This window comes from Glycomyces sp. NPDC048151, assembly GCF_043202775.1.
In the GTDB taxonomy this organism is placed as follows: Bacteria; Actinomycetota; Actinomycetes; order Mycobacteriales; family Micromonosporaceae; genus Glycomyces.
This window is the reverse complement of the sequence record NZ_JBIDBB010000015.1, coordinates 1-51,908: the sequence shown is the minus strand read 5'-3', so window position 1 is coordinate 51,908 and position 51,908 is coordinate 1. Positions and strand designations below refer to the sequence as shown.

General features: G+C 66.6%; 72 protein-coding genes and 2 pseudogenes (1 of these 74 running past the window's edge). 26 read left to right on the top strand and 48 right to left on the bottom strand.

Going from position 1 to position 51,908, the window contains the following annotated elements; translation table 11 throughout:
- Nucleotides 1-702: part of a recombinase family protein coding region (locus tag ACGGCP_RS26775; RefSeq protein WP_392971779.1), annotated on the top strand (this coding region is incomplete at its 5' end). The annotated region extends 1,146 nt beyond the left edge of the window; the window shows 702 of its 1,848 annotated nt.
- Between the two features lie 92 nt (nt 703-794).
- Here the strand turns inward: ACGGCP_RS26775 and ACGGCP_RS26770 are convergent.
- The 21 genes from ACGGCP_RS26770 to ACGGCP_RS26670 all read right to left on the bottom strand — a co-directional run bounded on the left by ACGGCP_RS26770 (nt 795) and on the right by ACGGCP_RS26670 (nt 16,366).
- Entirely contained in the window at nt 795-1,238 is a 444-nt protein-coding gene (locus ACGGCP_RS26770; RefSeq protein WP_392971776.1) for an Imm1 family immunity protein, read from the bottom strand.
- Complete coding sequence (locus tag ACGGCP_RS26765) at nt 1,235-1,969, bottom strand: DddA-like double-stranded DNA deaminase toxin (protein WP_392971773.1); 735 nt, start codon at nt 1,967-1,969, stop codon at nt 1,235-1,237. Before ACGGCP_RS26765 ends, ACGGCP_RS26770 begins: the two co-directional genes overlap by 4 nt.
- A gap of 80 nt (nt 1,970-2,049) precedes the next feature.
- On the bottom strand, nt 2,050-2,280 hold the full coding sequence (locus ACGGCP_RS26760; protein WP_392971770.1) for a holin: 231 nt from the start codon (nt 2,278-2,280) through the stop codon (nt 2,050-2,052).
- Between the two features lie 31 nt (nt 2,281-2,311).
- Complete coding sequence (locus tag ACGGCP_RS26755; protein WP_392971767.1) at nt 2,312-2,848, bottom strand: hypothetical protein; 537 nt, start codon at nt 2,846-2,848, stop codon at nt 2,312-2,314.
- Between the two features lie 25 nt (nt 2,849-2,873).
- Nucleotides 2,874-3,416, bottom strand: a complete 543-nt coding sequence (locus ACGGCP_RS26750) for a hypothetical protein (protein ID WP_392971765.1) — start codon at nt 3,414-3,416, stop codon at nt 2,874-2,876.
- The gene (locus ACGGCP_RS26745; protein ID WP_392971762.1) at nt 3,409-4,011 is read right to left on the bottom strand and encodes a hypothetical protein; all 603 of its coding nucleotides are present in this window, start codon (nt 4,009-4,011) and stop codon (nt 3,409-3,411) included. The genes ACGGCP_RS26750 and ACGGCP_RS26745 overlap by 8 nt, the downstream gene beginning before the upstream one ends.
- Entirely contained in the window at nt 4,011-4,262 is a 252-nt protein-coding gene (locus tag ACGGCP_RS26740) for a hypothetical protein (RefSeq protein WP_392971759.1), read from the bottom strand. The genes ACGGCP_RS26745 and ACGGCP_RS26740 overlap by 1 nt, the downstream gene beginning before the upstream one ends.
- The gene (locus ACGGCP_RS26735) at nt 4,252-5,385 is read right to left on the bottom strand and encodes a hypothetical protein (RefSeq protein ID WP_392971756.1); all 1,134 of its coding nucleotides are present in this window, start codon (nt 5,383-5,385) and stop codon (nt 4,252-4,254) included. Before ACGGCP_RS26735 ends, ACGGCP_RS26740 begins: the two co-directional genes overlap by 11 nt.
- Complete coding sequence (locus ACGGCP_RS26730; RefSeq protein WP_392971753.1) at nt 5,372-6,229, bottom strand: hypothetical protein; 858 nt, start codon at nt 6,227-6,229, stop codon at nt 5,372-5,374. The genes ACGGCP_RS26735 and ACGGCP_RS26730 overlap by 14 nt, the downstream gene beginning before the upstream one ends.
- Nucleotides 6,230-9,334 carry a tape measure protein gene (locus ACGGCP_RS26725; RefSeq protein WP_392971751.1) on the bottom strand — a complete coding sequence of 1,035 codons (3,105 nt, stop codon included), beginning with the start codon at nt 9,332-9,334 and terminating at the stop codon, nt 6,230-6,232.
- Nucleotides 9,334-9,741 carry a hypothetical protein gene (locus ACGGCP_RS26720; protein ID WP_392971748.1) on the bottom strand — a complete coding sequence of 136 codons (408 nt, stop codon included), beginning with the start codon at nt 9,739-9,741 and terminating at the stop codon, nt 9,334-9,336. Before ACGGCP_RS26720 ends, ACGGCP_RS26725 begins: the two co-directional genes overlap by 1 nt.
- Complete coding sequence (locus ACGGCP_RS26715; protein WP_392971745.1) at nt 9,738-10,133, bottom strand: hypothetical protein; 396 nt, start codon at nt 10,131-10,133, stop codon at nt 9,738-9,740. The genes ACGGCP_RS26720 and ACGGCP_RS26715 overlap by 4 nt, the downstream gene beginning before the upstream one ends.
- A gap of 31 nt (nt 10,134-10,164) precedes the next feature.
- On the bottom strand, nt 10,165-10,857 hold the full coding sequence (locus ACGGCP_RS26710; RefSeq protein WP_392971742.1) for a hypothetical protein: 693 nt from the start codon (nt 10,855-10,857) through the stop codon (nt 10,165-10,167).
- Nucleotides 10,858-10,905: 48 nt separating this feature from the next.
- Entirely contained in the window at nt 10,906-11,328 is a 423-nt protein-coding gene (locus ACGGCP_RS26705; protein ID WP_392971739.1) for a hypothetical protein, read from the bottom strand.
- The gene (locus tag ACGGCP_RS26700) at nt 11,325-11,642 is read right to left on the bottom strand and encodes a hypothetical protein (protein WP_392971736.1); all 318 of its coding nucleotides are present in this window, start codon (nt 11,640-11,642) and stop codon (nt 11,325-11,327) included. The genes ACGGCP_RS26705 and ACGGCP_RS26700 overlap by 4 nt, the downstream gene beginning before the upstream one ends.
- Nucleotides 11,643-11,978, bottom strand: coding sequence for a hypothetical protein (locus ACGGCP_RS26695; protein ID WP_392971733.1), 336 nt, complete (start codon nt 11,976-11,978; stop codon nt 11,643-11,645).
- Entirely contained in the window at nt 11,975-12,406 is a 432-nt protein-coding gene (locus tag ACGGCP_RS26690) for a hypothetical protein (RefSeq protein WP_392971730.1), read from the bottom strand. Before ACGGCP_RS26690 ends, ACGGCP_RS26695 begins: the two co-directional genes overlap by 4 nt.
- A gap of 4 nt (nt 12,407-12,410) precedes the next feature.
- A complete protein-coding gene (locus ACGGCP_RS26685) occupies nt 12,411-13,475 on the bottom strand; it encodes a hypothetical protein (protein ID WP_392971727.1) in 1,065 nt (354 codons plus the stop codon).
- Nucleotides 13,476-13,536: 61 nt separating this feature from the next.
- The gene (locus tag ACGGCP_RS26680; protein WP_392971724.1) at nt 13,537-14,055 is read right to left on the bottom strand and encodes a hypothetical protein; all 519 of its coding nucleotides are present in this window, start codon (nt 14,053-14,055) and stop codon (nt 13,537-13,539) included.
- A gap of 77 nt (nt 14,056-14,132) precedes the next feature.
- Complete coding sequence (locus ACGGCP_RS26675) at nt 14,133-14,870, bottom strand: hypothetical protein (protein ID WP_392971722.1); 738 nt, start codon at nt 14,868-14,870, stop codon at nt 14,133-14,135.
- Entirely contained in the window at nt 14,867-16,366 is a 1,500-nt protein-coding gene (locus ACGGCP_RS26670; RefSeq protein WP_392971719.1) for a phage portal protein, read from the bottom strand. Before ACGGCP_RS26670 ends, ACGGCP_RS26675 begins: the two co-directional genes overlap by 4 nt.
- Nucleotides 16,367-16,411: 45 nt before the next feature.
- Here ACGGCP_RS26670 and ACGGCP_RS26665 point away from each other — a divergent pair, with 45 nt between their 5' ends.
- Entirely contained in the window at nt 16,412-17,014 is a 603-nt protein-coding gene (locus ACGGCP_RS26665) for an NYN domain-containing protein (RefSeq protein ID WP_392971716.1), read from the top strand.
- On the opposite strand, the gene ACGGCP_RS26660 is transcribed toward ACGGCP_RS26665, so the two are convergent.
- From ACGGCP_RS26660 to ACGGCP_RS26630, 7 genes and pseudogenes are all read right to left on the bottom strand, one after another.
- On the bottom strand, nt 16,904-18,682 hold the full coding sequence (locus tag ACGGCP_RS26660; RefSeq protein ID WP_392971713.1) for a terminase: 1,779 nt from the start codon (nt 18,680-18,682) through the stop codon (nt 16,904-16,906). The genes ACGGCP_RS26665 and ACGGCP_RS26660 overlap by 111 nt on opposite strands.
- Before the next feature lie 19 nt (nt 18,683-18,701).
- Nucleotides 18,702-19,124 (bottom strand): hypothetical protein, encoded by a 423-nt coding sequence (locus ACGGCP_RS26655; RefSeq protein ID WP_392971711.1) that lies wholly within the window; start codon nt 19,122-19,124, stop codon nt 18,702-18,704.
- Nucleotides 19,121-19,384, bottom strand: a complete 264-nt coding sequence (locus tag ACGGCP_RS26650; protein ID WP_392971708.1) for a hypothetical protein — start codon at nt 19,382-19,384, stop codon at nt 19,121-19,123. The genes ACGGCP_RS26655 and ACGGCP_RS26650 overlap by 4 nt, the downstream gene beginning before the upstream one ends.
- A gap of 3 nt (nt 19,385-19,387) precedes the next feature.
- Nucleotides 19,388-20,098: a peptidoglycan-binding protein gene (locus tag ACGGCP_RS26645; RefSeq protein ID WP_392971705.1), complete on the bottom strand. Its 711-nt coding sequence runs from the start codon at nt 20,096-20,098 to the stop codon at nt 19,388-19,390.
- Between the two features lie 266 nt (nt 20,099-20,364).
- Entirely contained in the window at nt 20,365-20,928 is a 564-nt protein-coding gene (locus ACGGCP_RS26640) for a hypothetical protein (RefSeq protein WP_392971785.1), read from the bottom strand.
- Nucleotides 20,929-21,246: 318 nt separating this feature from the next.
- Nucleotides 21,247-21,696, bottom strand: a pseudogene (locus ACGGCP_RS26635) (DNA cytosine methyltransferase); the annotation flags it as partial.
- 160 nt (nt 21,697-21,856) lie between these two features.
- Complete coding sequence (locus ACGGCP_RS26630; RefSeq protein WP_392971702.1) at nt 21,857-22,366, bottom strand: hypothetical protein; 510 nt, start codon at nt 22,364-22,366, stop codon at nt 21,857-21,859.
- A gap of 543 nt (nt 22,367-22,909) precedes the next feature.
- Between ACGGCP_RS26630 and ACGGCP_RS26625 the strand changes: the two genes are divergently transcribed.
- Both ACGGCP_RS26625 and ACGGCP_RS26620 read left to right on the top strand, forming a co-directional pair.
- Nucleotides 22,910-23,299 (top strand): hypothetical protein, encoded by a 390-nt coding sequence (locus ACGGCP_RS26625; RefSeq protein WP_392971699.1) that lies wholly within the window; start codon nt 22,910-22,912, stop codon nt 23,297-23,299.
- A gap of 60 nt (nt 23,300-23,359) precedes the next feature.
- Entirely contained in the window at nt 23,360-23,668 is a 309-nt protein-coding gene (locus tag ACGGCP_RS26620) for a hypothetical protein (protein WP_392971696.1), read from the top strand.
- 33 nt (nt 23,669-23,701) lie between these two features.
- Here ACGGCP_RS26620 and ACGGCP_RS26615 read toward each other — a convergent pair whose 3' ends face one another.
- The gene (locus ACGGCP_RS26615; RefSeq protein ID WP_392971694.1) at nt 23,702-23,920 is read right to left on the bottom strand and encodes a hypothetical protein; all 219 of its coding nucleotides are present in this window, start codon (nt 23,918-23,920) and stop codon (nt 23,702-23,704) included.
- Between the two features lie 1,443 nt (nt 23,921-25,363).
- On the opposite strand from ACGGCP_RS26615, the gene ACGGCP_RS26610 reads away from it, so the two are divergent.
- The 5 genes from ACGGCP_RS26610 to ACGGCP_RS26590 all read left to right on the top strand — a co-directional run bounded on the left by ACGGCP_RS26610 (nt 25,364) and on the right by ACGGCP_RS26590 (nt 27,848).
- Nucleotides 25,364-25,528 carry a hypothetical protein gene (locus ACGGCP_RS26610; protein ID WP_392971691.1) on the top strand — a complete coding sequence of 55 codons (165 nt, stop codon included), beginning with the start codon at nt 25,364-25,366 and terminating at the stop codon, nt 25,526-25,528.
- Nucleotides 25,529-25,615: 87 nt separating this feature from the next.
- Entirely contained in the window at nt 25,616-25,849 is a 234-nt protein-coding gene (locus ACGGCP_RS26605) for a hypothetical protein (protein WP_392971688.1), read from the top strand.
- A gap of 516 nt (nt 25,850-26,365) precedes the next feature.
- Nucleotides 26,366-26,686 (top strand): hypothetical protein, encoded by a 321-nt coding sequence (locus ACGGCP_RS26600; protein WP_392971685.1) that lies wholly within the window; start codon nt 26,366-26,368, stop codon nt 26,684-26,686.
- 72 nt (nt 26,687-26,758) lie between these two features.
- Nucleotides 26,759-27,202 (top strand): hypothetical protein, encoded by a 444-nt coding sequence (locus ACGGCP_RS26595; RefSeq protein ID WP_392971682.1) that lies wholly within the window; start codon nt 26,759-26,761, stop codon nt 27,200-27,202.
- Nucleotides 27,203-27,266: 64 nt separating this feature from the next.
- Nucleotides 27,267-27,848 carry a hypothetical protein gene (locus ACGGCP_RS26590; RefSeq protein ID WP_392971679.1) on the top strand — a complete coding sequence of 194 codons (582 nt, stop codon included), beginning with the start codon at nt 27,267-27,269 and terminating at the stop codon, nt 27,846-27,848.
- A gap of 1,113 nt (nt 27,849-28,961) precedes the next feature.
- Here the strand turns inward: ACGGCP_RS26590 and ACGGCP_RS26585 are convergent.
- The gene (locus tag ACGGCP_RS26585; protein ID WP_392971677.1) at nt 28,962-29,210 is read right to left on the bottom strand and encodes a hypothetical protein; all 249 of its coding nucleotides are present in this window, start codon (nt 29,208-29,210) and stop codon (nt 28,962-28,964) included.
- Between the two features lie 603 nt (nt 29,211-29,813).
- Here ACGGCP_RS26585 and ACGGCP_RS26580 point away from each other — a divergent pair.
- From ACGGCP_RS26580 to ACGGCP_RS26560, 5 genes are all read left to right on the top strand, one after another.
- Nucleotides 29,814-30,320, top strand: a complete 507-nt coding sequence (locus ACGGCP_RS26580) for a hypothetical protein (protein ID WP_392971674.1) — start codon at nt 29,814-29,816, stop codon at nt 30,318-30,320.
- Between the two features lie 78 nt (nt 30,321-30,398).
- A complete protein-coding gene (locus tag ACGGCP_RS26575) occupies nt 30,399-31,004 on the top strand; it encodes a hypothetical protein (protein WP_392971671.1) in 606 nt (201 codons plus the stop codon).
- Between the two features lie 17 nt (nt 31,005-31,021).
- On the top strand, nt 31,022-31,603 hold the full coding sequence (locus ACGGCP_RS26570; protein ID WP_392971668.1) for a hypothetical protein: 582 nt from the start codon (nt 31,022-31,024) through the stop codon (nt 31,601-31,603).
- A 60-nt stretch (nt 31,604-31,663) separates the two neighbouring features.
- Nucleotides 31,664-32,251, top strand: a complete 588-nt coding sequence (locus ACGGCP_RS26565; RefSeq protein ID WP_392971665.1) for a helix-turn-helix domain-containing protein — start codon at nt 31,664-31,666, stop codon at nt 32,249-32,251.
- 268 nt (nt 32,252-32,519) lie between these two features.
- Nucleotides 32,520-33,065, top strand: coding sequence for a hypothetical protein (locus ACGGCP_RS26560; protein WP_392971662.1), 546 nt, complete (start codon nt 32,520-32,522; stop codon nt 33,063-33,065).
- A 55-nt stretch (nt 33,066-33,120) separates the two neighbouring features.
- On the opposite strand, the gene ACGGCP_RS26555 is transcribed toward ACGGCP_RS26560, so the two are convergent.
- On the bottom strand, nt 33,121-33,540 hold the full coding sequence (locus ACGGCP_RS26555) for a DUF397 domain-containing protein (RefSeq protein ID WP_392971659.1): 420 nt from the start codon (nt 33,538-33,540) through the stop codon (nt 33,121-33,123).
- Between the two features lie 13 nt (nt 33,541-33,553).
- A complete protein-coding gene (locus ACGGCP_RS26550) occupies nt 33,554-34,411 on the bottom strand; it encodes a helix-turn-helix domain-containing protein (RefSeq protein WP_392971656.1) in 858 nt (285 codons plus the stop codon).
- Between the two features lie 501 nt (nt 34,412-34,912).
- Here ACGGCP_RS26550 and ACGGCP_RS26545 point away from each other — a divergent pair.
- From ACGGCP_RS26545 to ACGGCP_RS26500, 10 genes are all read left to right on the top strand, one after another.
- The gene (locus tag ACGGCP_RS26545) at nt 34,913-35,293 is read left to right on the top strand and encodes a hypothetical protein (protein WP_392971653.1); all 381 of its coding nucleotides are present in this window, start codon (nt 34,913-34,915) and stop codon (nt 35,291-35,293) included.
- Nucleotides 35,290-35,577 carry a hypothetical protein gene (locus ACGGCP_RS26540; RefSeq protein ID WP_392971650.1) on the top strand — a complete coding sequence of 96 codons (288 nt, stop codon included), beginning with the start codon at nt 35,290-35,292 and terminating at the stop codon, nt 35,575-35,577. Before ACGGCP_RS26545 ends, ACGGCP_RS26540 begins: the two co-directional genes overlap by 4 nt.
- Nucleotides 35,578-35,605: 28 nt before the next feature.
- Nucleotides 35,606-35,938 (top strand): hypothetical protein, encoded by a 333-nt coding sequence (locus ACGGCP_RS26535; RefSeq protein ID WP_392971648.1) that lies wholly within the window; start codon nt 35,606-35,608, stop codon nt 35,936-35,938.
- Complete coding sequence (locus ACGGCP_RS26530; protein ID WP_392971645.1) at nt 35,938-36,315, top strand: hypothetical protein; 378 nt, start codon at nt 35,938-35,940, stop codon at nt 36,313-36,315. The genes ACGGCP_RS26535 and ACGGCP_RS26530 overlap by 1 nt, the downstream gene beginning before the upstream one ends.
- Nucleotides 36,315-36,587: a hypothetical protein gene (locus tag ACGGCP_RS26525; protein WP_392971642.1), complete on the top strand. Its 273-nt coding sequence runs from the start codon at nt 36,315-36,317 to the stop codon at nt 36,585-36,587. Before ACGGCP_RS26530 ends, ACGGCP_RS26525 begins: the two co-directional genes overlap by 1 nt.
- Nucleotides 36,568-36,885: a hypothetical protein gene (locus ACGGCP_RS26520; RefSeq protein ID WP_392971639.1), complete on the top strand. Its 318-nt coding sequence runs from the start codon at nt 36,568-36,570 to the stop codon at nt 36,883-36,885. The genes ACGGCP_RS26525 and ACGGCP_RS26520 overlap by 20 nt, the downstream gene beginning before the upstream one ends.
- Entirely contained in the window at nt 36,875-37,114 is a 240-nt protein-coding gene (locus ACGGCP_RS26515; protein ID WP_392971636.1) for a hypothetical protein, read from the top strand. The genes ACGGCP_RS26520 and ACGGCP_RS26515 overlap by 11 nt, the downstream gene beginning before the upstream one ends.
- A 137-nt stretch (nt 37,115-37,251) precedes the next feature.
- Complete coding sequence (locus ACGGCP_RS26510) at nt 37,252-37,650, top strand: hypothetical protein (RefSeq protein ID WP_392971633.1); 399 nt, start codon at nt 37,252-37,254, stop codon at nt 37,648-37,650.
- Nucleotides 37,638-37,811, top strand: a complete 174-nt coding sequence (locus ACGGCP_RS26505; RefSeq protein WP_392971630.1) for a hypothetical protein — start codon at nt 37,638-37,640, stop codon at nt 37,809-37,811. Before ACGGCP_RS26510 ends, ACGGCP_RS26505 begins: the two co-directional genes overlap by 13 nt.
- Nucleotides 37,808-39,133: a hypothetical protein gene (locus ACGGCP_RS26500; RefSeq protein ID WP_392971627.1), complete on the top strand. Its 1,326-nt coding sequence runs from the start codon at nt 37,808-37,810 to the stop codon at nt 39,131-39,133. The genes ACGGCP_RS26505 and ACGGCP_RS26500 overlap by 4 nt, the downstream gene beginning before the upstream one ends.
- Nucleotides 39,134-39,257: 124 nt before the next feature.
- On the opposite strand, the gene ACGGCP_RS26495 is transcribed toward ACGGCP_RS26500, so the two are convergent.
- The 3 genes from ACGGCP_RS26495 to ACGGCP_RS26485 are packed head-to-tail and all read right to left on the bottom strand — an operon-like array spanning nt 39,258 to nt 42,209.
- The gene (locus tag ACGGCP_RS26495; RefSeq protein ID WP_392971624.1) at nt 39,258-40,730 is read right to left on the bottom strand and encodes an ASCH domain-containing protein; all 1,473 of its coding nucleotides are present in this window, start codon (nt 40,728-40,730) and stop codon (nt 39,258-39,260) included.
- Between the two features lie 4 nt (nt 40,731-40,734).
- Nucleotides 40,735-41,325, bottom strand: coding sequence for an AAA family ATPase (locus tag ACGGCP_RS26490; protein ID WP_392971621.1), 591 nt, complete (start codon nt 41,323-41,325; stop codon nt 40,735-40,737).
- Nucleotides 41,322-42,209 carry a hypothetical protein gene (locus ACGGCP_RS26485; RefSeq protein WP_392971618.1) on the bottom strand — a complete coding sequence of 296 codons (888 nt, stop codon included), beginning with the start codon at nt 42,207-42,209 and terminating at the stop codon, nt 41,322-41,324. The genes ACGGCP_RS26490 and ACGGCP_RS26485 overlap by 4 nt, the downstream gene beginning before the upstream one ends.
- A 153-nt stretch (nt 42,210-42,362) precedes the next feature.
- Here ACGGCP_RS26485 and ACGGCP_RS26480 point away from each other — a divergent pair, with 153 nt between their 5' ends.
- Together ACGGCP_RS26480 and ACGGCP_RS26475 are read left to right on the top strand one after the other, a co-directional pair.
- Nucleotides 42,363-43,136, top strand: coding sequence for a hypothetical protein (locus ACGGCP_RS26480; protein ID WP_392971615.1), 774 nt, complete (start codon nt 42,363-42,365; stop codon nt 43,134-43,136).
- A gap of 294 nt (nt 43,137-43,430) precedes the next feature.
- Nucleotides 43,431-44,132 (top strand): hypothetical protein, encoded by a 702-nt coding sequence (locus ACGGCP_RS26475; RefSeq protein WP_392971612.1) that lies wholly within the window; start codon nt 43,431-43,433, stop codon nt 44,130-44,132.
- A 57-nt stretch (nt 44,133-44,189) separates the two neighbouring features.
- Here ACGGCP_RS26475 and ACGGCP_RS26470 read toward each other — a convergent pair whose 3' ends face one another.
- From ACGGCP_RS26470 to ACGGCP_RS26410, 13 genes and pseudogenes are all read right to left on the bottom strand, one after another.
- Nucleotides 44,190-44,420, bottom strand: coding sequence for a hypothetical protein (locus tag ACGGCP_RS26470; RefSeq protein ID WP_392971609.1), 231 nt, complete (start codon nt 44,418-44,420; stop codon nt 44,190-44,192).
- 3 nt (nt 44,421-44,423) lie between these two features.
- A complete protein-coding gene (locus ACGGCP_RS26465) occupies nt 44,424-44,705 on the bottom strand; it encodes an NAC domain-containing protein (RefSeq protein ID WP_392971606.1) in 282 nt (93 codons plus the stop codon).
- Nucleotides 44,705-45,388, bottom strand: a complete 684-nt coding sequence (locus ACGGCP_RS26460; RefSeq protein WP_392971603.1) for an RNA ligase family protein — start codon at nt 45,386-45,388, stop codon at nt 44,705-44,707. The genes ACGGCP_RS26465 and ACGGCP_RS26460 overlap by 1 nt, the downstream gene beginning before the upstream one ends.
- A gap of 27 nt (nt 45,389-45,415) precedes the next feature.
- A complete protein-coding gene (locus ACGGCP_RS26455) occupies nt 45,416-45,820 on the bottom strand; it encodes a hypothetical protein (protein ID WP_392971602.1) in 405 nt (134 codons plus the stop codon).
- Nucleotides 45,821-46,069: 249 nt separating this feature from the next.
- Nucleotides 46,070-46,690, bottom strand: coding sequence for a hypothetical protein (locus tag ACGGCP_RS26450; protein ID WP_392971600.1), 621 nt, complete (start codon nt 46,688-46,690; stop codon nt 46,070-46,072).
- A complete protein-coding gene (locus ACGGCP_RS26445) occupies nt 46,680-46,865 on the bottom strand; it encodes a hypothetical protein (RefSeq protein ID WP_392971598.1) in 186 nt (61 codons plus the stop codon). Before ACGGCP_RS26445 ends, ACGGCP_RS26450 begins: the two co-directional genes overlap by 11 nt.
- Nucleotides 46,858-47,532 carry a topoisomerase gene (locus ACGGCP_RS26440; RefSeq protein ID WP_392971782.1) on the bottom strand — a complete coding sequence of 225 codons (675 nt, stop codon included), beginning with the start codon at nt 47,530-47,532 and terminating at the stop codon, nt 46,858-46,860. Before ACGGCP_RS26440 ends, ACGGCP_RS26445 begins: the two co-directional genes overlap by 8 nt.
- Before the next feature lie 40 nt (nt 47,533-47,572).
- Nucleotides 47,573-47,761, bottom strand: a pseudogene (locus ACGGCP_RS26435) (CHC2 zinc finger domain-containing protein); the annotation flags it as partial.
- Nucleotides 47,758-48,135: a hypothetical protein gene (locus ACGGCP_RS26430; protein ID WP_392971596.1), complete on the bottom strand. Its 378-nt coding sequence runs from the start codon at nt 48,133-48,135 to the stop codon at nt 47,758-47,760. The gene ACGGCP_RS26430 and the pseudogene ACGGCP_RS26435, both read right to left, overlap by 4 nt.
- Nucleotides 48,136-48,166: 31 nt before the next feature.
- Nucleotides 48,167-48,997: an AAA family ATPase gene (locus tag ACGGCP_RS26425; RefSeq protein ID WP_392971594.1), complete on the bottom strand. Its 831-nt coding sequence runs from the start codon at nt 48,995-48,997 to the stop codon at nt 48,167-48,169.
- Nucleotides 48,998-49,834 carry a Bro-N domain-containing protein gene (locus ACGGCP_RS26420; protein WP_392971591.1) on the bottom strand — a complete coding sequence of 279 codons (837 nt, stop codon included), beginning with the start codon at nt 49,832-49,834 and terminating at the stop codon, nt 48,998-49,000.
- Nucleotides 49,835-50,014: 180 nt separating this feature from the next.
- Nucleotides 50,015-50,860, bottom strand: coding sequence for a RecB family exonuclease (locus ACGGCP_RS26415; protein WP_392971588.1), 846 nt, complete (start codon nt 50,858-50,860; stop codon nt 50,015-50,017).
- A 667-nt stretch (nt 50,861-51,527) separates the two neighbouring features.
- Nucleotides 51,528-51,761: a hypothetical protein gene (locus ACGGCP_RS26410; RefSeq protein WP_392971585.1), complete on the bottom strand. Its 234-nt coding sequence runs from the start codon at nt 51,759-51,761 to the stop codon at nt 51,528-51,530.
- Nucleotides 51,762-51,908 lie beyond the last annotated feature (147 nt).

Here is a 51,908-nt window from a genome sequence, read left to right as displayed (position 1 = left end):
CTCCGCTACTACGCGTGCCACAGCGACCGCTGCGGGCAGACCCACCTCCACGTCAAGGCCGAAGAGGTGGACGAGTACGTCGTCTCGGCGCTAAAGGTCTATCTGCGCGATCCCGACCGGTTCGACGCGTTCATGATGGAGCAGTCCGGCCAGACCGCCAAGGCAGTCGCCGAACCGGAGTACGTGGCAGCGGCCAAGGCCCGCCAGGTCCTCGAAGGCCGCCGCGCCGAGCTGGCGACGGCGTTCGCAACGGGCAAGATCAGCATGTCCATGATGGTCGACGCTGAAGCGCGCATCACCAAGGAACTCGCTGCCCTGGAGGTCGCCGAACTTCCGGTCTCCCAGGTCGAGCGCGATGAGGTCCCCTGGTCCGTCATCGAAGAACAGTGGGATGACCTGGAGATCCTCGCCAAGAAGAAAGCTCTCAAGCGCGTGTTCCCCACGATCCGGGTGTTCCCTGCCCTGGCGCAGTCGCAGGGGCGTGGGAAGTTCTATACGCCTCCGGTCGAGCACTGGGTGCACATCTACGATTTCGCGGGCCGCCTGCTCCCGATCCTGGACGGTGACGAAGATCTGAACGCCGTGCGGCTCGCGCAGATCACGCACGCCGCCAAGTGCGGGGTCGAGATCCCCGGCGCGGTCGAGATGCTTGCCAACCTCCAGGCCGACCAGGGCGACGCGGAGGAGGCGGCCGTGTCTTGATGACTTCGATGCCGGCCCTTAGGATTTGAGTACACGAAAGCCCCCACCGCTTTTGGGGATCTGCGGTGGGGGCTTCGCCGTCCGAAAGGAAGTCAGCCCTGCGAGGGCTCGGACCAAGACACGTTGTCGGGGAGACGCCCGGTCTCGATGTACCGAACTGCGGCGGCCCGCGCAGTCTCGTAACTGACCCGAGCGACCGACACGGGGACCCACGCAAGCGGCTGCGCTGATGACTCGCAGACCGTGACCACTCTGGGCGTGTAGCCCTCCTCAATGCCGATCAGGTCGTCAGCGAGCCAGCGGAGGGCACCGGCCCCAGTCTCGGGATCGAGATCGACCCGGAGCACCGGTTCCCGCATGGGGTGGTCCTCGTCGTCGGAGTCGCGGACGCCGAGCCAGTACGCCATGCCGTGCGTGCCTTGCGGATTGGTCATGGTCGCGTCATCGTCCAGGAGCGAGGTCAGATCGCTGGCATCAGCGACGGGCTCATATGAGGTGTCATAGTGGATGACGAAGGCCGCGTCAATCCTGCTCATTCGATGCCCTCTCCGGTACCGGTGTACGTCCTGTAGTGACGCGTGGCCTCGCCTTCGGCGAGGTAGACGGTCATTGTCGCATCCTTGGGGATGATGTGCGGAATGGTGGCGTCGCAGCCCTCAAGTGCTTGGCACGGCTCGTTGTTGATGACGACGGAGACGTGCTCGGGACCGCCAGGGCGGCGCATGTCGGCGGCCACGTGACCCTCCGCATGGTCGCGGACGACGAACCGCCGCGCGAAATCGGGCTTGAGGCCGTCGCGGGCGTCGCGGCGGCGTCCCGAGGCGTACTCGACGGCTTCGCCGTCCTCGTCGGTGAAGGCGAACAGGCGGGTCTTGTCGCCCGATTCGCGGACTGGGAGGCGCTCAGCGAGGCGGCGCGCGTGGACAGGGACGGGTCGTTCGGGTCCCGGGTCTGGTGATGGCGTCGGCGGGGTGGGCGGTGGGCCGCTGCCGCCACCCCCTGTACCGCTGGCGTGTCCTCGTGCGGCTTCGGCGGCGGCGATGGCGCCTTCAAGCTTCTGCGCAATGGTGCTCGTCTGGCCTTGACCCTCCTCCAATGCCGACACAGTCGCGCCGAGCTGGGCGGCGGAACCGGAGACACCGATTGCAGCGAGCTCGTTCCGGGTGTCTTCGGCTAGCTCTTTCGAGGCGCTGATCTGGTTGAGGAGTTCCCGAGTTTGGTCAAGGCAGGTACGGATTGCGGTCAGGAGGGTGTCGATTGAGGGCACACGGGCTCCGTCCGGGCAGCGGTCGAGGGGTGGTGGAAATCCTAACCGATTTCGGACGAAACCCGTGCGTCGTGCCGCTGCTAGGCCGGTTCGGTGACGACGCTGGGGGTGCCGGTCGGGCCGACGCCGGAGGTCGCCACGGAGGTGAGAAGGGAGGCAAGGGTGGCGAGTCCGGTGATGGACGCGGTGGCGGCCCAGTCGATGTCGGTCAGGCCGAGGCCGGCGGTCGCGGTGACGAGTGCGAGGCCGGTCTGCGCGGCGGTGCGGACGGCGCGCTCAAGCGCGTCCGCCCAGAAGGAGCGGGTGAACAAGGCGGGTTCTCCTTGGGGTTGAGGGTGAGGGTCAGAGGCGCTGGAGGAGTCGTCCGGACAGGACGGTGGCGCGGGAGGTGCCGTAGGCGGTCATGCCTGTGGTCGAGGACTGGTAGTAGCCGCGGACGGCGGTTGTCCCGGCGGTCATGGAGACGTAGGCCGAGCAGTTGAGGAACGTCGCCATGCCGCCGCCGACGCGGACCATCTGGTCCCCGGCGACGCGGGTCCCGGCCGAGGATTCGTCCCCGGCGTAGAGGTTGGCGAACGCTGGGTTTGCCGAGGACGGGCTGTGGGACAGGGAGACTTGGAGCTTCCATTCCCAGATCCCCGTGTAGGGCACGGTGATGTATTGGGCGGGGACGGTGACGGAGAAGTTGGACAGGCTGGTGAGGATGTTGTTCCACGTCAGGTACCCGGAGGTCCCGAGGGTGGTGTTCGAGCCGAGGTAGAGGTGGATCATCGGCGCGTCGGTGACCCAGTCGGCGTGGCTGGCGAGGGTGTTCATCTTGGCGGCGCTCACGCGCTCGCCCGCGCTGAACGCGGGCTTGGTGGGGATGGCGGAGACCATGAGGGGGCGGCTCCAAAGAAGGGGGCTACTTGGCGAGGACGGTGTTGAGCCCGAGTTGCTCGTTCGCGTCGTCGAGGACCCAGTCCCCGACCTCGGGGGCCCCGGCGACGGTGTAGCGGGCGGCGGCGAGGTACATGTTCGCGGCCATGAGCGTCCCGGTGTTCCCGATGACCAGTGAGGACGTGGTCGTGACGGCCTTGACCTGGTTCCCGGAGAAGTCGCGGGCGTGGACGATCGCGGGCGGGTACTCGACCACGGTGGGCAGGGTCAGGGTTGCGGCCCACCAGGTCTCGGGGCAGACGAAGGAGTAGCGGGCGAGGACGAAGCCGTAGGCCGAGGCGACGTTGGCTTGGAGGCTGAGGGCTCCGGTGCCGGTTCCGGCGGTGTATTCGGCGGCGGTGCGGTGGACGATGATGCCGGGCGCGTAGGTGTCCCAGCCGGTGACCTCGGCCTCGTGGGCGTCCTCGATGGCGGCGGCCCAGTCCTCGGCGGCGGTCGCGATCCGCTCGAAGTATTCGACGAAGTCCCGCCCCCAGGGCTGCGGGCGGGGGATGGTCCGGTCACTCACTCGCGGTCTCCTCGGCGGGGTCGAGGACTCCGGCGGTCTCGGCAGCGTCGAGGATCTCGGCCTCGGCGGCGGTCGCGGCGCCCGAGACGGGCTCGAACTCGGCCGAGAGCAGGAGCGCGTCCCCGGCGGCGAAGGGCACGTTGGGGACGGCGATGCCGTTGACTTGGGTGTCGAAGGTGGTGGGCGCGGCCGAGACCGGGGTGAGGACGCCGGCGGCGGAGCGGTGGAATGCGGTGGCGATGGTGAACCCGTTCCACGTCAGACCGCCGGGCGGCAGGAGCCGGAGCCGGGTGCGGCCGGCCCCGGTGGGGAGGGCGGCGGTGAAGGTGACGTACGCGCTGATGTGGGCGAGGAGATGATGGGCCCGCCAACGGCACAGCGAGTCGGTCGCGGTGGTGATGCCGGTCGTGGTGTCGTCGTCCCACAGCAGCAGCAGGGGGATGTCGATCCAGGGCTCGGCGGGGAGCCCGAGGGCCTCGACGGCGACGAGCGCGGTCTCTACGTCGTCGGCCAGGTTCGTCATGTCCGCGTGGGGGGTGAACGGGTCGGTGCGGACCGGGTGGCGGATCTGGAAGCGGGGCGTGCTGGCGACCATCAGGGAGCCCACCCTTCGACGACTGCCCGCGTCCCGGTGAACCGCACGAGCGCGGTCGTGTTCGCGCCGGGCGCGGCCAGGTGGGCGGGCACCGTGGCGGTGATGGTCTCCGCGTCGGGGGCGGTGAGGTCGACGTACCCGCCGCTCGGTGCGGCGGTGATGGGGAGGCGGTAGGTGTATTCGCGCAGCGGCCGGGGCTGGGGTGGCCGGGGGCGGCGCGGGGGCGGGGGTGTGCGGCGGCTACGCGCCATATTCGGGCACCTCGTACTGTGCTTCGTCGATGGATTCGAGGTCGAGGACCATGTCTCCCAGGCCGAGCGGGAGCGACACGGCGCTGATGACGTACCGCGGCGGGGCGCTCGACGCCCCGGGGAGGGCGATCACGTTGCCCGCCTCGATCCACCAGTACGGCGGGGCCGAGACCGTCAGGCGCTTGGCGGGGCTGGTGTAGTCCGGGAGCATCTCCGTGATGGCGGCCTCGGCGAGGGCGCGGGTGTGGAGCAGGTCCGAGCTGTAGAAGGCGGGCTTCGCGCCGAACCGGGAACCGTAGGCGTAGGCGCCCGTGGAGGCGGGCCGCCAGGAGTACCAGAATTTCTCTTCGCTCTCGCCGGGCTGGATTACGAGCGCGTTGTACTGGTCCTCGCGGGAGAACTTGACCGCGTCGACCCTGAAAGCGGCGGGGTCGGTGAGCGTGTAGTCGGCCCTGGTGCGGTTGGAGCTGAGCCGGTAGTAGGAGGCCGGGTCCCTGCGGATGGTGAGCGCGCCCGCCTTGTCGAAATAGGTCTGTGACCGGTTGCGGTCGTTGAGCAGCTCGAACATGTCGATGCGCTCGCGGTCCTCGGTGATGGGGACGCGGATGATGGAGGCGTAGAGCGGGCCCCAGGTGGTGTCGGCGGTGATGGCGGCGTGGGTGGTGCCGGGCGGGGCGATGCCGAGGATGGCGAGGAGGCGGCGGATCGCCTCCAGGTACGTCCAGCCTTTCTTAGCGGTCCAGGGGAATTTGAATCGGTCGTCCACGACCAAGGTCAGTTCGTCGGCGAGCTGGGCGGCGACGGCGGGGGCACCGGGGGTCCACTCGGTGCTGATCGCGCGGAACCGTCCGAGCGGCACCGTGTGCGTCTCGTCGCCCTGGCGGACGGTCACCTGGAGGTCGGCGGTCCACCCGGAGTCGAGCCCAGCGGCGAGTGCCTTAGGGGTGAGGGTCTGGAAGACCGCGTCTGCGGTGCGGACGACTTTCCCGGGCCGAGTGAGGGTAAGGGTCCCCGAGATCGGGACGCGGGTGGCGACGACGGTTCCGGTGTCGCGGATCGTGGCCGAGCACTCCAGTTCGAGCTGCGTGCCCCGCACCCAGGGCGTGAGGTCAGGAGTAGCCAACGCGCACCCCGCTCTCGCCCTCGGGTAGGGGCGGGCCGCCATCGGCGACGGCGGCCATCTGCGCGTGGGTGTAGGTCACCACATCGGGGTCGGCGTCCATGTCCATGTAGGAGTCCCAGCCGCCCGTGTAGACGGTCTGGTAGGTGGCCGAGACCTCCGCGAATACCCGCGTGGTCGCATGGACCGGGCTCATAGTCCAGGTCCACTCGAACATCCCCTGGTCGGGTGGGCCGATCGCGGTGCGCGAGACGTTCTCCAGGAGGTACCACGGCGCGACCATGAGCGGCTCGTCGGTGACGCCGGGCCACTGGACGCACAGGGGGTTGTCCCTGATGAGGTCGCGGACGCGGCTGGCCTCCTCGAACGACCACGTATAGAAACTGAACTCGACCGCCCCGGGGCGGCGGACTCCGGCTTGGCCGTACCCGAGTCCCTGTGTGGCCGAGGAGAGGCCGTAGAAGACGTTGACCTCGGCGTTGAAGGAGAAGTTCGGCGCGGCCTTGAGCAGCAGTCCGATCGGGCGGTCCGCGTACTCCTTGGATTTGACCCACACGTACTGGCCGTGCCCGTGGACGGCTGGGATCGAGCGGACGACTGTCGACCCGGCGGTGGCCCGGTAGTAGACCGGGACGCCCAGCGGGGGCGTGAAGTCCAGGACGAACGTGCCTTCGGGGTCGACGCCGTACGTCCCCAGGCTGGTCGCCACCGAGCTGGGACCGCCGTACTCGGAGAGGTCGGCGAAGGACACCAGGGCAACGGACGGGTACTCCGCGAGGGGGTTGACCAGGTGGATGACGTTGGCGCGGCGGGTGGGGTCGGTGGCGACGGTGATCTCAAGGGGCATCTATCGGGCTCCAGCGGCGGCGAAGGCGGCGTCTCGCTCGTCGAGGACGCGGATCTCGGTACGGACGAGGTCGGTCAACTCCTGGTCGCCCAGGTAGACCCGGACGGCGACGTTCGGCACGGACACGGAGGTGTCGAGGTCGAACGTGGCGAGGGAGTCGGCCGCGCCCGCGAGCGTCGAGGCGTCGAACGCGCTCACCGCCGAGGCGGCGTCCGCGATGGAGTACGTGGCCGCGAGCGGGGAGAGCGCGGCCGAGACGCCGGAGGTGTCGGTCTCCAGGCCGACCAACCCGGTAAGGTCGGAGGCGGAGAACGGATTCAGGTCGATATTGGACACCTGGTCCGAGACCCACGAGGAGACCGAGCCCCAGGCCGAGGACAGGCCGTCGATGACCCAGTCGACCAGCTCGCGGCCGATGTCCTTGAAGGCCGATCCGGCGTCCTTCCAGGCGTCGAGCAGCTCGGGGACCAGCTCCATGAAGGCGTCGACCGCCTCGGGCAAGGCATCGATGAGCGCCGATGCGATCTGGGGAATCATGCCGACGACGGTGCGGACGATCGAGGGGATCGCGCCGATCACGGCCGTGAGGATCTGCGGGACGAGCAGGAGCAGGGCCACGACGATCTGTGGCAGCATTGGAACAAGTGTGCTAATGATCGCGGGGACCATCGAGACCACTGATTCCACAATGGACGGAATGGCGGCCACGGTTGACTCGATGAGCATCGGGACGCTCGAAATGAAAGCGCTTACCAAGCTCGGCAAGGCCCCGAGGATGCCGGTCACCAAAATCGGAAAAAGTGACACAAAACCGGACACAATAACGGGAATCGCATTCACGATCGCAGTCAGCAGCGGCGGGACGAGCTGGACGATCGCGGAGACGAGACTCGTTGCGGCCGTGCCGATTCCGGCGACGATCTGAGGGAAGACGCCCATGAAGGCGTCGACCAGGAGCGGGATGTTCGTGGCGAGGTAGGACGCGAGCTGGCCGACGAGCCCGACCGCGAGGGCGAGCAGGGTCGGGGCCGCCTGGACGGCGCCCTGGCCCAGGATGGACAGGCTGTCCACAATGGCCTGAAGGATGAGCGGGCCGCCCTCGGCGAGCGAGTCGACGAGCGCGGGGAGGACCTGGGCAAGCGTGCCGACCGCCTCGCGGATGATGCCGGGGAGTTGGACGGCCAGCTCTTGCGCGAGGATGGGGAGGTTCTGGATCGCGGCTACGACCTGGTCGCCCGCGTCGGCGACTGCGGGGCCGATGGCGACGCCGGAGACGAGCAGCGCGCCGGCGGCGAGGGCGGCGCCCATGAAGCCGCCGCGCAACAGGTCGAGGCCCTTGCGGGCGATGCCTCCGGCGTTGCGGCCCAGTGTGGTCAGGGCGTCGGTGGCGACGCCGCGTGCGAAGGCGCCGAACCGTGCGAGCCCCCGCGAGGTGGCGGTGAGGGCGTTGAGGAGGCCGTTCGAGAGGCCGTCCGCAGCGCGCCCGGCGGCGCGGTAGAGGCCCATCATGGCCTGTGCGGGCCCGTCCTGGACCATCCAGCGCAGCCCCCGCCCGGTCGCGAGCGCGGCGTTCTGGAGGCCCTTGAGGGTCTGGGAGCCGAGCGCGGCGAACTCTTGGCGGGTCTTGGGGATCGCCTTCCATGTGGCGACGAGCCCGGAGCGGACGGCTTGGACGCCGCCCTTCGCGGCCCGGACGCACGCCTGGTCGAAGCGGTAGACCGCGTCCCACCCGGCGCTGATGACATCGGGGAGCCGATCGAAGGCACGCCAGAGGACCCGGTCGACTTGGAGGGCAAGGAGCTTGGTCCGCTGGTAGGCGTTCCAGGTGCCCTGTGCGAACTGGGAGAGGGTGCGGACGGGGTGGAGGACCTTGTCGCCGAAGCCCGCGACGGCCAGGGCGGCGGTGTCGAGGGCCTGAGCGGCGCGGCCGACTGGTTGCGGCGTGGTCCGCCAGGACTCGACGAAGTAGGTGAAGGTGCGCTTGAAGCCGCCGCCGAGGGTCTTCGCGCCCTCGACGACGCGGCCGTTGAAATGGCCTACGGCCTCGGCGCCTTCGCCGAGGTGGTCGAAGAGGCGGCCCGCGACGAGCAGCAGGGGGCCGATCACGGCCGCGAGCAAGGTCAGGCCCGCCATGAGCGCGAGCGTCCCGCCGTCCATGCCCGCGAGCCATTCAGTGACGGCCGCGAAACCGGCGATGATCGGGGTCAGGAATTCCGCGACAAAGCCCGAGTCAATGAGCGTGCCGATCGCGGTATTGAGGTCCTTGAACGCGGCGACGAGCGCGGTGTTCTCGTCGGCGAGTGCGCCGCCGATAAGGAACGACAATTGGTTCTGGAGGATCATCAATTGGCCCGACATCGTCTCGATACCGGCTGATGCCTTCCCCGCGAATTCCGGGTTTTCGTTGAGGTACTGGTAGACCTTGGGCATGACATCCTCGGCGAGCGCCTCGCCGCGAGCGGTCATGTCGCGCAGTTCTTGAGTGGTGATGCCGAGCGCTCGGGAGAACAGGCCCCAGGAGTCGACGCCCCATTCGGAGATCTGCAACATCTCCTCGGCCTGAATCTTTCCCTTCTGTGCGATCTGCACAAACGCCCGAATCACACCATTGACGGCCTCCGCTGAGAGGTGATACTTTCCAGTGACGTTGTAGAGTCCCTCCATCGCATAGCGGATCTCGTCCACGTTGCCGCCGAAGGCGGGCCACAGCTTGATCGCGCCTTCCAACATCGTGTTGAAAGAGGTGCCCCAGGCGTTGGACTTGCCGTACAGCTCATCGACAAAGGCCGTCGCGGCGGACGCCTCCATGCCGAACTGATGGAAGATGTTCCGCGCGGAACTGACCGACTTCGCCATTTCCCAGCCGTCCGCGACAATGTGGCCGACAGCGAGCGACACTGGCGCGAACGCGATTGTCGCCTCCCCGCCAAGGGAAGTGAGCCGGTCGCCGATCCGGTCGAACGCGGCACCGAGGTTCCGGGTGATGTTCCGTTCGATGTCGCGCGAGATCTGCGCGGTCAGACTCTGGGCACGCTTGAGCATCGAACTGTCCAGTAGGGTCAGTTCGATGTAGCCGGTCGCGAATTTCGCTCCGCCGGTAGCCATCAGCCGATGGACCTCACATGCGTGCCGTAGTGGGAGAACAGGGCCCGGAACCCCTTCTTCCTGCGGCCCTTGGCCTCCTGGCCGGGACGCGGGACGGGGTCGGGCTTCGCCACGGGGTTCTTCTTCGCGCCGTGCGCGGTAAGGAGGGCCCCGATCAGGTAGTTCGTCTGCCGTGCGGTGTCGAGCTGCGCGGCGGCGAGGTGGGTGGGGGCGTCCCAGTCGTCGGCCCGGCCGCTGATCGCGCGCAGGCTCCGCGACTGGGGCGGGAGGCGCACGAGGAGCCCCGCGAACCGCGCGTAGCGCAGCCGCGGGGTCCCGAGCAAGCCGAGGTCGAGCCCGTAGTGGTGGAGGAAATCGTGGTCGAGGTCGGCGGTGTGCGCCCGCGCGATGCGCGCGAGCGCGATCATTCCCCCGGCGTCACGCCCTGGTCGGCCGCGGCGCGGTTGATCGCCTTCCACACGTCCATCGCCCGGCCGCCGGCGGATCGGAACCGCTCGTAGTCGGGCCCGAGGATGGCGCGCGCCATCGCGACAATCGAGCGCGGTGACACGGCGTTGACGTTGTCGGGCATGGCCTCGAACGCCTCGTCCGGCCATTCGTCGGCGCTCGGGATGAAGAACGTCTCCCCGTTCTCGGCGCGGATCTGGACGCCGGGGCTGGCGTCCGCGCGCAGCTCGGCCATGCCGTAGGTCGGCAGGACCGGGCCGAGCGCCGCGCCCTGCGGGGCGGGGACGGCGACGGCGACGGCGGGGCGGGTGAACATCGACGGGGCGGCCGGGGTGGTGGTGTTGGGGTGCATGGGGAAAGGGGCTCCTTGGCTGAGGGGTGGGTTACTCGGACTCGCGGAGGGCGGTGATCGTGGTCAGCTCCTCCTCGCCGCCGCCGATGACCGAGGTCAGGGTGGTGGTGCCCTCGCCGACCACGACGGGGTCGTTCGTGATGAGGGTGAGGAGGTCGTGGCTGGAGCCGAGGGCGGCGATGGTCACGCCCCAGGTCACGGCCGAGGCCGAGGTGAACGCCGGGGACTCCAGCTCGGTCACCTGCGAGCTGGGCATGATGAGCCGGTAGACCTTCGGCGTGGTGCCGTCCGCGAGCGTGCCGTCCTGGAACTCCAGGACCGTGATCATCTTCTTGCGGGCCACATTGGACTGGACGCCGATGCGGCCGATGCCCGCCGCGGGGATGGACATGATCGCGCCGTAGAACAGTTCGAGGGCGGCGCGGTTGGTCTCCAGGGCCGCGAGGGTGAACGCCGCGGTCCTCGAAGTGATGAGGGTGCGGACGATGCCCTTCTGCCAGGACAGGATGTCCTCGGTCTCGTCGGCGAACTCGTGCTCCACCGCGTCCTCGCTCAGGAGGCCGAGCTGATTGAACGGGGTGGTCGTGATGGTCTCGATTGCGGTCGAAGGGGTCTCAAGCTGGGCCTTGACCGTGGGGTAGATGAGGCCGAGGTCGTCTTCGAGGTAGAAAACCTGGCCCGTGGACGCCACGCGTACAGCGGCGTTGTCGAACTCGTATGCCATTGGGAGGTGTCCTCTGAGGGGGTGAGGAGGAGGGGGCGACGACGCGCGTCAAGCGTCGAGGGAGCGGCAGTAGACCGCGACAGTAGAAATCCACCGTGGACAGTCGGTGGTCGCTTCGGGGAAGAACTGGGGGCCGGACTCGACAAAGGTGCGGACAATGCGCGGCAATCGGATGTCGTTCTTGTCGCGCGGTGTCGTGTCCAGTCGCCCCGCGACGAGGAGCGCGCCGATGGCCTCCTGGAGGCGGGCCTGCGCGTCGAAGCGGCTGGCGCCCCAGGCTTCGAGGGAGAGCCTGGCGTAGTCGATCGCGGGGGGCCTGTAGTTGCCGCCGTAGCGGCGGGCCACGATCCAGGGGCGTTCGGGTGTGCCCGTGGGGAAGTCGGTGCTCCCCTGGAAGTCGTCGAGGTGGCGGGAGAGGTAGTCGAGGACGGAGAGTTCCGCGTCCCCGAAGCGCGGCGCGGAGCCCGTCATGGGAGCGCCGAGGCCCAGAACGCCCGAGCCATCGTGTGGTGGTCGGGGGTGGGGCCGGTCAGGGAGTAGCGGGTGCCCCATTCGATGTGGGCGGCGGCCGGGTCGGTCGAGCCGACGTAGCCCACGGCGTAGCCGCGCCGGTCGAGCCCGGCGTGGGTGAAGAAGCTCCGTTTGTAGGCGCCGGTCTTGCCGACCGGCGCGAACGCCTCGGCGGTGGCGCGGATGCGGGTGGTGTGGTGTTCGAGCATGTCGAACACCGGCTCCGAGGAGAGGAACTCGCGGATCTGGTCGCGGTGCATGACGACGCGCGCCATCTAGTAGCCCTCCGTCTGGGTCATGCGGACAGTGAGGTGGTGGACCGAGCGGTGCCCGAGACGCGGGAGGACCTCTTCCACATCGAAGTCGCGGCCGTCGAAGCGGATGCGGTCGTGGCTGGTGACCTCGGCGTCGGGCGGGAGGATGGCCCACCAGGTCTGGACGGGGAGGTCATCGCGGTACCGCTCGACCTCGCGGCCGGCGGTCATCCACACCCGCGCCCGGTAGGTGCGAGGCTCGCCGGGGACGCGCACGGTGTTGCCGTACACATCGACCTCACTGAGGCCGGGGGTCACGGTGACGGTGTGGCAGAGGACGGCGCGGGTCGTTTTCACCGGTAGTCGCTCCAGCCCGGGTAGGCGTACGGGGACCAGGCGGCCTGGTCCTCGGCCGTGATGCCGGAGGTGACGCGGACCGAGGTGATCGGGCTGCGCCCGGCGATCCGCTGGAGCAGGAGCCGCTCGGCGTCGTTGAACGCGAGCCCCGTCATCTGCGACCGGTCGAGGCGATAGCTGTAATCGCCGATGACCTCGGAGGCGATCGCGTTGGGGTTGGACCACCAGCGGGCGGCCACAGAGAGGGCGACCATGCGCAGGAGCGGCCAGCGGGGCTCGTCGACCTCCTCGGGCTCGGCGGCCCACCCGAGTTCGAGGAGCATGAGCGCCGAGACCTCGTCGAGGAGCACCGCCGCCCTCGCCGTCTCCTCCGGGGTGAAGGCGACGGCGAGGCGGTCGGCGAGTTCGGTCGGGGTCGCGAACGCCATCGGGCTACGCGCCGGCCGGGGTGTCGAAGTCGATCACGGCGCGGACGCCGCGGTACTGGCGCAGCTTCGTCTCGTCGGCAGCGGTCTGCTCGGCGGCGGTGGCGTAGTCGACGATGTTCCCGATGCCGAAGTAGCAGTTCATGAGGCTGCGGTCCATCGCCCACGCGTAGTCGTAGTCCCTGATGAGCCGCAGGGACAGGCCGTGCGCGCCGAGGGAGGCGGCGTAGGTGACGCCTTCGGGGGTGGCCGGGGCCATCGAAACGAGGCGCAGCGCTGAGGGGTGCCACGCGTAGATCTCGTTCTCGCCGATGCTGGAGCTGGTGGCGACGTTGAACCCGTAGATCCGGCCGACCTGCGCCGAGCGCAGGGCGGCGTTGTCGCCCGCCCAGTCGGCGCGGATGAGGTTGGGGTCCTGGAGCATCAGGCTCTCGACGGCGGAGCCGACGAGGAGGTGTCGCCCGGCCCCGTCCACGTTGCGGTCGTTGAGGACCTTGCGCATGATGAGGATGACGCCGCGAATCTTCGCGGTGGCGGTGGCGAGGTCGTCGCCGCCGATGGCGACGGTGCCGGTCGCGCCCGTGCCCTCGGGGTAGTCGTAGACCTGGAACAGGGACCGCATCGCCTGAGCCACAATGGACTCGTACTTCTCGGCGATGGCCCGCGTCTGCGGGTCGAGGACCTGAGCGGCGTACGACGCGATGTCCAACCGGAGCATCTCGTCGGTCAGCTTGAACGCGGAGTAGAGGTCCTTGTCCAGCTTGACGGGGATGGTGTACTCGTTGACCTTCGAGTCGATGTAGCCGACCGCCGAGCCCGAGGAGTTCAGGGCGCCCGTGGGGTAGCCCGAGCGGTTCTTGCGCATCGGGAGGGGCTCCTGCCCCACGATCCAGGACGGGCGGCGGACGTTGACGACATCGCCCATCGCGCCGACGAACTCCGCTTCGGAGTGGCGGTCGAACATCGCCGGGAGGATCAGTCGCGCCTGGAGCAGCGCCAGGGCGACGGCGGCGAACTTGTTGGCCTGGACGAGGACGCCAGGCTCCCGGTAACCGGGGTAAGAGACAGGCATATTGAGTTGTGGGTCCTTCGTGGGGGACGGTCAGGGGCGGCCGGGCTCGCCTGGGGCCGGGCTAGTAGGAGGCGGCGGCCCGCACCTGGCGGGCGACCTCGGCGGGGTCCCAGTCGTCCTCGGCGGCAACGGCGGTGCCGCCGGACTGGAGCGAGGCGACGGGGGCGGAGTGGAGGGAGGCGGCCCGCTGGTCGGTCGCGAGGCGCGCGAGCTTCTCGGCGGCGGCCCGCATGGCGGCCTCGTCGCCGTTGAGGAAGTCGGCGAGATCGTCGCTGATCCCGAACTCGGTCATGACCTTCGAGCGGGTCAGCTCGGTGCGGGTCTGGGACAGTTCGGTCTTGGACGCCTCCAGGGCTTCCAAGGCGCGCTGCAACTCGGACTTCGACTCGTCTTCGAGGGCCTTCGCCTTGGTGCGGTAGGAGGCCGACTCCTTGCGGAGGCCCTTGATCTCGGCCTGTGCCCACTCGGGGAGGCCGGAGAGGTCGACCGCCGGGGCGGTGGCCGGAGGCGAGGGGGCCGGCGCGGCGGGCTCGCCCTCGGCGGTGGGGGTGTCGGTGGTGGTCTGGGGTTCGTCGCCCACGGGCTATCTCCTGGACAGGGTGAGTGGTGGCCGCCGCCGGGGCGGCCGGAAGGGAAAGAGAAGAAGGAGGAGGGGGGTCAGCCTTCGGCGGCCTTGGCGGCGGCGTAGTCCGCTCGCCGCATGGCGTTGAGGTCCTTGCCGCTCGACTCCCACTCGGCGAGGTACTCGGCCTCGCGGTCGCGCTGGAGCGGCGTGCCCTGGTAGATCACACGGGCGAGGCACCGACAGTGCTTGTGGGCCTTGAAACTCGCGGTCTGCTCGTTGAAGTAGACGGGCCCGCGGCTGATCATCATGCGGCACCACGGGCACGGGCGCTTGGAGATCGAGAACCGCGCCCAGCGGGCCGTACGGCCCGCGTTGTACTCGGCCTGGAGGTGCTCGAAGGTCCGGGCCCGCGCGAGGTCGGCGAGCCACTTCTGCATCGTCCCGAGAGACTCGACCAGCGCGAGTTCAACGGCGCGTTCGAGGCTCCACCCGGCCGCCAGCGCCGACTTGATCGCGGCCGGGCCCGCCTGGAAGAGGCGTTCGAGGAGTTCCTCAATGCTGATGTCGAGCGAGCGGGCGAGCGCGCCGAGGTCGTCGACGCCCGCGAGGTCGCGCAGCTCGGCTAGGTACTGGTCGGCGGCGGCGATCATCGCGCCCTCGTGGTCGCGGGCGACGAGCTGTGCGGCGGTCGCGTAGGCGGGGAAAGCGGCGTCGAGGTCGCGGGTGTCGAGCAGGGGCCACACGTCGATGAGGTCGAGCTGCGCGGCGGCGGTCTCGCGGCCGATGATGCGGGAGAACTCGGTTTCGAGGTCCTCGACGGCCGTGCTCACGCGGCGGCCTTGGCGGGCTTGCGGCTCGGGGTCCCGTAGCCGCTGTTCGAGGTGGTCGCCTTGCCGGGCACGTTCGTGCCCTGCTTGGCGTTGTCGGCGCCCTTCGCCTCTGCCTGCGTCTTCTCGACGCCGGCGCGGCCGGACTGCGCCTGGAGCATCCCGAGCATGTTCCCGAAGCTGTCGGCCTCCTTGGACATCTTCTTCCAGGCGGCGACATCCGAGCTGTTGATGCCGGGGATGCGTTCCCACAGGGCCTCGGGAGGGACCTGGAGCATCTGGGACAACTTCCCGAGCGCGTCGACCGTGGAGGCGAGCGAGCGGGCTTCGGTGTCGCGCCAGACGATGCGGTTGAGGTGGGCGTCCTCGGGGATCGCGCGGCCCGTGGAGGCGGCGGTCGCCAGGCGCATGACCTGCGCCCACGCCTCGCCGTAGACGGTCCTCTTTTCGGAGCACTTCCGTTGCAGCCCAGCCTCAGCCGCGGCCAAGGCTTCGGCGCTGATGTTGACGATCTCGCCGAGGAGGTACACGGGCGGGACCTGCGAGATGGCGGCGAGGTGCTTGATCGTCTCCGCGACCGCGAGCAAGATCTTGCCGATGTCGGACTCGGAGAACTCCCCGAAGCGCGCATCCGGGGTCTCGGTGACCCACACGCGGTTGACCGCCGAGTTGAAGGAGTCGACGGGCTCGCCGGTCTCGGGATCGCGCGGGATCACGAGCCCGGAGGCCCACCGCTGCCTGAAGCTGGCGAACTGCGCGATCAGCGAGGCCGTCAAGGTCAAGCTGTTGAGGCGGTCCTGTGTGGGGATGAGGGCCTCGATGTCGCCCCTGGGGGCGACGTTCGGGGAGGTCGAGAGCTGGTTGCGGAACCTGACGACCGGACACACGCCCAGGCCGTGCCGGCGGGACTCGGTGAGCGTGAAGGAGTCGAGGTCCGGGGCATCGGTCCAGTGCTCGCCGAGGTACACGTGCTCGAACTCGTCGTCCAGGAGCGTTGCCCTGCAACGCTTCTCGCCCGTCGAGTAGTCGAGATCGACGTGGACGGCGAACTGCGGCCACTCGTCGTGGATCGGGTCCTCGTAGAGCGCGGACATCGACAGCGGCGAGATCGGCCGGATCTGCGGCACCTTCCGCTTGCCGGGCAGGACCCTGACGTAGGCGACGCCGTACGTCAACGTGTCGCGGTGTACGGAGTGCTGCCAGGCGTCGAGAGAATTCGCCGACCACCACTCCCACGACGAGTCGTCGTCGGGGCTGTCGGGCTTCCGGTAACCCTCCACATAGAGCTGTTGGGCGACCGCGTCCACAATGAGCGGCAAGAAGTTCAGGACGGCGGTCTTCGCCAGGGAGGCGTATTCCCGGTGGGCGTGCTTGGGCATGTAGGGCGGGTCCTGGAGCCCGATGGCGTAGCGCTCAAGCCAGGCGTAGTGGGCACGCTCGTCGCTGAAGCGGACGAGCGAGCGGTGGAGCACATTTCTGAGGTCGCCCGCGAGGGCCATATGCCCCCCAAGAGGCAGGAAGGGGTGTAAGGATGGAAGTGCCGAGTGGTACAGAACTCACCGGAGGAAGCAATGTCTCAAGCAGCGGCGAGCCAGCCTGTTCTTTTCGTCTACGTTGACAACTCGAACCTCTGGATTGAGGGACAACGACTAAGCGCAGTCAAAAAAGGACTAGCAACCGATGTGAACGACGCGACAAAGAGAAAAACCTTCGACAACACCTGGAGATGCGATTTCGGACAGCTATACAAGATCGCTTGTCCGGATAATGCACGGATTGGCAGATCGAAGCTCTGGGGATCGCGCCCGCCTGACGACGACTCCGTCTGGAACATGGCGAAGAAAGAGGGATTCCAAGTCGAGGTGTTCGATCGAAATGCTGGAAACAAGGAGAAGAAAGTAGATACTGCAATTACGGCGTTTATGATCGATGATCTCCATGAATTCATGAAGCCAGATCGGGGTGACATCGCTGTTCTCGTTGGTGGAGATGGTGACTTCGTTCCCGCTTTTGAAATCCTTAAGAACAAAGGAATTTCAGTGGAGATTGTGTTTTGGGAGCATGGATTGAGTAAAGAACTCCGCGACAAGGCGGACAGGCATGTAAGTCTCAATCCGCATTTCGAACTGCTCTCTCGTGTCAGCTAGGCTGCCAACCCAGGCGTAGTCAGCTACTAAGTTGAGGCCGACGAGGGTGCCGGTCCTGGTGCGCCACTTGGCGAGCACGCCCTTTTCGAGGGCGACATGGCGGGCTTGGAGGGCGATGATCATTGCCACGGCCGCGTCGATCTTGTGCGTCGACTGGCGCGACTCTTTCCCGAGCCCGATGCCGTAGGCGTTGGGGCGGCGTCTGGCGTTCTTGAGGTGGCGCACGAGCGCGGGATCGCGGGACAGGCGCATGGTCCCGGCCCCGAACGCGGTCTCCGTGGCCTCGGCGCGGATGGTGAACTCCGCGAGGCGCCGAGTCGAGCGCATGTCGAAGTTGAGCAGGCCCTTGGCGCCCATGCCGGTGAACACGTCGTCCCGGTAGGTCTCGGCCCAGATCTCGACGTAGGGCTCCCAATAGGCCATGTCGCACGCGAAGGCGGCGACACGGAAGCGGGTGAACGCGCGGGCCACGGCCGCCTCGACCTCGGGCTTAGGGACCGACCAGTCCTGGTGGCCGGGCATGTCGGGCTTTTCCCAGCACCCGAGCAGCTCCACGAGGCCGGTCTCCACGTCGACCGCGACGAGCGCGGTCGCGTCGTTGCTCTTGCTGCCGTCGAAGCCGAGGGCGACGATCCGGCCGTCCTGTATGCGGTCGTCGACCACGGCGGCGTCGACCTGCTTGGGCTCGACCCAGGAATCGGAGTGCGCGACGATCTGATTGAGGTAGAACCTGCGCGCCTCATCGGGTGAGACGGTGAGGTCGTAGATCTCCTGGACGATCCGGTCCACGTCGAGCCAGGTCGCGTCCCCGCGGCAGTCGGCAAGCGCGGCGCGCAGCTCGGCCTCGTCGCCGAGGTCGAGGACCGGATAGGAGGACTCGATCGAGTCGAACAGGATGCCGGTCGTTCGGGCCCGGTGCTCCTGTTGGGCCTGGTAGGTCTCGTAATCGCGCTCGGCGACCGAGTCCATGCCGGGCATGTGGGCGTTGGTGGTGACGAGCATTCTCGCCATGCCGTGCTTGGACTTGCCGAGGTTGCGGCGGCAGACGGCGGCGAGGCGGTGCCCGCCATCGGAGGAGGTCCACAGGTGGGTCTCGTCGGCCAGGACGAACGAGGGGCGCGAGCCCTCCAGGGTCTTCGCCTCGCTCGTGACCGGGAGGAGCTTGCGGGCCTTGGTGGGCCCGGCGAGGATGCGGGTCTGGCCGCAGTCGACGGGCATCCCGTCGATCTCGCTGCGGTCGCCGATCATGCCCCGCGCCATGTCGAACGTGTTCGCGGTCTGGTCGTAGCTGGTCGCGGCGAGCTGGACCCAGGCGGCGTCAGCGCGGGCGGCGGTCCACTCGCGGCGGCGGGGGTCCCACTTCGGCCGGCAGGGACCGAGGAGTTCGGTCAAGCCCAGGGCCGCGCCGAGTGGGCCTTTCCCTGCGCCTTTGACCCGCTGGAAGATCCCTCGCCGCCAGACGAAGCGGTGGCCCTTGGCGGGGTCGGTGGCGTACCACCACAGGATGAACCGGAGCTGTTCGGGCGTGTAGCGCCACGGGAGGTCGGGGTCTTCGGGGAAGTAGAGGTGCTGGTGCGCCCACTTGATGGCGGCCAGGCCGACGAGTTCGGAATAGCCCTGGTCGCGGGGGCGCGCGGAGGGGAGGTTCCCCACCTGGACGATGGACACGAGGCTCTCCGTGCGGGGGTCAGGCGAACGCCGCGTCCACCGCTCCGTCGTCGCCCGCCTCGGCCGTCTCGCCCTCGATGACCGGCACGAACTTCACGCCCACCTTCGACCGGTCAACATGCGTCCACAAGAGACTGTCTTCCAGGGGTTTGATGGTGCGGGCCAACTTGATGAGCAGCTCCGGCTCCGAGGTGCTGTAGTACGCGTCTTTGAGGGGGAGGAGGTCGCGGATGCGCTGGATGTCGGTGATCTGGTAGAGCGCGGCCTGCGGGGAGGAGAGGACCGCGATGAGCCACTGGCGGGTGCGGTGCTTGAGGCGGCCGAGGTCCCCGAAGTCCCATTCCTCGCGGTAGTGGGGCGTGGCCGCCAGCTCGACGGCCGCTTGCTCGGCGAGGCTCCTGTGGCGGCCGAGCTTGCCCGCCTCGGGCTTGGGGTGGGTCATGCGGGCTTGAGGTAGTTGAGGATGCCGACGACGAGCGCGGCGACGGCCAGGATCGTGGCGGCCGTGGGCAGTGCCCACAGCCGCCGCTCGACCTGGCGGAGCCGGTCCTCGTGGTCGGACAGGGTCTCCTGGGTGGTCTCGTCAGAATCGGAGATCCGGCCGAGTTCGCCACCGATGCGGCCGAGGTCGCCTCGCATCGACACGACCTCGTCGTAGATCTCGCGAGCGCCGATGTGAACGATGCCGAGGTCCTCGGTCACGAGCTAGCCCTTCACGAGGCGGGACCAGGTTCGCGGGCCCACGATGCCGTCCCGGGTGAGGGACTTCGCGGCCTGGAAGAGCTTCACGGCGGCGGTGCTCCCGGGTCCGAAGATCCCGTCCAGGCCGCCGCTCGACTTGAGCTTGGCGGCGGGGGCGCCGCCGTAGGCGAGGATGAGGCCCTGCATCCGGCGCACGCCAGCGCCGCGCGAGTTCTGCTTGATGGTGTCGAGGTCGGCCACGAGCTGATCCGTCCAATCCGGAGTCGAGGGATTCGAGGGGCGGGACGGCTTCGAGGGAGCGTCGTCCAGATCGGCGATGCCCCAGGCAGACGTGTTGTCGTAGGGGCCGGTGCTCTTGCCGTCCGGGCCGACGCCTACCGAGGCGTGAAGGTGGGTGTCGTGCGGGTTCGAGCCCGTGTAGGCCCGCCAGCCTTCGGAGGCGCGAGCGCGGGACCAGATCCGGCGCCGGTAGATGACGTACTTGATGGCGGGGTGGGGATGCGCCACGAGGTGGGCGGCGAGGTCGCCGAGGTCGAGCCCGGCATTGCCGAGGATGTCGACCGCGCACACGACGCCGTTCTGATTGGGGTTGTGGTCGGAGGGCCTGTCCGCGTGGTCGGCGTCGCCGATGGACCAAATCGTGGTCCCGGGGTGGCGGCGCTGGATCTCGGCGGAGAGGACCTGGAGCGACCGGGCGAGACGCCACGAGGCCAAGGGAGTTCTCCAGGGAGAGTGAGGGGAGAGAGCCCGGCCGGGCGGTGAAAGGAGCGGAAAGCCCGCCCGGCCGGGGCGCCCGGGTTTCACTCGCTCACTGGCGAGCAGTCACGCCCCAGAACCGGGCAGGCGCTAGCCGCGTGCGCTGAGCCCCGATGCCCCGAGGGGAGGAGGGCACCGAGGGCGCGGCGAGAAGAGGCGGCGAATAGGACGCCACCCCAGGTCAAGAGCAAGGGGTCCGGACTAGTCCGGACCCCTCTTGGGGATCAGGTGAAGTGGGCGAGGAGCTTCGGAGGCGCGACCTTGAGCAGGCCCGAGACGGCGTGCGAAGCCTGTTGCGGCACGACCCCGTTGCCGAGAATGCGAAGCTCGGCGGTCCGGGCGAGGCCCCGGCCGGTGACCCAGCCGCTCTCGTAGCCCATGAGCCACTCGACGAACTTCGGCGAGAGCCTCGGGCCGTTCTTGCCGGGCTCGGTCGGGGCGGGAGGCTGGCGGCCGGTCACGTCGACCCAGCGGGCGACGGCGGGACCGTAACGGCCCCAATCGACCTCGCCGCGTCGGTCAGCGTCAGGCCGTGTCCCCAAGCCGGGTTCGAGCCGCTCGACGACTTCGAGTCCGTCGCGGTCGGGGTCGGCAAGAGCGTCACCGCTGAGGGGAGCGTCAGATCCCCGCGCGAACCGCGTTGGCGCGGTGAGCCCTTCGTGCCGTCCGTCGCCCTGGGCGTGGGCAGGAGCACCGCCGACAGCGGCGGCCGGAAGCCCTTCCCAGGCCGCCTCCCGGGGGTCCCGGTGTCCGACGCCCTCGGCGTCGGCAGCAGCGGCAGCGAGCACAACTCGGCCTGAAGACTCTTGCCGTGCTTCCCCGCGAGCTGGCTCGGGGTCGGCTTGTACTGCCGGTCCTCGTTCGCCGAGGCCCGCGGCGTCGGCAGGAGCGTCACCGCTCCGGCCAGGAGCGGACCCGTCCGGGTCGCCGTGCGGCCGTGGGTCGCGTCCGGCGTCGGCAGGAGGCTGATCGCCGTCCGCAGATCCGGGCCGCCCGAGCCGTGGCGTCCGTGCCCATGAGCATCCGAGGTCGTCGGGGTCGGAAGGCCATGCCAGGCAGAACCAGCGGTTTCGCTGGTGCGCCGCCCCGATGTCGCTAGCTCGAAGGCACGTCCATGCGAGGTCATACCCGCTTTCGGCCAACGAATCGGCGACCTCGTCGAATCCTCTCCGGAGGATGGCGGAGACGTTCTCCAACACAACGAAACTCGGTCGTAGAAGGCGAATTCCTTCCACAATGTACGGCCAGATCCAGCGGTCATCCTCGGTTCCTCTTCGCTTGCCCGCGTTGGAGATCGGCTGGCAAGGGAAGCCCGCCGTGATCACGTCGACTCCGTCGACCGCGTCCCAGAAGCCTGGGGCGGTCAGGTCGCCGTGGTTGGGCGGTTCGGGCCAGTGGGCGGCGAGGACGGAGGCGGCGGCAGCGTCGGGCTCGGCGTGCCAGGCGATCTGGCCGCCGAGGACTTCGAGGACGGCGAGGTCCAGGGCTCCGGAGCCGGAGCACAGGGACCCGATTCGCGGCGGATGCCGCGCGAGGGGTGAGGGGTGAATATCCATGTCAGGGGGAAGGGGGTGCGCTCAGCGCACCCCCTTCCGGGTCCGGCCGGGGCTGCCTCGTCCGTGAGGGCGTGTGGGGGCGGGTCTGCCCGGCCGGGGTCCGATGGGGCTGCGGGTGCCCGAACCCGAGGGGTGGGGGTTCGGAGCCGGGCCGCGCTAGTCAGGCGCCGCAGTCGGCGCTGAGGACCTCGGGGTCCTCGTGAGGGCCATCGGATTCAAGTTCGAGGGGCCGGGACCACCACTCGCGGGAGCAGTGGCCGGCGGGGGCGAAGTGGGGCGGCAGCGCCAGGCGGGTCCAGGACTCAGCCTGTGCCCAGATGGGAACCTGCCCGCCGATCGTGTAATCGGATTCGATCGCGTCGACATAGAGCGCGCCGAAGCGCAGGGTGCGGGCCAGCGCGGTGGCGCCCTCCATGAGGTCCTCGGCGACGCCGGGCGTGCCGAGGGCGAGGACGGCGACGATCTCGCCAGCGCGGTAGCCGGGCCGCTGCCCGAGGTCGCCCAGGAGCACCATGCCGTGGATCGTGTCGGTCTGGTCGATCGCCGCGAGGGCGGCGACGAGGTCGCGGCCTTCCAGGCGCGGGGCGAGGAACTCGCCGACCCCGCCGAGGTCGTCGACCGGCACGGGAACGTACTCGATCACGGGCGAAGCAATGGCAGTGACAGTCATCGATGCGTACCCCTCTGGAGTGAGCCCCGGTGCGAAGAAGACGAACCGCGAAGCGGTTCGGATTCGAGCGCCGGGGCGAACCTGATTCCGCAGCGCAGCGGAGGAGTCAGAAGACGACGGACGGAAACCTGAAGCACCGGAGATCGAATCCCCTCCGGCGCAGGAGCGCCGGAGCGAAGTGCTCGCTTCGGATGGAAGATCCCGACCGCAATGCGGTCGCCTCGCGCGTGCGCGCGTTACGGACCTAAAGCAGAAGAACAACCGGAAGAGGAGGGAGTGAAACTCTTCGGCTGACCCTTGAGGGTCAGCAAGAGAAGTTCAGTTACTTTCAGTCACCAGCCCTGTTGGGCTGGTACTGAAGAGAAGAATCTGAGGAGAGCGAGGTTGTCGCTCGCCGGGGCTCGCTCTGAGACCCCTACCCCCCTTTATCCCCCCTTCCCCGTTCCTTTGCTTTCACTAGTGATGGTGTGTAGCGGCGCGGGTTTTCGACGCGCCGAGACGAAATGTGTCCGCCTTCACGTTCCGGCGCTTACGATCCCGAGCATGAGCAGCTCCATCACCCTTGAGTCCCTGACCTTCCCCGGCATCGTCGACCGCGATGGCCGCCGCCGCCGGTTCGTCACCGAGACCTCAGCAGCGCCGTGGGCGAAGCACCTCCGCCCTGGAGACCGGATCGAGACCGCCGGGCCCGACCGCGCGACCGTTGCCGTCGTCGTCGAGGAGGTGTGCGTCCACTCCGGTGGGCACGCTGGCCTGGATCGGTGCCTCAAGCACCCGATGCGCGAATATGACCTCCGCGACTCCCACCTGTTCGAGGTTCTCGGCGGTGCCTTCGTCGCGCTCCAGGTCGAGCCCGAAGAGATCCGCTCCGAGCGCTCGTCGGAGATGACCGTGGTCGTCTACCGAGTCGACCGGAGCGCACCGGCGGCGTAGCCTCGGCCGCAACTGGCGCGCCTGCCGCACCTGCCCCAACTACCGCCCTATCGTCACCACATGACACGAACCATCAGGACGCCTGAGCGTCTCAAGATCAAGACGTGGAAGACGATCGACGCGGGTATCGTCGCCGGCATTCGCCAGGCAGGCGGCATGGCGTTCAGGATCGAGGCGGACCAATTCCCGTGGGCTCTCGAACTCAACCAACACGATGTCGTCGGATTCCAGCCCGGTGGCCCTGCCGCCGACATCCATGACCCGGTCGTCGTCTTGATCGAGAGCATGTCCACCCAGGAGGAAACCGATCCCACCAATGGGGAGGTCTATCCGGTGGTCTGGCTTGGACTCAAACTCATCAGCTCCTGACTGCCGCGAAGGGTACGCGATAATGCGTACCCTTCACTGACCAGGATCTATACCTGATGTTGGCTCCTCTTCGACTGTCTCGGGGACCGGGCCAAGGCGGTGGCCGGGAAGGAAACTCGGCAGCGCCCGGAGGATCTCGGCTCGCTCCCGAGGTCGCGTGCCCCGGAGAGCGATCGTTGCGACGTAGGCCCGGCCGAGTACCGAGAGCGCCGCGGTGACGGCGATCCAAGCGCCGATGTCCGAGAAGTCCATCTACCTGTTGTATCCGGGGATCTCGAAGGAGGACAGGCAGAAAGCTGCCCAAAAGCTTTCAATCGAAAGGCAGAAGTCCATCCCTACTTTGTAGTTCAGGCGGGACGGCTCCACCAGTGCATCTTGGGGTGCATCTTGGGGTGCATCTTCGTGCATCTTGGGTCCGTGCGCCCTTCAGGGTGACGGACCGACCGAGGCGGACTCCACGGTTGAGGGCTCCTGAGGTGTCGCCTCACGCCGGGGGCTCGGAATCAGGCCCGGAAGTGCCCGAAGGATCTCAGGTCGCTCCTTCGGCTTCGTGCCGCGCAGGGCCATCCAAATGACGAATACGCGCGCGAGCGCGGACGCCGCAACCGCGGCGGCGATCCAGGGACCGAGACCAGGAGAAATCATCCACTCAGTGTCTCAAATTACACACGGTGAGTGCACATAAAGATGCCTGAGCGGATGCACGTGCATCTGCCCGGTGTTGATGCATCACCCAAATTATGCTATTTCGCGATATATAGGGCAGCTCTCGCGCCCGCGCGCGAGGCGAGACTGAATTTGCAGATCAGCGACCCAATGAACGACGAGTGCGTTCCGTAAGCAACACCAGGCACAGGATTTCTAGCTAGGCCGCTGCGGAAGAGGTTCAGAGCGTGTCGGGGTTGTCCCCCTGGTCCTGATATGCCCGATTCTGATTTCCATGCACGATTCAAGCATGAATGTCCGATGTGATGAATGTGATTCAAGATGTGAATGATGCGATTCGTTCGTGAGTGATCAAACGCCGATTAGTTCGATGTTTGATATGAATCATCATGTTGATGATGAATGAAATGATTGATGCATTGTGAGTGTATTAATCATTATTTGAATTCATAGATAATATTATTATCGATACTCAATGATTTTTAGGCTTATACGGCTTTTGTTACAGGGCCCTTGCATGACGACCCCCTTACACGTGCCCCCTTGCGAATCCTCGCGAGGAAACCGCCCCCGCCGGCGGCGCCGCGCGCTCCCCCGCCACCTGGCGAACCTCCTCCGCTCGACGCGCCACCGCTCACGTAGCGAGGCGTACAGCTCGCGTCGCTATAGAGAGGCATGGGCGCGGCGTAACGCGCTCCCGTGGCGTGTTGCTCCTACCCGCTGGATACCTGCCGCTCATCATCCGTTCGGTGGATACCTACCTAGCCGTTCGGGTACAACCATGCTCGTGATGTTGCATCATGCCTAGGCATGTGTAACTCTAGAAATCCGCAAGGCTCACCGCCTCGCGAGCTGTACGGGCCCGGTCTAGACGACGGACGCGCGCGGCACGTTGTTTGAGAACTTCACAGGGTGCCTCACCAGCCATTCCGCAGCGCGGCCTAGCCGTGCGAGTCGCACACGAGTCACGCGTCCTAGTCGCGCGTGTGCGTGCTCTCTCGGTTTAGGAACTAGTGGAGGGAATCCCTCATGTCGAAAAAGCACTTCATCGCACTTGCAGCCATGATCGCTGGTCTTGACGTTGACGAGTCGACGCGCGAGACGCTGATTCTTGAAATCGGCATGGTGTGCAAGTCGCAGAACTCTCGCTTTAGCTGGCAGACGTTCCGTGAGGCTTGCCAGCCTGCGAAGTGACCCTATCGGGTGAGTGAGGCACGGAATCTGATTCTAGGTTCCGTGCCTTGCGCTTTCTCGGATTAGGAACACGAGAGGAGAGGCTTTATGTCTCTAAAGCTGCGGGATTATCAATGGGATAAAGACGGCTTCATTTTCAAGTGGTGGCCGTATATCGGGCACGGTAAGGAAATCGTCGTCTATCGGGACGGTGATCCGACGCCGTATTACACGATTCGGGTATGGGACTACGCGCACGATTGCACTTCGATCGTGGGTTATCTCTCATTCATCATGGCTTGTCAAGCGTTTCTCAAGGAAGCGCGGCTGCCGGAATCCTAGTCGGTTATTGGCTCACAGCCGAGAGGCTATGAGCCTTTATCCGAAATAGGATAGTGAGAGGAGAGGCAGAATGATGGAACGCGATCCCAGGATTGACCTATGGGAGCGAATTTCTTGGAATGAGCTTCATTCCGAGGCTACGCGGAAAATCGCCCGTCGCCAGCGGAACCGCTTGATTTACCAGAGCATGACCTATAAAGAGGCTGTGCTCATGGTGTGGCGCGAGGAACGGGAACACTGGACTTACCACGATGATGTCCCGCCCTCAATATGGAACATCGTTAGCCACTTTTGCAACGTCGTAGCGCTTGACTACGGCGTCGTAGGAGCAGTTTCCCTAGATCATCAGGGGGATGTGTTGAGCGACGCTTACCAAATCGTCTTGCACAGGTGGCACGTTCGGGTGGGGCGGGAAATCCATCCGGATTTCCTGGATTAGAGCCTAACCGTTCGCATGATCCGTGAGCCTCGGTTCGCGGGTCGTGTCCTCGGATTAGGAACACGAGAGGCATTGAAATGAAATCCCCCAAGCGGAACTATGACGCATATCTCGAAATGTATGGGCACGTGTACGGCGATATTTCCGACCCGGTCCGCCGGGCGGAAACGATCGCGTCACTTCGGAAGCGGGACGCTATGCAGCTCGCTTCCGCCCGTCGCGAGTGCCGCGCGATTATCGCGCGGAAATCGACGCTCACGCTGATCTGTGACCGTCGCGTCAAGGTCTATCAGATCGAACAATGCGCGAATGTCCGACCGTGGAATGTGATTCGGTCGGATATTCACGACTTGCGCATGATCGATAACGAGTTGCGAAAGCGCGGCATCGAATCCTAGGCGAATGTTGGCGAACCCGAGTCCTCGGGTTCGCTTTCACTCGGATTAGGAACACGAGAAAGTGAGGCGAGAATGGAATACGATACTCGCGAAATCGTCGTGACCGAAGAATACGACGATATCAAGGAACACATTCACGGCGACACGGTCACTGTGAGCGTGTGCGAAGTCTATCGGTCATTCGTTGACGAAGACGGCGAATGGATGGATGGCGGGTGGCGGGAACTGGAGTCCCCGGTGTGGCACGTGTACGGGATCGAACCGCAGTCGGAAGGCGAACACGAGTCGCTGAATGAGGCGGTTAACGAGATTATCCGTGATGCTGGGGTCGACTCTCCGCAGGACGGTTTGGAGGCATCGGGATACCCGATCGCTGACACCGTTGGGGATCACAGTTGGGTTTCCGGCCACTACTGCGAGGACGGACACGAGACGTGCCGTGAATGGTCGATTCGCGTTCACGGTGTCTCTGAGGAGACGCGAGCGGACGTGTTCCGCTACCTCTCGCGATTCTAGGCGGTTATTGGCTCACCCGAGACCGGGTGAGCCTTTATCCGGATTAGGAACGGAGGAAAGCCGAATGGCAAACAAGATTGAAGCTCCGAAGCTTTGGGAGCTTTGGCGCACCCCGGAACGGGTCGCGTTCGATCCCATGAAAGACGGGTACTTCGCAACGGACCGATTCGCGGTATGGGATCTGTCGAAAATGACGCTCGCAGATCGCAGGATCGTTCCGGGAGCACAGGGCATCTATTCAGTCGGGAAATCCCGAGTCGCACCCTACGGGACGGCCACGTTCAACTCGGTTCGCACCGGTCATATTGGCGAGAAATTCGCCCAGTGGGCGGGAACCGAGCGGGGGCGCGTCTGGGAAGACTTGACGCTCTCACCGTGGCAGTACCGAGGGTGGCGCGTGTGTGCTTCAGCATCCGGGCCCGTGTTGCTCTTGGAAGAGTTCGCGACGCTCGCAGAGACGTACTCGTCTCTCGGGTTGTTGGTGTGCCACTCGGGTAAGGATTTCCCGAAAATCAAAGTCCTATGGCGTACTGAGATTTCCCCAGAGCGGACCGTGGAAACGACGGTCGGATTCATCCAACCGGGCCCGGTCCTCTCAATGGGATCGGAACCCGCAATTCTGAACTTGATAGCCCAGGATATCTAGCCGTAGTCGGTTATTGGCTCACCCGGTCCGCCGGGTGAGCCTTTATCCGTTTAGGGACAAGGGAAGGGGCAGCAATGCCGTATATCTTGGAATTGGCACCATCGGAGGGGTCGGTGTCGGAACACGAATGCACCGACCTCGCAGCGGCTAAAGCTTTCGCGATCGATCATGCCGCCGGACGGATGCCGTTCCGGTCGGAAGGTGAGCGCGCCAACGTCTGTGAGCCGCTGGAATCGCTTTCGGAGCGTCACCCGGTCACGGTCGACCGGGTCCGGTACTCGGTTCGCCCGGTCGCTACTTCGGTCCTCACAATCGATCACGAGCTGAGGACCGAAGGCGAGACGGTGTACTACCGGTGCCACGGTTGCCGATACGAGTACGTGCGGGGCACGATCACGGCCATTACCTACAAGGTCGGCAGGTGGTTCACCAACGTGAAATGCTCACAGTGCAAGGAACCCACAGGAGCCGAGGCCGAAAACTTCCTGTGGGCGCGACGGTACCGGGCGCACTTCACAGGGACGCATCACCAAATCCACCCGCGCTGTAGCGCTTGCGGGTGGCTGTAGGGACCGAACCCGCACCGGGTGACCGGTGCGGGTTTTTTCATGCCCTACGGGAGCCGCTGGGAGCCTCCCAGGGGCCCGGAATCGACCGGGCCCAGACCCGTACGGCCACTGAGGACACCGAACCCGCACAGCGCGAGCTGTGCGGGTTTTCTGTTGCCTCCCAACGGGATAGGCCGCGCCACGGGACGCGATCTAAGCAGCCTAGCGGCCAATCTGAGGCACGCAGAACCGGTGCGGGTAGTCCCGTAGTGGGCGCACGGCAGAGAGGTTCTGAGGGTGTGTCGGTTGCGGCGCCGCCGGCGGAGTCGAGGCAGGCAAGCCCGATACGGACATAAGGTACAGAAGGGAGTAAATCAGGAATCGGACATATGGAATGGAAGGCGCAAGAGGTGTATATGCCTAGAATGTCATGTTCTTCGCATATGCCACATAAGGGATATCACCTAGAGGGGCTCCAGCCGCATACGCACACGGGCAGCTTCTCTAGGGGCCCGGCGGGTACCGAGGGTACCCGGCAGGTTCCCAAGCCGCGCGAGCAGCCGAATCACTCGACCCATTCAGGCCAATGCCAAGAACCGCCGAGCTTCTCGGCTTCGTCATGTGGCACCTCGTGATTGAAGAACATGCCGTCCGGATTGAAGACGGCGAGACTCAGGACTTCCGCATCGGCGTCGTCGACCCGCGTCACCTTCGCCGCTCGACACTCCGAACCGAACTCGCCGCCAGGTGTTCCGTACGACACGTAGTGAACATCGCGGCCGATGCTCGGCCGCTGAACCTTGGCCTCTGACACGGGAACTCCTCGATCATCGCCAGGTCGACCTGGACTCGAATGTGCTCCGCTCCAACGATAATGGAGAGCCCGGACTTCGTCGGTCCGCTCGAATCTGGTCCGGCCCGCCGAGGTCGACGGCGGCCAGGCGCGGGGACCACCCCTCCCCTCGATACCCCACCCCGGACCCCTCCCCCCGGCACACCCCCCTGCCCTGGCCTCCATCCCTCAGCCGAGGAGCCCCGGGTGCCGCGGCGCCGGCCGTGCCCGCGGCGGCCTCGCCCCCGCCGTCTCCCCTCCCGTCTTCCGAAGGTGATGGAACCGGCATAGAGCTTGCAAGTTGCTGAGGTCGTGGTTGCCGCCGGGCTCGATGTGGTCCACATCGGAAGCCTCCAGCCCACACGCCTCCCCGGTGTCGGACCGCACCCACTGGCACCGCCGCCCGTCCCGCTGCATGACGAGGCGGCACCGCAGCGGCCAGTCCGCCGGGAGCCGCTCCCCGCGCCCGCTCGGACGCTCTGACCAGCCTGAATACAAAACAAGGACCCCCATGTTTCTACATGCCCAGGCATGTGTAACACTTGAGTGCATCGGATTAGGAACCGAAAGAAGGGAAGGGCAGCGATGTCTGTCATTCGAGTCAGCAAGAACTGCATCGACATCCTCGTGACCGCCGCGTCCTGGTCGGACTGGCGCTATGAGGGACCCGGTGACGAGCCGTTCTACTGGGAGATGCCCAAAGAGGACGGGTCAGTCGAGCGACGATACCTCCGCTCGCAGAAGCCGGACCGGGTCGGAGCGATGCTCGACTGGGCGAACAACGTCGCTTATGGGAACCGCTACAACGAGCGGGCCGTCAAGGTGCCCTACGTCTTCAAGAAGGTCGAGGGCTGCAACCCCAAGCTCGTCGAGCCCGAGCAGCGCCCGTACCTCGTCGCTTCGGTGATGAAGGAGATCCAGTTCTACGAGTACCAGACCTCGGAGGAGTGCGGCTGGGAGAAGACCGAACCCTACGTCTTCTGCCAGGCGCTCCGCCAGCACGTCACGTCGTTCCTGTGGACGGGGGTCGACTCGATCCCGTGGGGCGGCGACCGCGCCCACTACGCCGCGCTCCAGGCCCCGCGCTCCTAGCCCGAGGTCGGCGCACCGCCCCGCGCGGTGCGCTCTCCTCCGGATTAGGAACCGAGAAGAGAGAAGGAGCACAACACTATGGGCTCACGGTCACTCACTACGCTCACCTTCCCCAGAGGGGAGAGCGCCCACTTCTACCTCCACTGGGGATCGCCGCACTACCAGGTCCCGAACGTCGCCGCCTACGTCTGGGAGACCTGGTCTCAGGGCCTGGACTGGACCCTGAAGGGGTACCGCGACTACGTCGCCGCCCTCAAGATCCAGGACCTCCCCATCGAGGAAGGCTGGGACCCGAAAGACGCTAACCGCAGCGACCTCGAACACCTCTACACCTACACGTTCACCGAACACGGCCAGGTCGCGTTCACCTACGCCAACCGACCGATCGGCGGCAGGTTCAAGGGGGCGGACAGCGGCGCGTCCCGCCTCGACCTCTACCAGGCAGCCATGCGCTGGCGCAGGGAACTGCGCTCCAACGTCTACCGGCGACTCCACGGCCACGGCCTTCGCTCGGGCATCGAGGACTACGACCTCGAACTGATCGAAGCCGAATTCCGCATCGCCAGCGAGGCCCGGCCCGGCGCCGCCGAGTCGGCCTCCGCCCAGGCGTTCCACCGCGCCCACGAGTGCCCCACCGCCGGATGCGGACGCCCGCTCACCCTCGACTCTGCCGCCCAGCCCTAACCGAAGGAGCCTAGACCATGATCCGCGCCCAGAACCGCGACCAGTATGCGCAGCGCGCGCTCGACCAACTCGCCGTCAACGTCTCTACCCAGCACGGCGTCAGCCTCGCCGGCGTCGTCGTCCCCGACGAGTTCACGATCCAGCTCGCCACCTTCGATTTCCCGTCGCGGTCCGGTGAGGCCAAGGCGCAGCGCGCGCTCGCGCAGCTCTGCCTCCTCGCCGACGCCCGCCAGTACGGCATTGAAGGCGGCGTGAACACCCTCTACCTGGACCACGAGGAGCGATACGAGCACGTCTACACCGCGTTCGGCTTCACCGGGACCGGCGGCGGCCTCTCTGCCCGGACCTACCGCCGCGAGCCCGAACCCGAGGGCACCCACTACCACCAGGCCCGGCGGGTGCGAGCCGACGAGGTTAAGCCCGGCGACATCGTCCGCCAGGTCGTCATCGACCGCCACGGCGCCGTTGCGTGGCACGCCGTCAAGTCCGTCTCCCCGCACCCCTACGGTGTCGCGCACATCGAGTTCGAGACCAAGTCCGGGTTCTACTGGACCCTCCCGGCTCAGCGGCTCGTGACCGTCGAGCACCTCGACGACTAGCCGACCCAGAGGGGCCCGCATCTGGCGGGCCCCTCCCACCGCATCGAGAGGAGGTGAACCATGCCAACCGCGTACGCCGAGCCCCGCGATCTGCGGCTCCGGTACCCTGAGACCGCAGTCGAACAGGGGAAGGGCAAGTCAGTGGTCGAGCGAGTATCGCGGTTCACCGCCGAGGAACTCCGCGACCTCGCCGAACAGCGAATCACGCAGGCGGACCTCGCCCGCGCCAAGGGCGTCAGCCGCATGACCATCGTCCGATGGCTCCGGGACGAACCCAACGCTCCGACCTCCAAGCGCACCGCCGTCAAGCCGTTCTGGCCCTGGGAAGTCGTGGCGATCCACCAGAACTCCGCGCCCTACAACCGGGCACATGACCACCTCCGCCGAGTCCTTCTCGATGACCCGCTCGACGCCGAGCGCCAGAAGAAGCTGCGAACCTGGTACTCGGACTTGCAGGAGAACCGCGAAGTCCTCGCCTACGACCCGGACGCCCCGCCCACGCCGTGGCGCGTCAAGCACGGAGGGTTCACCTACGAGCCCCGCGGGGTTGAGGACGAGGACCTCATCATCCGCGTCCCCGACCCCGAATGGTGGACCCCCGAGCGCCGCGACGCCTGGCGGCTCCCCAAGGACCTTCCCGAGGGATAGCGCCCTGTCGGGCCACGCCCCAACCGCGCGCCGCAGCGGGGGACCTCGAAACCGGCTCACCCTGCTAACGTGACTGGTGCCCGCCTCGCGGCAGGCCCACAGTGCTCTCCACGTCCCGTGGAGCTGTTCCCCGCCGAGAGAACGCAGCGCCCTGCTTCCCGGCCGTGCTCCCCGCACCTGCGGGGTTTCCCAGGGCGGCACCGCCTAGTGCCGCCTCACCATCATGCGCTTGCGTTCATGCGAAGCCATGACCGAGAAGGAGACCCGCATGACCACTCCCGGTGAACCGATGTCCCTGGACGAGCTGGGACTGAAGCTTGGCATCGCGCCCTCCGCGCTCCTGCGAGAGCTGGAGGCCGCGCGCGCCGCCGGCGAGCAGACTCCCGAAGGCGACACCGACACGGATGTGACCTCCTGGTTCGCCCCCGACAAGTTCGAGACCTGGTGGAAAACCTGGAAGCGGGCGCGCAACATCGAGGGCGCCGCGACCTTCGACAATCCAACCCCGGCAGAAAACGAGATCGGCATGGCCGTAGGCCGCTGGCTCGTCGACCAGATCCGAAACGGCGTACTTGACCGCGACATGGTCGACCGGCGCGTCCGCGGGAGCACCGGCCAAACCGCCGAGCTGTTCCGATGGCTCAGCAACCGAAACCGCCTCCACCACGGCAGGCGGCTCGACCTGCCGCACCGAGTAACCCTGGCGGCCGAAACCCTCGGCCGACACGACACTCACTCGGAGGCGCTGGCGGACGCGATCGGGCGGGCCTACATCCGCTCTGGGGTCTGGAAACGCGAAGGCGCCCAGGACTAGCGGCGAACAACACGAAAGCCCCCGGCTTCGGCCGGGGGCTTCGACGTGTCCGGATTTAGGCGGCTACGAGTTCCGCGCTCCAGGTCTCAGGCGCGAACTCGCCAAGCCGGGCACCTTCAGCAAAGGCGTTCCATTCGTCTGCGGTGTAGACGAGGATGTCGTCCGCCGCCTGGTCGGCGAGGCGTAGGGCGACCATCCCGTTCGCGGCGTAGCCGACTTCCAAAGCGGCAACCCGGTACCAGCGGGCTTCGCCTGCATTGAACTCGCCTGGCAGGCCCGCCCGCAGCGGGCTGGCTTCGGCGTGCGCCAGGAACTCATTGAACTCGGCCCTAGGAAGGGGAAGAATCGGAGATGCGGCGCTGAGCTTGGAGTCCCGAATCTCGAACCCGCCTTCCGAAGGGCGAACTTCGACGCAGGTGTCGCCGTTGGTGCTGCGGGTGCTCTTGCGCCAGGCAATCGAAAGTGACCGGGTCATGACTGATTGTTCCTTAGAATTCTTCAATGCGGCGTTGTAGCAGGTCAAGGGAGTCCTCTCGACCAAGCGATTCGGACCTAATGTAATTGTATGCTTTTGTCAAGCGGTGAAGTTCGTCCGGTTTTTCCATATATAGACTCCCCGCTTGAGACTCCACGTACGCTACTGCCGAGTGGAGATCCTCGTCAAAAGAAAAGATCTTGAAATTCCCCAATGTCCCCGGATGGCCGGCGCTGGAGAAGGGCGCGATCCGCAGAGTGATCACCTGCCGTTCGGCCAGGTTCACCAAGTGCTGTAGCTGGCCTTTCATGATCTCGTGGCCGCCGATGAGCTGGTGGAGAACTGCTTCACCAAAGATCGCCCAAACTTCCGGCGGATCGTCGACCTCAAGTACACGCTGCTGACGCTCCATCCGAAGCTTGACCTGCTTCTCTACCTGCTCGGGCGTTTGATCAGGGGTGACGGCGCGCTCATGCGCTCGTGCATACGCCTCAGTTTGAAACAGGCCGGAGACCAGCAACGGCTCAAAGGATTGAATCTCGACAGCGGCGGATTCGATACCCAGAAATTCCGCGAAGGGCTTCGGAAGCCGCCCATGCTTCGACCACCATCCTCGCTGGTCGCCTTGACTCCTCAGCTCCTGGCAGCGCTCGACAACTTCCGCGTCCTGGACTCCATACAGTTCGAGAAGGTCATCAAGTTCGGCCTTGATCACTCGCGAGGCGCCGGTCTCCATGTTCTGGATTTTGTTCTTCGAGCACGCGAGGGCCTTCGCCGCTTCCTCCTGCTCCAAGCCCTTGTCGAGGCGGAACGTGCGAAGTAGATCACCCAATTCCCAGCGAGGAACGGTTGGGCCGATTGCGCGTTTCATCTCCAAACCTCCTGGATCTGGCACCGCGTCACCTCCGTAACCCTAGCCGAAGTCCCTGCGTAGTCCGCACGCGATCGTATCCCATCGGGCGGTAGTGAAAAAGTTGTAGTACAGGATTGATCGGAACCGGTAGTGTCTGCCATACTGTGACGACAGCCTCAGGGCCGATGTCTTAATTGCAGGGCTGCGAGACCGGGACGGTGCTGACGACCAGTGCGCCAGCCGGTCCGCGAGGGGCATTGGCTGGCGCCCCCGCCGCGAGAGCGGCCCGCGGTCCGCCCGTCTTGGTGGGACCTCCGTCCCGAAAGGGCGGGCGGGCCACACCTACAACTTCACATGACACACATCCGCGAAGCCGCTGGGTACATGAACGGCGGCCCGCTACGAGACATCAGGGTTCCAAGCTTCTGTCTCGCGGCGGGCCGCTCCAAATGAACCCCAGCGCAGCATGAAGGGTCTCAAGCACTCATGCCGTACCAGGGTTCCATCCCATCCTACGATGTGCCGATCGGCCCAACCAGAGCCGATCTCGCCAAGCACACATGCGCCGGCCGCGCCTGGTTCGGCCTCGGTCCCCGCCGCTGTGAATGCGGCGAACGCTGGGGCGAGTTCGGGTGCCCCGAGCGAGTCAGCGAGTTCATCGCCTACCTCCAGGTCTCCACCGAGTCCGACCGAGCCCAAGACCTCCAGAACAACTCGCACCTGTTCACCACGTTCGAGGCGACGACGATCGCCGCGAACGACCAGCGGAGCCAGCGGCAGCGCGCGAAAGCTCGGCAGCAGGGCCTCTGGAGCCCGCCGTATCCGGCCGGGCCCAGCACCGCCACCGTGCCGCAGCAACGGCGGCCCCAGCCCTACCCGATGGAATCGGTGGCGGCATGACCAGGTGCATCGAGTACGACATGACCGGCGTAGACGGCACCGACCTCCTGAGAACAGCCGTCCTCCGGACCGGACTGGGCCACGGCAACGTCCTCAACCTCTTCGGTCTCGCACCGGACGGCAAGCCCGTCCGCCTCGGCACGCTCGTGGTCGGCGCCCACTCCCGCATCACGGCCGCCTGGAAGGAAGGCGCGGGCCGGTTCCTCACCGCGAAAGCCGCAAAGACCCTGCTCAACGCCGTCTCTGACAGCATCGCGCTGCGCAAGGACGAGAGGGTCTGGTGAGGTGATGGGACTTCCGGACCGGAGCGCGGTGCGCTCAGACGATGTCACGATCGAAGGTCTCGAACTGCGGTTGACCGCGTTCCTCGGGGACTCGCTCGTGTACGTCTCGCGCTCCGGTTCGGAGATCCCACGAGCCGGAGAGGTCAACCAGATCGGCCTCGCGGGCGGCGTCGACCGCATCGACAACGGCACCATCCAAAGGCCCAGGCTCGCGGTCTTCCGCGCCGACCTCATCCCCGGACTCCTCGACGCTCACGACGCCGTCATTGCGGCGGCCGTCGCCTACTACCGGCAGCACAACCCGAAGTCGATTTCAGCTCTCCGGGTCAACCCGGAACCGTCAACGAGTGGGAGAACCTGATGGCAGGACAACAGGCCGAGGCGATCGAGGGGAGGGCGGGGGCGGCGCCCGTGGTCGAGACCGCGCCTCCGGGGACAGTGCTCCGCGAGTTCGGCCTGAGCGGGGGCAGGTTCTTCCAGATCGTCAGGACCGAGGGCGATGCGGTCCGCGTCCATCGCACGCATCCCCGGCCCGAGCAGGGCCGTGATGTCGCCGGAGCGACCGCGCTCGACTCCGATACGCCGGAGTGGCGGTGGCCCGCCAACTGGGGAACGGACGAACGTTTCCACGCCCGGACTTCGATCCTCAACGCTTGGGCCGCCTACCGCCAGGCGCAGCGGGCGGCGCAGGAGACCGCCGAACAGGAAGCGGCCGAACGGGAAGGGCGGGCCGCGTAGTGGAACCTCCGGAGCCCGTTGCGATTGCCGGGATGCGGTTGCGCTTCGAGCGTGACGGCCCTCTGGTTCGCGTCACCGACGCCGACCAGGACGACCGCTGGGTTGGAAACGCCTTCGGGTTCGTGCTCTCGACCGGCCCGTTCCTCAATCCCAATATCGCCGACTACGGCGACCGGCTCGGAACGAGCGCCGGAGACCCGCACGGGGCCAGGGACCGCCGCCTGATCTGCCAGCACGCCAAGGAGTTCCGCGATGCACAGTCCCAAGGCTGAAGCCGAGACGGCGAGGCCGGTCACCCCGACCGGGGAGGAAACCCGTCTGGGCGGGTGGGGCGGAAAGCTGTTCGCCTTCACGGTCTACGAGGTCGAGGACGCTGAAGGCGAACCGGAGTACCGCGTCTATGTCGACGACGGGCCAGGAGAACGGCTCGTGTGCTGGTTCACCTCGGACCGCGAGGCCGCGCCGGTCTGGCGCGGGGCATGGAACGGCGACCAGTGGTGCGCTCGGATCGAGGAGCGCGCCCGCGCGATCGTCGCGAACCCGGAAGCTGCGGGCGGGAATGGGAAATGAGCCGACCCCTGTCGGGGAGTTCAACCGCGACACCTGGCGGTTCGCGGTCTACCCAGAGCGGCAGCTCTACCGGGTCGAGGCCCGCGAGGTCGGCTCCAAGGGACTCGTGATCTGCCGAACGGGGCCATTCACGAACCCGGAGTGGTACCGGACCTGGCACATCGACGCATGGAGGCCGTGGATCGAGCTGGAAACCCGGAAGGTCATCACCTCGCATCAATCCCCATGACTCCGGGCGCGGCGGCGGGCTCGCCTCATCGAACCTGCCGGGCGATCTCGACGCGCCCGCCGCGCCCGGCCTCCACATCACACACCACACAGGACAGTTACGCCTATCGATACTTAGTGAGGACACTCACCCCACCAATGGACACCATCGACAACATCAACAATCCGGCTCCGGCCCTGATCCCGCTGGGCACGATCCGGCGGGCCGCCCACACGATGCTCATCAGCATCGATCCCAGCCGGTTCCCCGCACGGGGCTTCACGCTCGCCTCGGGTACTGGAGGTACTGGCCCCGAACTCGGAGTCATCACTTTCCCCGAAGACGGGGACTTCCATGCGGAGTGGACCGAGGCGGCCAAGGAGATCGGGATCGGCCCTGACCACCCGATCGAGCGCGGCATCGTGAACACCTGCCGCGATCTCGCCGCCGCCGTCTGGGACCAGGAACTCATGCCAGGCGAGCATGATTTCCGACCGGTCGCCAACTGCGCCTATGCCATCGCCGTCAACGACAGGCGCCTCACATGGCTGAGCTGACCTCCCAAGACGCCGGAATCCTGGCGCTCGCGGTCCTCATCCTCGCGTGGCTGGCGTGCCCCTGGAAGTGGCTGCTCCTCAAATGGATCGCCGGAACACTCGCCGCCATCGCCGTGTTCCTCCTGTTCCTCCCGGCCATCGCGAACGGACTGACCTCATGAAGCAACTCGGCGAGTTCGAGATCGACGGCAAGCAGTTCTCGCTGGCACAAGGAGAATGGGAGGGCAAGGTCGAGAGTCCGACTTCCGCGTCCCTGCTCCGGCCCACCTCGCTGCCCGACCTCCAGTTGGAGGGGCACTCCCTGGTGGCGAACCTCTTGCGGCTCCACACCGAGGAGCCCGAGTTCGCCGTGCTCCCCTTCCCCGAGGACACCGAAGACCTTCACGACGCGGAGCTGCAAGCGAAGATCATCGAGGAAGGGGCGCGGATCTGGCGGGAGCACTACACCCCGGACGACTTCCCCGAGACGAGCGAACCTGACATGAGCGAAACGGAAGACGAACCCGATGAGGAGCCAAAGCGGAAGCGCTCTGGACACGACGTGGTTCGCAGGCTGCTCATCGACGATGTCCCCGCGCCGTACTTCTTCATCCTTGCCCTCGCGGGACTCGCCCAGGTGTTCAGCTACGTCGGGGCGCTCGTTGGGGCGACCATCGTAGCGGTCGGGCTGCAACTGGTCTACGAGGTGACCGTGCTTCCCCCGCTGGAGCGGGCCCGGAACCGATCTGCCGCCAGGTCGATCCTGCTCGACCTGATCGAGCATCGATCCGACGTGGCAGAGGTCCAGATCGACCTGGCCTCGCTCGTCAGCTCGACGGAACGTGCCTCGGACCCGCGCATCGCTGTGACACTGACCCGGGACCACATCGCCGCGATGTTGAACCGTTACGAGGCGACCCTGAACGCTGGCGAAGGCGCGAGGGTGAACGCGGCCGAGCTGCGCGACTGGGCCCGCACGATCGACGAGCTTCACGTCCTCGGCATCCGCGAGACCGGGCCCATCCGTTACGAGCACGGCTACTTCGGGGCGATCATGACCGTGATCGCGAGTCTCGCCAACGAAATCGATCCGTGGTACGACCTGACTCCGAACGGCATCGCCGGGATGCGCCGATTCCTCGACATCCCCGACGCGTTCAGCGACAGCGACGGACCCCAGAACGAACAGCTCGCCGAGTGGAGCCGCGTTCTCGACCTCAAGACCGAGACACGTTTCCACTGGTTCAAGGACGGTGACCACCACCTGTGCGTCTACGCCGAACCCGAGGCACCCAAGTTCGGCCTGATCGGCATGTACTTCAAGGAGACTCCCGAACTGATCGAGGACGTGATGATCGCCGAGTTCACCGTGGACGAGACGGGCGCGGTCGATGACCTCGACATACAAACCGCCGACCCCAGGATGCCCGAACCCCAGGTCAGAGCATGGCTGGAGTCCATCCGGGAACCACTCACCACAATGGCCGCCGTCCAGCGGCTCTGAGACCGGGAAGGACGCCGTCCTTCCCGAAGGGGCCGCCGTCGACCGATTCCCCCGGACGGTGACCCCGCCCAAATGCTAAGGGGCGGAACGCATACGCGATCCGCCCCTTAGCTGTCCCGTGAGGTTACGATTTCGGCCGCAGACGGGGCGGGTCGATCAGTTCAATGCCGATTGCAAGCACGCCCATCGCTTCGCGTTCGGGTGGGTAGATCTGGCGGATGTTGGCGAGCTGGCTTTCTCGGGTCGCGGTCGGGTTCACCGAGGCGACCGACTCGTGATCGAACATCTCATCGAAATCCGCGTACCTGTGGACGTAGGTGACCTTGGTGAGGACTTCGTCGCCCTGGCACTTGAACCGGATCAGCTTGCCCTCCTTAAGGTTCCGCCGGGAGGCGTCGTTCACGCGGATCTCGGTGGTTTTCTCTCCGCTTGCGATCAGGTCGAAGTACCTCTTGTAGATGCCCATCTCGTGCGCACGCGGCCGGTTGGCTTCCTCGGCTGGCCGGGCGTGCATGAGTCGACTCAGCTCGCGGACGGTGAAGGACCTGAAGAAGTGCTTGGGATCGGACAGCATCGTGCCCACCAGCCACAACAGGGCATCCACGTACCCGTCCACGTCGCCGGGAACGGTGGTGGTGTCGAGCATCCACGGCTCGACATCGGGCGGGAGCGCCGTCGTTCCTCGCTCGCGAAGGAGCGACTTCGACAGCTTCGCGCCGGTCGGGGCGAGGACTTGCGGCGTGAAGATCCGCATGGGGATCTGGGTGATGGGCGTTCCCATCGCGCCGAGCGCTCCGTCTACGAGCTGGCAGCCGAAAGTCCAGTCGCCTCCTTTGACCATGACGGGCAGGATCTTCCGGTCCCGGCCGATCAAGCGCTCCTTGACGAGGTTGCGGTAGAGCGTCGCGAGGTCGAGGTACGGGGTGTCGTCCTCGGGGTCGATGTGGACCTCATACGGGCCGTGGTCCATGCACACGGCGGTGAAGGTCGCCCCGTCCTCGTCGAGGCCGGCGAGCCGGGTCCGGTCGCCGCGCTTCTCGGCCCACCCGCACTCGGGGCAGGGAACACGGACGTGGACGTTCCCGTGCGAGGGTGCCATCCACAACCGGATGTCCTCCAGGTACTCCAGGCTCCGGAGGAACTCTGCGCGGAATCCTGGGCTCGCTTGCTGGTCGGTGTAGGTCTCGACGATGTATTCCACATCGGTCGCGTCGGAGAGCGAGTCGAAGAACGCCCGATAGTAGCGATCGATCAGGTCATCGACCCCTGCCTTCCCCAGCGCATGAAAGTAGGTGCGCTGGTAAGAGTGATGGGTCTCAGGGTCGAGATCGACCTCGTAGGGGGCGTTGTCGAGCGCGCCGAACTTGACGGCGGTCTCGATGCCGAACTCGCGGCGAGCAAGTCGGGCGAGCGTGAAGGCGGCGGCTTGGACGAGGTTGGTGCCCAGGTGGGGCGCACCGTTGATCTGGGTTCCCACGACGAACTCGATCCTGTTCGGACGGTCGGCGGCGACGCGGGGACGAAGGAGGTCGATTGAGCGGACCAGCGCGTTCGCCAGGACCGAGTTCGGGGAGACCAGAAGGTCAGGCTGGGTCATGGTGTCACCTCTCGGGCTTGGGGAGTCGCAGGTTCGCGCAGATGAAATCGAGCCGGTCGGCGGCCGGGCCGGGCGAGACGAACACCGGTTCGTATCCGGCGTTGATGTAGCCCTGGACGATCAGCTCGTGGACGCGGCGCAGCTCGCGCTCCTTGGCCCACACGATGTCGTCAGGGTCCTCGAAGCTGTCGAGGGGATCGAGCACGAACACGGTGTCATACCGGTACCGTTCGGTGGCCGCATCCAGCTCAGGAGCAGGCGGGAGACCGAAAAATCCCTCCCAGCCGTACCCGTCAGGGATACCGCGGTTGTAAAAGCGGATGCCCGCCGTGTGGTGCTCGAACTCCTCGACGAAGGCCGCGAGGACTTCAAGGGAGTAGTCCCGGCGGTCTTCCTTGAGCAGGTGCCGGCCGAGCCGGTCGCGGTGCTTGCGGTAGATCGCCCGGCCCGGCTCCTCTTCCATGCACGGGAGCCCGGCGGCGCGGATGGCCGTGATCAGCTCGTCCTTCCCAGTGGACGGGCCTCCGGTGATGACGTACCGCTTCGGAGGCTCCTCGGCGGCGTTGGCGATGGCTTGTGCGAGTGCGTCTGTCACAGTTCGGTGCTTTCTTGGATCGGTTCGGTATGGGCGGCGCCCAGGTATGGGCGCACCCAGGTCTGGTCGAGATCCAGATCCGCAGCGACGGCGGACCGGAACGTCTCGGGATCTCCGGCGTCTTCGGCCGCGGTCCGGATTGCCACGGCTTCCTCCGGAGTGAGCAGGGGACACCACCCCGCCAAAGCCATCAGTTCGTCCGCGTTCGCTTCGCCCGGGTAGATGTCGACGAAGTCGGCGGCACTGTTGCGGGCCTGACCCCATCTCCATGCAGCGCTGATCAAAGCGGTGGCGACTGCCTCGACGGACTCGTCCAGACTGACAAGCCGTTCGGCGAGAAGCAGGTCCGCGCGGAGCGCGTACACCGCCGCCCACACCCGCGTAAGAGCCTCCTCGTGGGCGGCGACCTCCCACGCGAGCGGGTCTGGGGTGACGAGCTGTCGATCCGTGCATGCAGCCAGGCGGGGCGCGATGAGCTTGGTCCGGCGGAACCGGTCGGCGTCGGCCAGCAGCTCAGCCGCGAGCTGATCGAGCAGCCCTGGTTCGATCCGCTTCCGGAAGTGGTCCGCCTCGTACACGGCGGCTTCGGCTGCCGCCGCACGGCGCTTCATGAGATTGAGGCCCGCACCGGAATGAAGTCCGAAGAGGATGCGTGCCGCGGCGGCCGTCCGCGGATCGGGGAAGCGGGTCAGGAGCGACCGAAGAAGTCCTTCGAGCGCTTCGGTGCGACTGGCCGGGTCGGTGGGGTCGACGGCGCGGCCGACAACGCCCCGCAGTTCGAGCAGCGCGGGCGGCGGTGGGCCTGCGGAGAGCGGAAGACCGTGCCGCAGCACCGTCCGCAGCCCCGCCGCCACGTCAGCTTGAGGTGGGCTTTTTGTGGTCATGCCCTAAGTAAACCACACGTGCCCAAAAAATGCCCACTCTTCATGTACACTGGAGCGCAAACGCAAGACGGCCCCGGCAAGGTGCTCGAACACCTCGCGCCGGGGCCTCGCACTACTCACCAGCTCGGATTAGGAACAGAGAAGGAAAGCAGTATGCGTACTGACCAGCCTACCCAGCCCTCCTCGCCGCGCGGGATGCGCATCCTCGTGTGGACCGCCCTCGCCTCGGCGATCACCCTGTGCGCGACCGGCGAGTACCACATGGCCGTCGAAGTCGGCTACGACTACCGCCTCGCGGTCTTCTACCCCGTCGCCCTTGACGTGTACGCGCTCGCCGCTTTCAAGGTCCACCGCCGCCTCGACACCTTCGCGGCAATCGGGCTCATGATCGTCTGCAACTCCCTGTCACACCTGCTCACCACAGGGCAGATCCCCGAATCGCAGGCCCTCACGATCGCGGCCTCGGCCGTCCCGCCGCTCATCCTGTGGCGCGTTCACGACTTGGACGCGTTCTTGACCAAGACCATGCTCAGCAACTTCATTGACTCCCTGAACAGGGTCGGTGAGCCTGCGCCAGTCGAGGTGGCGACACCCGCACACGTTCCCCCGGTGCTCGTGGCCGAGCCCGTCGCGGTTCCGGCCGCCGTCGCGCTGGCCGAGGTGGCACCGGTCGTGCCGGAATCCCCGGCGGCGCTCGACGACCTCGGCGAGGCCGTCGCCGAGCCTGTCGTCCGGTTCCCGTACGGGGTCGCCCCGACCGGTATCCACCAGGAGACTTGGGACGCCGTGGCGTCCGCGCACCAGAAGCACCCCAAGCACTCCGCGCCCGCGCTCAAGGACGCGTGCAAGCTGCCCGTCGACATCCGTACCATCCAGCGGGTTGTCAAGGCGGTCAAGGACAGCGACAATGTCCTGATTGCTGTGTAGCGATTGGAGACCCTCATGCCCCGCCGCCGCCGGAACCCCGTCAAGGTCACGTTCAACCGAGTGCGGGGCCGCGCGAAGGCGCGGCTCGTGCGGCAGATCGCCGACCCAGGCGCGCGGCGGGTCGTCCAGACCGCGCGCAAGGCAAAAAGGGTCAAGCGGCGAATCCGTCGCATTCTCTGACCTTCTCCGCTGACGCGTCCACCAAGTGGGCGTGTGCTGTCGGCTTGTCCCGCTGGGTGACACGCCGAGCGCAAGATGGACGGCAACCCACACTGCCGCACGTAACCTGAGAAGATGATTCAGCTTCAGTGGTTCCGGCGACCGACGCCGACGCCGTACAGCTCGGTCGGTGCGATGCGCCGCAACGCCCTCGGCATCCTCGACGAGTTCCCCGACTTCTGCCACTGGCAGGAGCAGTCCGCGTCTGAGTGCTCGGCGTACTGCCACCTCTCGGCCGGGCTGGAGCGCTTTCGCCGTACATTGCGTGACGGGCGCTGGGATGAGTCCGGCCTTTTCGAGAGCGACGAGCCGGAGTTCATCCATCTCTACGAAGTCGCCTTCCCCATCGGTGGTGAGCTTCTCGCGGAGCTGGCCCACGTGCCGCACAACCCGACCGGTGTCCGGCACAAGCCGAGCCGCTCGGCGGAACGGGACGATCTCGACCGGTACGTGAACTTCTACTTCAAGCACCGGGCCGAGAACGGACGCCTGTACTACCAGGACCACCACTCCCCTCGATTCTTCGTGGACTTCTACGAGGGGTTCGACAACATCGTCTGGGACTCGATCACCAAGGCCAACGGCAAGACGGTCGACCAGTTCGGCATTGGGCGCGACGGGAACTGGCGAGTGCTCGGTGTGCCGTCCCTGCCAGGCCTGGCCCGCATGGTTGTCGATCAGTGCAAGGAGCTGGACCGCGACCTGAACGATCCTGGGATGCGCGGCGCGATCGAAGCGCACTTCGATGTTGCTTCCCCGGTCTACGAGGCCGCCTGAGTCAGTGCAAGAAAGCGGCCCCACCCGTCTGGGTGGGGCCGCGCGGCCGTCGTAAGCCTATTGGGTGCAACGGATGATGAAGTCGCGGGCGACCTCGCGGGCCTCGCGTCGGCTGTACCCGGAGTTCCTCGCGGTGAGGTAGACGCTCCTGGAGCCGCGGACGACGGCGGACCAGACCTCGGCCGCGATGGTGATCTTGGCGGCGGTCATCGCGTCCTCCAGGCCCTCCTGGAGCCCGCCGAGGAGGCGGCGGGCCTCGTCGTCGTCGAAGGTGTCGGCGGCGGTCATGGGCTACCCGCCGAACGGATTGTGGTAGCTGTACCGGGAGGCGTACGGGCTCTTGAGAGCGGAGGTGTAGAGCTTCATCAGCTCGTCGACCACGTCCTCCTTGACCGGGACGACGCGGACGGTCTTCACGGCATCGAGCCCGAACCGGAGCGCCCGGTTCGTCTCGCCGATCACGAGCACGGTCTGGCCCTCGATCTTGTGGACCTCGGGAGTCTCGAAGACGAAGCTCGTGCCCTTCTTCAGCTCGACGGTGACGGTCGTCTTGGACTTGGTGGTGGTGCTCATCAGATGGTGCTCCATTCGGGTTCGTCGGCGAGCGCTTTGAATCGGATCGGGTTGGAGTTCATGGAGGCGACCACGACGCCCTCGGCGACGGCACCGGGCTCGCCCACGTAGGAGCCGTCCCGGTCGAGGTGGTCGAGGGCCCAGGCGACGCGCTTGGACAGCTCGTGGCCGGCGGCGGTGGCGATGCGGGGAACGACCCCGACGTTCTCGGGGAGCCCGTAAGGGAGGGCGTTGCGCCACTGCTCGTCGAAGAGGGCGAGGCATCGGATGTCCATGCCGTAGCCGCGTTGGATGCCGCGCCCGAACCACTCGCCGTAGTGGCGGCCGGGGCCGAGGGCGGTGAGGGCTTCGGCGTTCTCGTGGACCCACTGGGCGAAGCCGAAGTTGTCCTTCTGGCCGGGTTCGATCCAGCGGGTCCGGGAGGCGGCGCGCACCGCCCAGACGGCGGCGCCGGAGCCGAAGACGACGCGGACGCCGGGGTGGTTGTCGAAGTCGAGGTCTGCGGCGGTGACTTCGCCGCCGTGGTCGATGCGGCTGATGGCGACGCACGCGTTCGTGCCGTCGATCTTCTCGGTGATGACGAAGGGAGTCGTCAGCCTCGGCGTCTTGGGCCACTTGCGGTGCTCGTCGCGGACGGCCAGGAGCGGCGGGGCCGCGGGGGCTTCGAGGGTGAGTGCGGACATGGTGGGGCTCCTTTCACAGGCGGGGATCTAGAACGGGGGCGCGTCGTAGGACTGCGCGGGGGCGGCCTGGCGGGTGCCCGCGCCCTTGTCGGGCCACTGCGGCGGGCACTGCGAGCCCCTCGGGCCGGAGCAGAACCAGCCGCTATACGGCTTGCCGGAGCTGTTGGAGATGCCCGCTTTCCAGGTCATCTCGCCGTGATCGCAGTACCGCTGTTCGCCGCCGGGGGCGCTCTGGGGGCCGGAGGCGGCGTAGCCGGAACGCTGGCCGGCGGGAGCGGAGGCGGCGGGGCGGGCGTTCTGGGGCTGGTTCTGGCCGCCGAGAGTGCGCCAGTAGGCCGAGATCGTCGAGGCGCGCTGGAGAAGCCCTTGGATCGCGGTCTTGTCGTCGAGGTGCGCGATGATGTCGGCGGCCGACCCTGACTCGAAGGTCAACCAGGGAGGTCCGTCCTCTTTGAGCGTGAGGCGGACGATCGCTGAAGGCATTGCGGGGGCGGCGATCTGGGGTGCCGGGGCAGATACGGGGGTGCCCTGCCCCGGCGGCATCGACTGTACCGGCGCTGAGGGTGCCGGTGTGGTCCACGGATCGTCAGTCACGTGGTGATCCTCCTAACAAGCACGTATGTGCTTTATGGACATACGCAGCGGTGAAGTGTGGACAGACACGTCCTGTGGAGACCCTGTTCAGGGGCGGGTGGTGTTCCCTCGAAGCCGGGAGGACTCCTCGGCGAGGTTGTTGACCAGGTACGTGAGCGCCTGGATGGCGCGGGTGACCTGCGTTGAAGACGGCTTCCCGTAGGTGTTGCTGAGCTGGGGGCCGAACTTCGCCATGAGGGCCTCTCGGTGGCGGTCGGCGACCAGGTCGAGGGCGGCGGTGAGGTCGGCGGCCTCGGCGAAGCCGACCGTGTAGGACCCGTCCGGGTCGCGGCTCTCCTCGACGGCGCCGGGGATGATTCCGATGCCGTCCTCCAGGAGTGCGCGGACGCGGACGGTGGAGTAGACCTCGGTGCCGTGGCAGCGCCGGCGCGATTCGGCGGCGGCGTGCGCCAGGCGGAACGCCTTGCGCCGCAGGGTGGTCCGCAGGCCCCCGGCCGTGTACTCGTCGAGCAGGCCCCGCGTGGAGGCCGGGGAGCGCACCAGGTCGACCATGAGGTCCTGGGCGAGGTCGTCGGCCTCGATCAGGCCGCTGGGCCAGGTGCTCAGCTCGTAGCGGGCTGCGGCGAAGGCGATGTCCCGCAGGCGGGCCCACTCCTCGTCGGTGATCTGGACGGCGGGCGGCTCGGCGGTGGTGGTGTCATTCGGCATGTGGGGTCTCGGTTTCGTCGTCGTCGGGGAGCGGGCAGCACGCGCACTCGTCCCATCCGCCCTCGTGGGGCTCGTCGGTGAAGTACTCGGGGTAGACGGCTCGCAGGTACGCCTCCTCGTCGCCGGACTCGGGGACGGCCCCGAACACGTCGTAGCGGTGGGCGGCGTCAGACACCAGCGGGCACCGCCCTGGGGCCCTTGAGGAGGGCGTTCGCTTTGCCGTGGAGGTGGGCGTCGTTGAGGTCGAGGCCGTGCGGGCACGGCTCGACGACGGCCGCCGGGATCTGCGCGGCGAGGGTGTTCGCCCACTTGAGGCTCTGGCCCTTGTCGTCAGACTGCGCGAAGATGCGGACCTTCTTGTATCCGGCAAACGCGGCGGCCATGTAGGGCTTCCAGCTCTCGACGCCGGGGACGCCCACGGCGTGGAGGCCGTAGGCGAGGGCGGTCATGGTGTCCCACTCGCCCTCGCAGATGCACATCTCGTCGACCGGCGCCAAGAGATCCCTGGTGTTGTAGAGCCGGGAGGCGTGGCCGGGCAGTGAGTTCATCTTGCCGTGGTGCTCGTGGGAACAGCCGGGCGTGATGCACGCGAATCGGATCGTGGCGACGTTCGGGCCTCCGTACCCGTAGCGCAGGTACGGGATGGACATGAACCCGCGGAAGCGCTCATGCTCCGCCGAAGGCTCGGCGACGTAGCCCAACCCCAGTCGCTTGATCAGGGCCGGATCGTTGATGCCCCGCTTTCTCGCCAAATAGGCGGCGACCGGGGAGTCCTCGGCCTGTTCGGCGTAGCTCCTCGCCGATTCCAGGAGCGAAAGCCTCTGCTCTGTCGACAGCGTCACAGTAATTGACTCCTTCCTGGTCTCTGATCAGGGAAATGAGGTCGCCAGACAGCCCGCAGGAGTGGCACATGAACGCGCCTTTCCCTGGGTGGACTGAGGCAGAAGGGGTGTTGTCCTCATGGGACGGATCGGGGCATTTGCAGGAGTTCCAGCGGTCGGCGACCGTACGCGGCGATTCCCACCCCGGGTAGTAGTGCTTGAGCGCCGCGTAGATCGCGGGCTCGGTCATCGCGTCGAGGCGACTGGCGCGCGCTCGGCCTCGGACAGGTCCAAGACCTTCGGGGCCAGGACCATCACGCCGGACTGCCACAGCCCGTACAGCGACAGCAGGCGGCGCGCGAACGCCTCTTCCACGGTCCAGAGGTTGCGGTCGTGCGGGGCGTAGGAGTCGCCCCGGCGGTAGCGGTGGACCACGACCCAGTCGGCCCGGCCGGCGTTGACCGCCTGGGCGCTGGCGGCGTCCGCCACGTTGAGCAGGCTGATCGCCTTGACGTTCTTAGCCTGGACGATCAGGTCGAGGTGCGGGGAGTCGATGTCGCCGTGGTCGACGGGTCCGTAGCGGCTCCCGTTGCGCTGGGCGGCGGGGTCGATGTCGAGGAGCACGTCCTTGACGTGGTTCTCGAAGGCACGGCCCTTATCTTTGCTGGCTCGCCCATTGGGCGGCCGGGAACGTGGGGTCACGGATTGCCATCCTGGAGAGATCGGCCTCCAGCTCGACGGAGAGGTGGCCTCCGGCGTCGGATCGGCCGTTGCGGTTCTTGACGACCGACGCGCCGAGGAGCTTTTCACCGGCTTTGTGGAGGGTGATGATGAGGGCGGGAACCCTGGAGATCTGCCCTTTCACCCCTGAGAGGGGGATGGGCTGGGAGGAGTCGTTGTGCGCGGCCGTGGTGTGGTGGAGGCCGAGCACGTGAGCGCCCGTCTCGCGGGCCATCGAGTGGAGATAGTCCATCAAGGACTCAAGACCACTGAAGGGATCGTCAGCGTTCGCGGCCGAGGTGCCCCTGATGTTGGTGACGTTGTCGACCACGATCAGGTGCGGGAACTCGCCGTAGATCTCAAAGTAACAAGCCACAGCGGCCTCCACGTCGTCCACAGTGGGGGACGGCGTGAAGTCCCAGCGGAAGAACAAGTTCTGACCAAGGGCTTCGCCGACTTCGGCGGGCCAGGTCTGTGAGCGAGTCCACTCCTGCGACTCCGCGAGCGGGGCTCCAGTGAGGATGGAGATCGTCCGCGAGGTCTGGACGTGGGAGTCGGAGTCGGCGCTGAGGTAGAGCACGGAGACGCCCGACTTGAGCGCCATCGTCAATCCGAGCGCCGATTTCCCGGTGCCGGCCGGAGCCGCGCACAGCGAGAGCTGGCCCCGGATCAGCCGCGCCCCCCACCGCTCGAACGAGCGGAAGACGGTGGGGAGCGCGACCCCGACATCACTCCCGGCGCGGTGGGCCTGGAGGAGTGAGAACATCTAGGACGCGATGCTCAGGCGGGCCGAGCGTGCGCGCCTCCGGGAGGCGCGTTGCTTCTGCTCCTGCTTGAGCAGGTAGACCCTGGTGAGGAATTCCCGCTGGCAGCCAGGCCGAACGCGGGCCACGCCCCAGGAGTAGACCGAGACCTGATCGCCGCGCCGGACCCTGGTCTCGGCGAACAGGAGGTCGTGCCAGCCCTCCATGATCACGTAGCGGCCGTGGCGGATGCGGTAGAGGACGCCGAGGTCTTCGAGCTGGCACATGACAGACCGGGTTGGCCCGTCCAGCTCGGCGTCGCTGACGAGGCAGTCGCGCATCTCCCAGACTGAGACGCCGCCGTGCCGGAACTCGGAGCCGATGGCGAGCACGGCGCGGTCGCCGAGGACTTCGACCTCGGTCTCCAGCTCCATGATCTCCACCTCCAGCCCGGCGGCGGCCCGCTTCCACTTCAGGTCCTCGGCGACGACGTAGCGGCCGGTACGGCGCAGCTTGGGCAGCAGGTCATGCGCGATCCAGCGGCGGAACTGGACGCCCAACTGGGTCTTCGCCCCCATTGCGGCCTGGTAGAGCCCCGGCTCGTTGATGACGCGGACGACCTGGGCGCCGCCAGGGGTGTGCAGTTCGCGCACCCCCTTCTCGTCGAACGCTAGGCGGCGGACGAGATCGGGCGCCCGCTGGTAACCGAGGGCCTCGGCGACATCGGCCGCGACGAACCAGAGGCCGTCTGCGTCGTTGTCGCTGCCGAGGACGCGGAACCGCGTTCCCGTTGCGGGAAAGGTGAAGTCGTCGACCGCTTCGATGGGCGGGTGTACGACTTCGAGGTGGGTTACGACCACTATGAACTCACTCCTTGTGTGTGATCCACCGCTTAAAGTGATGTCAGCAGAGGCGCGGTGCCGGTCGCGCTGGGGTTGATTTGCCGGGCCACCAGCCCGGTTATGGGATTGCGTGAAGCAAGAGACCTGCGCGAGAGCCAGGCTGGATGCCCGTAGACAACGCTCGATCGCGCGGAAGATCTAGTAGAGCATCCAGTGGGCGCAAGAGCCGCTCACCGAGCAGGAACGGCAGTTCGCCGGGCTCGGCTTCGGGTCGAAGCGTCCCGCTTTGATGTCCTGGTCGAGCTGGCCGTACTGGTCGGTCAGGTACGCCTCGGTGTACTCGGTGAGGTCCTTGACCTTGGAGAGGCGACCGGTCTTGCCGTACCAGTAGTCGCCCACGTCGATCTTGACGCCGTGGACGAGTTCGACGCCGAGCTTGTAGGTGCCGAGCTGGTTGTGCGGCGCGGCGGGGGCCTGGCCGTTCTTCACGTCGCGCACGCGGAGCCGCTGGCCGGGCTTCGCGGCGGGGATCTCGACGATCTGGTCGACGTAGCACAAGATCGGGACGCCACCGAGCCTGAACTCCAGCTTCAGCTCTACGGCAATCCGACTGTCGAGCACGATCGGGGCCTGATCAGGGTGTGCCTCGGCGAACGCCAGGTAGGAGGCGAGGATGTGCTGTCCGCGCTCGCGCCGGCGTTTGATGTCGACCTCGGCCGGGTACCGCGGCCCAGAGTCCGCCCACCGTGCCGGGTCCGGCTCCCTTTCACAAAGGAGGTCGATCTCCCAGTCGTAGGCGTCGGTGAACGTCTGTTGGACCTCTTCGAGGGTGATCTGCCTGCGCGACAGCTCGAACGATTCGATGGCCCTGTGGATTGCCTTGCCCTCGGGGCTCCAGGCGTCCGGACGCTGCGGGACGAGCTGGATGCGCTTGAGCCAGTACATGTGCGGGCAGCGGGCGTAGTCGCCGAGCTGCGACGGGGAGCGGTGAGGCTCCTCGGTATGAGGTGGGGCGTCTGCTTTCTGTTGTTCGAGGATCGTCATCGGATTGACTCCAGGTGGGGTTCTCAGGGGGTGCTGAGGAAATGGGGTCCTCGCCTACTGTGCGTAGCGAGGAGAGTCAGACTACCCACGGCCGCACACCGCTCGCCACTCCTATGTGATCAGTTCCCGTGGTGCCGCCTAGCATCACGGGTCCGCCTAATCGTCCGGAGTGGACAACCGTACGGACATCCGGTTTCCGGAAGTTTCGGATTGGCGCGCGCTAGGCCGGGCCGCGATGTGAACGTGCGCATCACGGATTACCTGGGCCGCCTCGTTTGTAGACACTCTGACATCAGGGGCTAGTTCTGCACCGTTGAAGACACGGAGCGTGCGCCCTCACTAACCAAGTTTTGCGAATGTGAAGTTCCTGGGTACTGGGAACGGTTCCATCCTTAGTGACTGGAAACACATTCCGAACACTGGGATTTTGAGACCGGTCTCACTGCAACCTCGAATCGAGCTTTAGCCCGAACTACCTGCACTTATAGATCATCTATAAGAAACTTGGAGGTTCTCGAACATGCCCTGAACGTGTGATGTCGGGTTCCCGACCGAAACCTTGACAGACGCCTAGAGTGTGTGAGTTATGACAGGCATCTAGAAGAACAGGAGTGAAAGCAGTGACAGAGCGGAATCATCCCCTCCCGCCCGGTCTCGAAGCGCTTCATTACCGGACTCCATCCCGACTCGCGTCCTTCCGTCGCTTCTTGCCGATGATGCCGCGGCCGTAGCCCCATCCGAAGATAAAGGCGCCTCCCAGCGCTGTTAGCCCCATCCATGCCATGACTAGCCCTGGAAAGCCTGGATTCTCGATCACGACCCAGGCCACCAGAGAACCCGCCAAGATCATGACGGCCAGCATTCCCAAATGATCGGCCCAAGACCGGATTCGCTCCATCATGACCTTAAGCTACGAGGGAAGCTTGTTCCGGCGTGGCTGCCACGCGGGACCCTTCGTCCTAGACCTCTTGTCCTGGACTAGATCTGACAGGGGTAGCTCTGTTATGCTGGGGCTCCACGTTGTGTCACTTGTGGTTCTTGATCCACA

What these genes read in the sequence shown, in the direction of transcription:
- ACGGCP_RS26510 (WP_392971633.1), top strand. Translation starts at nt 37,252, where the DNA reads ATGGACACCATCGACAACATCAACAATCCGGCTCCGGCCCTGATCCCG.
- ACGGCP_RS26755 (WP_392971767.1), bottom strand. Translation starts at nt 2,848, where the DNA reads ATGGTCTCCGCCATCCCCACCAAGCCCGCGTTCAGCGCGGGCGAGCGC.
- ACGGCP_RS26560 (WP_392971662.1), top strand. Translation starts at nt 32,520, where the DNA reads ATGACCACTCCCGGTGAACCGATGTCCCTGGACGAGCTGGGACTGAAG.
- ACGGCP_RS26410 (WP_392971585.1), bottom strand. Translation starts at nt 51,761, where the DNA reads ATGATGGAGCGAATCCGGTCTTGGGCCGATCATTTGGGAATGCTGGCC.
- ACGGCP_RS26500 (WP_392971627.1), top strand. Translation starts at nt 37,808, where the DNA reads ATGAAGCAACTCGGCGAGTTCGAGATCGACGGCAAGCAGTTCTCGCTG.
- ACGGCP_RS26425 (WP_392971594.1), bottom strand. Translation starts at nt 48,997, where the DNA reads ATGTTCTCACTCCTCCAGGCCCACCGCGCCGGGAGTGATGTCGGGGTC.
- ACGGCP_RS26615 (WP_392971694.1), bottom strand. Translation starts at nt 23,920, where the DNA reads ATGGACTTCTCGGACATCGGCGCTTGGATCGCCGTCACCGCGGCGCTC.
- ACGGCP_RS26465 (WP_392971606.1), bottom strand. Translation starts at nt 44,705, where the DNA reads ATGAGCACCACCACCAAGTCCAAGACGACCGTCACCGTCGAGCTGAAG.
- ACGGCP_RS26565 (WP_392971665.1), top strand. Translation starts at nt 31,664, where the DNA reads ATGCCAACCGCGTACGCCGAGCCCCGCGATCTGCGGCTCCGGTACCCT.
- ACGGCP_RS26580 (WP_392971674.1), top strand. Translation starts at nt 29,814, where the DNA reads ATGTCTGTCATTCGAGTCAGCAAGAACTGCATCGACATCCTCGTGACC.
- ACGGCP_RS26655 (WP_392971711.1), bottom strand. Translation starts at nt 19,124, where the DNA reads ATGACCCACCCCAAGCCCGAGGCGGGCAAGCTCGGCCGCCACAGGAGC.
- ACGGCP_RS26715 (WP_392971745.1), bottom strand. Translation starts at nt 10,133, where the DNA reads ATGCACCCCAACACCACCACCCCGGCCGCCCCGTCGATGTTCACCCGC.
- ACGGCP_RS26670 (WP_392971719.1), bottom strand. Translation starts at nt 16,366, where the DNA reads ATGGCCCTCGCGGGCGACCTCAGAAATGTGCTCCACCGCTCGCTCGTC.
- ACGGCP_RS26485 (WP_392971618.1), bottom strand. Translation starts at nt 42,209, where the DNA reads ATGACCACAAAAAGCCCACCTCAAGCTGACGTGGCGGCGGGGCTGCGG.
- ACGGCP_RS26480 (WP_392971615.1), top strand. Translation starts at nt 42,363, where the DNA reads ATGCGTACTGACCAGCCTACCCAGCCCTCCTCGCCGCGCGGGATGCGC.
- ACGGCP_RS26710 (WP_392971742.1), bottom strand. Translation starts at nt 10,857, where the DNA reads ATGGCATACGAGTTCGACAACGCCGCTGTACGCGTGGCGTCCACGGGC.
- ACGGCP_RS26415 (WP_392971588.1), bottom strand. Translation starts at nt 50,860, where the DNA reads ATGACGATCCTCGAACAACAGAAAGCAGACGCCCCACCTCATACCGAG.
- ACGGCP_RS26570 (WP_392971668.1), top strand. Translation starts at nt 31,022, where the DNA reads ATGATCCGCGCCCAGAACCGCGACCAGTATGCGCAGCGCGCGCTCGAC.
- ACGGCP_RS26745 (WP_392971762.1), bottom strand. Translation starts at nt 4,011, where the DNA reads ATGGTCGCCAGCACGCCCCGCTTCCAGATCCGCCACCCGGTCCGCACC.
- ACGGCP_RS26495 (WP_392971624.1), bottom strand. Translation starts at nt 40,730, where the DNA reads ATGACCCAGCCTGACCTTCTGGTCTCCCCGAACTCGGTCCTGGCGAAC.
- ACGGCP_RS26470 (WP_392971609.1), bottom strand. Translation starts at nt 44,420, where the DNA reads ATGACCGCCGCCGACACCTTCGACGACGACGAGGCCCGCCGCCTCCTC.
- ACGGCP_RS26540 (WP_392971650.1), top strand. Translation starts at nt 35,290, where the DNA reads ATGACCAGGTGCATCGAGTACGACATGACCGGCGTAGACGGCACCGAC.
- ACGGCP_RS26700 (WP_392971736.1), bottom strand. Translation starts at nt 11,642, where the DNA reads ATGGCGCGCGTCGTCATGCACCGCGACCAGATCCGCGAGTTCCTCTCC.
- ACGGCP_RS26740 (WP_392971759.1), bottom strand. Translation starts at nt 4,262, where the DNA reads ATGGCGCGTAGCCGCCGCACACCCCCGCCCCCGCGCCGCCCCCGGCCA.
- ACGGCP_RS26605 (WP_392971688.1), top strand. Translation starts at nt 25,616, where the DNA reads ATGTCTCTAAAGCTGCGGGATTATCAATGGGATAAAGACGGCTTCATT.
- ACGGCP_RS26690 (WP_392971730.1), bottom strand. Translation starts at nt 12,406, where the DNA reads ATGGCGTTCGCGACCCCGACCGAACTCGCCGACCGCCTCGCCGTCGCC.
- ACGGCP_RS26475 (WP_392971612.1), top strand. Translation starts at nt 43,431, where the DNA reads ATGATTCAGCTTCAGTGGTTCCGGCGACCGACGCCGACGCCGTACAGC.
- ACGGCP_RS26555 (WP_392971659.1), bottom strand. Translation starts at nt 33,540, where the DNA reads ATGACCCGGTCACTTTCGATTGCCTGGCGCAAGAGCACCCGCAGCACC.
- ACGGCP_RS26550 (WP_392971656.1), bottom strand. Translation starts at nt 34,411, where the DNA reads ATGAAACGCGCAATCGGCCCAACCGTTCCTCGCTGGGAATTGGGTGAT.
- ACGGCP_RS26725 (WP_392971751.1), bottom strand. Translation starts at nt 9,334, where the DNA reads ATGGCTACCGGCGGAGCGAAATTCGCGACCGGCTACATCGAACTGACC.
- ACGGCP_RS26625 (WP_392971699.1), top strand. Translation starts at nt 22,910, where the DNA reads ATGAGCAGCTCCATCACCCTTGAGTCCCTGACCTTCCCCGGCATCGTC.
- ACGGCP_RS26770 (WP_392971776.1), bottom strand. Translation starts at nt 1,238, where the DNA reads ATGAGCAGGATTGACGCGGCCTTCGTCATCCACTATGACACCTCATAT.
- ACGGCP_RS26520 (WP_392971639.1), top strand. Translation starts at nt 36,568, where the DNA reads ATGCACAGTCCCAAGGCTGAAGCCGAGACGGCGAGGCCGGTCACCCCG.
- ACGGCP_RS26450 (WP_392971600.1), bottom strand. Translation starts at nt 46,690, where the DNA reads ATGCCGAATGACACCACCACCGCCGAGCCGCCCGCCGTCCAGATCACC.
- ACGGCP_RS26460 (WP_392971603.1), bottom strand. Translation starts at nt 45,388, where the DNA reads ATGTCCGCACTCACCCTCGAAGCCCCCGCGGCCCCGCCGCTCCTGGCC.
- ACGGCP_RS26515 (WP_392971636.1), top strand. Translation starts at nt 36,875, where the DNA reads ATGGGAAATGAGCCGACCCCTGTCGGGGAGTTCAACCGCGACACCTGG.
- ACGGCP_RS26705 (WP_392971739.1), bottom strand. Translation starts at nt 11,328, where the DNA reads ATGACGGGCTCCGCGCCGCGCTTCGGGGACGCGGAACTCTCCGTCCTC.
- ACGGCP_RS26610 (WP_392971691.1), top strand. Translation starts at nt 25,364, where the DNA reads ATGTCGAAAAAGCACTTCATCGCACTTGCAGCCATGATCGCTGGTCTT.
- ACGGCP_RS26575 (WP_392971671.1), top strand. Translation starts at nt 30,399, where the DNA reads ATGGGCTCACGGTCACTCACTACGCTCACCTTCCCCAGAGGGGAGAGC.
- ACGGCP_RS26505 (WP_392971630.1), top strand. Translation starts at nt 37,638, where the DNA reads ATGGCTGAGCTGACCTCCCAAGACGCCGGAATCCTGGCGCTCGCGGTC.
- ACGGCP_RS26720 (WP_392971748.1), bottom strand. Translation starts at nt 9,741, where the DNA reads ATGATCGCGCTCGCGCGCATCGCGCGGGCGCACACCGCCGACCTCGAC.
- ACGGCP_RS26600 (WP_392971685.1), top strand. Translation starts at nt 26,366, where the DNA reads ATGAAATCCCCCAAGCGGAACTATGACGCATATCTCGAAATGTATGGG.
- ACGGCP_RS26685 (WP_392971727.1), bottom strand. Translation starts at nt 13,475, where the DNA reads ATGCCTGTCTCTTACCCCGGTTACCGGGAGCCTGGCGTCCTCGTCCAG.
- ACGGCP_RS26595 (WP_392971682.1), top strand. Translation starts at nt 26,759, where the DNA reads ATGGAATACGATACTCGCGAAATCGTCGTGACCGAAGAATACGACGAT.
- ACGGCP_RS26530 (WP_392971645.1), top strand. Translation starts at nt 35,938, where the DNA reads ATGGCAGGACAACAGGCCGAGGCGATCGAGGGGAGGGCGGGGGCGGCG.
- ACGGCP_RS26730 (WP_392971753.1), bottom strand. Translation starts at nt 6,229, where the DNA reads ATGCCCCTTGAGATCACCGTCGCCACCGACCCCACCCGCCGCGCCAAC.
- ACGGCP_RS26590 (WP_392971679.1), top strand. Translation starts at nt 27,267, where the DNA reads ATGGCAAACAAGATTGAAGCTCCGAAGCTTTGGGAGCTTTGGCGCACC.
- ACGGCP_RS26630 (WP_392971702.1), bottom strand. Translation starts at nt 22,366, where the DNA reads ATGACTGTCACTGCCATTGCTTCGCCCGTGATCGAGTACGTTCCCGTG.
- ACGGCP_RS26620 (WP_392971696.1), top strand. Translation starts at nt 23,360, where the DNA reads ATGACACGAACCATCAGGACGCCTGAGCGTCTCAAGATCAAGACGTGG.